This window comes from Mesorhizobium sp. WSM4849 (assembly GCF_055811385.1).
The window spans coordinates 1-56871 of record NZ_JBVVPW010000019.1 but is presented as its reverse complement, the minus strand read 5'-3'; the positions used below and the strand labels follow the sequence as shown (position 1 = coordinate 56871).

The window sequence follows — 56871 nt, the reverse complement described above, 5'->3', positions numbered from 1 at the left end:
AACTCGAAGCGGCGATCCACGGCCTGAATTCCGATCCGCGCGTCACCGGTATCATCATCCAGCGGCCGGTGCCGGCGCATATCCCGATCAAGATCCTTCAGGCGGCGGTGCATCCGCTCAAGGATGTCGAGGGCATGCATCCGGCTTCGATCGGCAACATCGTCTATAACCAGCTCGACCTCGCGCCGTGCACGGCGGCAGCCTCGGTCGAACTGCTCAAGGAGACCGGTCTCGATCTGAAGGGGCTCGAGGTCGTCATCGTCGGTCACTCCGAGATCGTCGGCAAGCCGATCGCCTTCCTGCTGATGAGCGAGGGCGCGACGGTGACGGTCTGCCATCACATGACGCGCTCGGTGGCAGCGCATGCGCGCCGCGCCGACGCGCTGTTCGTCGCCGTCGGCAGGCTGCGGCTGATCAAGGCCGACATGGTCAAGCCTGGTGCAGCCGTCATCGACATCGGCATCAATGCCGAGACAGGACCGGACGGGGAGAGCCGCATCGTCGGCGACGTCGACGCCGAGAGCGTCAAGGAGGTGGCGTCATGGATCACGCCGGTGCCAGGCGGCGTCGGCCCCATCACAGTGGCGATCCTTTTGCGCAACACGATGGTAGCGCTCAGCCGGCAACGCGCGCGCTACCAGGCGACCTACGGGACGGCGGAGAGGCTCGCGGCGGAGTAGCTGGTGGCGTCACGTGTATTGCGGCAGATGGCATGTGATCCGGCTATCCTCATCCCAAAAGACGTAAAGCATCCCACCGCTGCCCCAGCACAAGCCGGCGAGTGAATCGAACTGAAGAAGAAATTTCATTTTCCGGTCCGTTCCGGGAACGACTGGAAACTGGGGCCCCTGAATCCATGAGGGCAGCCCGCCAAGCCGAAACAGGTTTTGCCTTGAATTGCTTATCCCGTACGACTGCCTGAGCCATCGCTGCGGCGTCGGCGCCAGACGGGCGATGCTCTCCTTGGTCGCTCGTTCGGAAGCGAAGTCATCGGAGGAATGGAACGGCGCGATCGGTGTCGGCACCCCGGCGGCGTTATGGGAATAGTAGGTCGGCTCGAGAGACCCCTCGCAAGTTTCAAGGCGGAGCCGAGGAAATGCGCCTCTTTGCCCTCCAAGATCGTTCAAGGTGACGAGATGCACCAGCCTGTTGCCGCAAGCCGGACAGGTGGCCATCCCCTCGCCGCCAACCGCAAATGACGGTCCTGCCTCCGGCAGGTGCCAGGTGGGATGGTTGCGATGCGTCGGAAACGACATGTCGCTCGGAGCGCCCTCCTCAAAGATGAAGTGATGGCACGCGGGCGGCGAATGAGGATCATCATGCGTCAGCCAGTCTGCGAAATCGGGAATGTCGCCCAAGGTGCTGGCTGGCAACATTTCCGGCGCCTGCAAGGCGACGTGAGCAACCAGATCCTCGACGTCTATTTCGCGTTTCACTTTTCCTTGCAGAAAAAATGCCAGACGGGCCAAATGCGTGTCGTCGAGAAACGAAATCACGTCGTCAATCAGATTGGTCTGGTGAACGTCGGCTTCGACTGCTCCCTTTATCAGCTCAAATAGGAATTCGGACCCGTCCTTGAGATGCAGAGCGATGATTGTCTGGCATTCGCTATAGCGGGCCTGGATCGTCGTGCGCGACCCGTCCGATAGCAACCGAACGATGGTTTCAATCTCTTCGGACTCTGAATCGAGCACTTCTGCATTCTCATTAGTAGGTGGGCCGCAATCAACTCATTCTTGGTGGTTCGCCACCATAGGCCCAGTCGAGCAGTTTTATCGTGTGCACCACCGGCAGCTTCGCAGCCGAGGCGATCTGGGTGATGCAGCCGATGTTGCCGGTGGCGACGATTTCTGCACCCGTCGCCTCGATATTCCTGACCTTGCGGTCACGCAGCTGAGCCGAAATCTCGGATTGCAGGATGTTGTAGGTGCCGGCCGAGCCGCAGCACAAATGCCCCTCGCGCGGTTCGCGCACGATGAAGCCGGCTTTGGCCAGAAGCTCCTTCGGCTGGCGGGTGATTTTTTGGCCGTGCTGCATCGAGCAGGCGGAGTGATAGGCGACGATCGTGCCGGGCTTGCGCACCGGCTCGGGCAGGTCGAGGCTCACGAGATATTCGGTGATGTCCTTGGCCAGCGCCGACACCCGCGCCGCCTTTTCGGCATAGGCCGGATCGAGGCGCAGCATGAAGCCGTAGTCCTTGATCGTGGTGCCGCAGCCGGACGCGGTGATGACGATGGCATCCAGCCCGCCCTGGTCGATCGCGCGTGTCCAGGCGTCGACATTGCGCCTGGCCGAGGCAAGGGCTGCCTCCTCGCGCCCCATGTGATGGACCAGCGCGCCGCAGCAGCCCTCGCCCTCAGGAACCACGACATCGACGCCGAGCCGCGTCAGCAGCGCGATCGTCGTGTCGTTGATGGCGGGATCCAGCACGGATTGTGCGCAGCCGGTGAGAATGGCGACGCGGCCGTTTTTTGTTGCGCCCTGCCCGGCATGGATGCCCGGCGAAGCCATTGGCGAGGCCGCGGGAATCGACGCCGGGGCGAGCTTGAGCATCGCGCCCAGCGGCATCAGCGCCTGGATCTTTTCGAACAGACCGGCGAATGGCTGCGCGAGCCTCGCCAGCTTGAGCGCAGCGCGAAAGCGCGAGGGATAAGGCAGGACCAAGGCCAGCATGGCGCGCGTCAGCCGATCGGGCAGCGGGCGCTTGTACGTCTCCTCGATATGGGCGCGGGCATGGTCGACCAGATGCATGTAGTTGACGCCTGACGGGCAGGTTGTCATGCAGGCGAGGCAGGACAGGCAGCGGTCGATATGGGTGACGATCTCCTTATCGGCGGGGCGGCCGTTCTCCAGCATATCCTTGATCAGGTAGATCCGCCCGCGCGGCGAATCCAGCTCGTTGCCAAGCGTCACATAGGTCGGACAGGTGGCCGTGCAGAAGCCGCAATGCACGCATTTGCGCAGGATCTTTTCCGATTCCGCGACATGCGGATCGGCAAGCTGGGCAGCTGAGAAATTGGTCTGCACGCAAAAAGTCCTTACCGTTTGAGCATGATCTTTTCCGAAAACCGGTTCCCACTTTTCGGGATCATGCTCTACAATCCGAGGAACCAACTTTCCGGGTCTTTGACCGCCTCGCCACGCTGCAGCGCCTGCAGGCCGAGAATGCAGCGGGCGATGAACCAGACGACGACGGCGAAAATCAGCACGACGCCTATCGCCACCATCATCAGCACAACCGAAATCAGCGCATAAAGCAGGCCGATCCAGAAAGTGCGGATCAGGAATGTGTAGTGGCTCTCGACGAAGCCGCCAGCCTTGCCGCGGTTGATATAGGTCAGAACGATGCCGACAATACCGGTGACGCCGATGACGAGGCTGGCGAGATAAACGATGTAGATGACCAGTGCGTTGGTCGAACCCGGCTCCAGCCAGCGGTCGGTCTGGCGCGGTGCGGGCTTTTTTGAATCAGCCGGGCCTGAATCAGCCGGGCCTGGATTGATGTCGCTCATGATGCTGCTCCCTCGGTTGCCGGGCCAAGAGTAGCAGAGCTTGCCGCCGCCGCCATACGGCCGGGATTGAGGATATTCTTGGGATCGAATTCGGCTTTGAGCCTGGCCGACAACGCTGCCAGTTGCGGCGCCTGCGGCTCGAACACCGGCACAGCGGCGCGATGCGAAGGGGCGGCGCGCACCAGCGTCGCATGGCCGCCGCCATACTGCCTCAGCAGTCCGCGCAGAAGATCGGCTTCGGGATCGCCATGCTCCATGCGCAGCCAGATCAGTCCGCCCTGCCAGTCATAAAAGGCATCGACGGCCGCCTGCATGCGCAGCGCCAGCACCATCTGGTGGCCTTGCGCCGGCGCCATCGACACGCGCCACACCGGCTTTTCGCTGCCGTCGGCAAACGGCGCACAATCGCGGATATCGAGCCAGACGGAGCGCGAGATCTCGCCCGAAATTTCCTTGAACGGCCCGGCTTTTCCGAGCAGGTCTTTCAGCGCGGCGATGCGGTAGGCAACAGACGGACCGAAGCCCTCGACGCGCAGCAATGTCGCCGCGGCGCTGCCGAGACTGCCGCCGGCGACCCGTGCGGCAACGCGTTCGGGAAGATGGGCAGCGCTCGACACTTCGGCGCTGGAGCCGAGCGCCAGCGCCATGGCGGCAGCGGCATGATCGTCAAGCAGGCCGCGCAAAGCGAGCGTGACTTCGGTCTCGGCTGATGGCAGCACCTTGAAGGTGACGTCGGTGAGGACGGCAAGCGTGCCCCAGCTGTTGGCCATGAACTTGGAGAGGTCGTAGCCGGTGACGTTCTTGACCACGCGACCGCCCGACTTGAACGCCTCGCCCCGACCCGAAACCGCTGCTATGCCAAGAATATGGTCGCGCGCCGACCCCGCCTTCAGCCGGCGCGGGCCGCAAAGGTTCGCAGCCAGCACGCCGCCGATCGTGCCTTTTCCCTTTTCGCCGCCGAGCAGCGGGCCATAGTCCAGCGGCTCGAAGGCCAGCTGCTGGCCGTTTTCGGCGAGCAGTCTTTCGATCTCGGCCAGCGGCGTGCCGGCCTTGGCCGACAGCACCAGTTCGGCCGGCTGGTAGAGCATGACACCGGAAAGTTTCGACAGATCGAGCGTGTGTTCGGTCTGCAGCGGACGGCCGATGCCGCGCTTGGAGCCATGGCCGATGATTTCGAGCGGCGATTCTTCCGCGGCAGCCCAGGCGACGGTGGCGAGGGTTTCGGCGGCGCTGGACGGGGTGAAGGTGGTCATGGGACCGACGCGCCATTTGCAAATTCGGGAACGCCGCGTTCCTTCGCGCCCCCCTCTGTCCTGCCCTCTTTGCCAAAACTTGGCATCTCCCCCTCAAGGGGGGAGATCAGATGTCGCGTCTGGCTTCGCCAATCTTCAACGTTGAAAGAAGGGTGAGGCGCGCGAGCTGCCAATCTCCCCCCTTGAGGGGGAGATGTCCGGCAGGACAGAGGGGGGTGTTCAAGCGCCAACGTACCCACTCAAAACCTCGGAATGTCCGGAAACGCCGTCTGGCCGCGATGCACGTGCATGCGTCCGAGCTCGGCGCAGCGCCGCAGCTGCGGAAACACCTTGCCCGGATTGAGCAGATGGTTGGGGTCGAAAGCGCATTTGACCCGCATCTGCTGGTCGAGGTCGATCTGGTTGAACATTTCCGGCATCAGGTCACGCTTCTCCACCCCCACGCCGTGCTCGCCGGTCAGCACGCCGCCGACCTTGACGCAGAGCCGCAAAATGTCGGCGCCGAAACTTTCCGCCTTGTCGAGCTCGCCCGGCACATTGGCGTCATAGAGGATGAGCGGATGCAGATTGCCGTCGCCGGCATGGAAAACATTGGCGACGCCGAGCCCGTATTTTTCGGAGAGTTCGCGCATGCCGTGCAGCACCCGCGGCAGTTCCTTGCGCGGGATGGTGCCGTCCATGCAGTAATAGTCTGGCGAAATGCGGCCGACCGCCGGAAAGGCAGCCTTGCGGCCGGCCCAGAAGCTCAGCCGCTCCTGCTCCGATTGCGAGATGCGGCATGTGGTCGAGCCGTTCCTATAGGCGATCGCCTCAACCAGGCCGATCAAATGATCGACCTCGACGCCCGGCCCGTCGAGTTCGACGATCAGCAGCGCCTCGACATCCATGGGATAGCCGACATGGACGAAATCCTCGGCCGCGTGGATCGCCGGGCGGTCCATCATCTCCATGCCGCCCGGGATGATGCCGGCGCCGATGATGTCGGCGACGCATTGGCCGCCCTGCTCGCTGGTCGGGAAGCCGATCAGCAGCGCGCGCGCCGTCTCCGGCTTCTTCAGTATGCGCACGGTGACCTCGGTGACGACGCCGAGCAGCCCTTCGGAACCGGTCATCACCCCGAGCAGGTCGTAGCCTTCCGCATCGAGATGCTTGCCGCCGAGCCGCACCACCTCGCCGTTCATCAGCACCATCTCGATGCCGAGCACATTATTGGCGGTGAGGCCGTATTTCAGGCAATGCACGCCGCCGGAATTCTCCGCGACATTGCCGCCGATCGAGCAGGCGATCTGGGAGGATGGATCGGGGGCGTAATAAAAGCCCTCCTGCTCGACGGCGGTGGTGATGCCGAGATTGGTGACGCCCGGCTGGGCGACGACGATGCGGTTGGGAAAATCGATCTCGAGAATGCGGTTGAACCTGCTCATCACCAGCAGCACGGCGTCTTCCAGCGGCAGCGCGCCGCCGGACAGAGAGGTGCCGGAACCGCGCGGCACAACGCGGATGTTGCGGTCGTTGCAATATTTCAGCACGCGCGAGACCTGCGCCACCGTTTCGGGCAGCACCACGACCAGCGGCAATTGCCGATAGGCGGTGAGGCCGTCGCTCTCGAAGGCGCGCATCGAATTGGTCGCGTCGACGACGCCCTCGCCGGGCACGATAATGCGCATATCGGCGACGATCTCGTCGCGCCGGCGCATCGTGGCGTCGTCTGGCTTCGGCATCAGCAGGCCGGACATCAACAGTCTCCTTCGATCGACTGGTAAAAATCTTTTACCAGCGGCAGGCGCCTGTTGCAAATCCTGCTTTGGCCGAAATCGGAGCCGACACCTGCACCGCCTTCCGCGGCGACAATCTGCCGCTGCAGTTTTACCCTCTCCCTTGTTTGGACCGGGACATCGCGAACAGGTGTGCGAGGACATCGCGAACAGTTTGGCGCGCTTTGCGCCGGGAGGTTCGAGATGCCATTCGAGGACACGAGCGCGATGTCCCGGTCCAAACACCCCCTTGTGGGGAGGGTCGCGAACGAAGTGAGCGGGTGGGGGTCGGCGAGAGGGACGCGCTTTATGAGCATCCCCACCCCGTTTCGCAAACTTCGCTTCGCTCAGCTTGCTCGCCGACCCTCCCCACAAGGGGGAGGGTAAGGCTTTTACTCCGCTGCCTGCTTGGCGGGTTCGGAGTGCAGGCGGCGCACACGGCGCACGCCCCACCAGACCAGCAGGATGGCGAGCGGCACCGAGGCGGCGGTGACGACCTCGGGCGCGAAGGCATGGCCGAAGATCGAGGCACCCTTGGCGACGTAGCCGATCAGGCCGACGACATAATAGGAGACGGCGGCGACCGAGAGCCCTTCCACCGTCTGCTGCAGCCGCAATTGCAGGCGGGCGCGATTGTTCATCGACGCCAGCAGATCGCGGTTCTGCTTCTCGACCTCGACGTCGACCCAGGTGCGCAGCAGCGTGGTGGCGCGGGTGAGCTTCGTCGACAGATTGGCCTGACGCTCCTCGACCGAACGGCAGGTGCGCATGGCTGGGGCGACGCGGCGCTGCAGGAATCCGCCCCAGGTGTCGTAACCGGGCACCGCCTCTTCTTCCAGCGCCTCCAGCCGTTCGCGGACGATGCCGTCATAGGCGCGGCTGGCGCCGAAGCGATAGAGGCTGGAGGCTGCATCGGCCTCCAGTTCGGCGGCAAGCTCGGTCAGGTCGGCAAGCAGCGTCTGGTTGTCGCGGGTTTCGGCGACTTTCATTTCCAGTGTGGTCTGTGCCAGCCTGTCCTCAATGCGGCGCGCGCGACCGGACAGCATCAGCGCCAGCGGCAGGCCAAGCATGGCCAGCGTGCGGTAGGTTTCGATATCGATCAGCCGTTGCGCCAGCGCGCCGGTGCGTGCCGGCGTCAGGCCGCGGTCGAGCACCAGCACGCGGGTCATGCCGTCACCGTCCTGGCGGAAATCGGTGACGATGGCGGCGTTGCCGCGCTCGACCAGCGAATAGCACAGGCTGGTCGGGTCGAAGCCGGCGATCAGCCTTTCGCTCGCCTGCGTCCATTTGCGGATTTCGAGTCTGATGCCGGAAATCACCGTTCCCGGCGGCGAAAACCCGTTGCCGAAAGGCGAACCTTCCTGGCGCTGGCCGCTCTCCGAGAGCGGTCCTTCCCACAGATAGGTGGAGAATTCCGTGTGCCGTTCCCAGCGCAGCGAGCCCTTGCCCCACTTCATCGCGTGGTGGCGGGCATGAGGGTCAGGCACGGCGATGCCGAGGCGCCGCGACAATTCGGAAAGCACGGCTTGGTCGACGCCGGACCCAGCTTCGGTCATGAACGAAAGCTGCACCAGCACGCGCGGTTTCTCGACCAGCGGATGCGGACGGGCGTGAACCTCGCCGAGCGCGCCAGGCCGTCCCTCATGCGCGGGAAAGCCCATGACGCTGCCCTCGACGCGCGGCTGAAATTCGAGATTGGACGGGTCATCTGCCACGGCTGGTCCCCCGGGCTCGGTGCACTCGCGTCCCTCTAGAGCCAATTGCCGGGGGACGCAAACGACAAGTTAGCCGAAAGCGATATGCCTCGACGGGGCTGGACCCGGCCAAGCGGGCGAATTGGATAAATAATTTGACCAGTTGCTGACGCTGGCTTTATCTTGCGCGTCACCGGTTCAATCCCCAGGCATCCCCGTTGAGCGACATTTTCTCCAGGATCGAGCATTCCCGCACCGCCGACGAGGTGGTGCAGCAGATCGAGAGTCTGATCCTCGAAGGCGTTCTGCGCACCGGCGACAGGCTGCCGGGAGAACGCGAGCTGGCGCGCCGGTTCGAGGTGTCGCGGCCGATCCTGCGCGATGCGCTGAAGGCGCTGGAGGGGCGCGGGCTTTTGACCACGCGGCCAGGCGGCGGCACCCATGTCGCCGACGTCATCGGCCAATTGTTCACCAAGCCGGTGACGGACCTGATATCCATGCACCGCAAGGCGGCGACCGACTATCTGGAATACCGCCGCGAGATCGAGGCGGTGGCGGCCGAGTATGCGGCGCGGCGCGTCACATCAGACGACCTGGCGCTGCTCGACCGCATCATGGCGCGCATGGACGAGGCGCACCGGACCGGCAATTTCGACGACGAGGCGGAAGTCGACGTCGAGTTCCACCACGCGATCTGCGAATGCGCGCACAACATCATCCTGTTGCACACGCTGCGCTCGTGCTACCGGCTGCTGTCGGAGGGCGTCTTCCAGAACCGGCTCCTGGTGTTCAACGTGCCGGGCGCGCGCGAAGCGCTGCTCTCGCAGCACCGGGCGATCTACGCGGCGGTGAAGGCCGGCGATCCGGCGGCCGCGCGGCAAGCGGCGATGGACCACATCACCCATGTCGAACGCACCATGGCCGAGGCCGAGCGCAGCGGCGACTGGCAACGTGTGTCGCGGCTGAGGCTGATGCAGCGCTCCGAAGCCGCCGACAGCGAGCCGGCAAGAAAACGCTCGTGAGAGCCGGCTAAGAATTACGACGAATTAACGAACAATCAGCGGGAAGCCCATGAGCATGATCCTTACCATCGCCGATCTCAAGGACCTGGCGCGCCGCCGCGTGCCGAAGATGTTCTTCGACTATGCCGATTCCGGTGGATGGACCGAAAGCACCTACCGGGCCAACGAGGAGGATTTCCAAAAGATCAAGTTCCGCCAGCGCGTGATGGTCGACATGAGCAACCGCTCGCTGGAATCGACCATGATCGGCGAGAAGGTGGCGATGCCGGTGGCGCTGGCGCCGACCGGCATGACCGGCATGCAGCACCCCGACGGCGAGATGCTGGCGGCGCAGGCGGCGGAGGAATTCGGCGTGCCGTTCACGCTGTCGACGATGAGCATCTGCTCGATCGAGGATGTTGCATCAGTGACCAAGAAGCCGTTCTGGTTCCAGCTCTATGTGCTGCGCGACAAGGATTTCGTCCTCAGTCTCATCGACAGGGCGAAGGCGGCGAAGTGCTCGGCGCTGGTGCTGACGCTCGACCTGCAGATCCTCGGCCAGCGCCATAAGGATATCCGCAACGGGCTTTCGGCGCCGCCGCGCTTCACGCCGAAACACATCTGGCAGATGGCGACCAGGCCGGGCTGGTGCATCGGCATGGTGGGGACCAAGCGCCGGACCTTCCGCAACATCGTCGGCCACGCCAAGGGCGTCGGCGACCTCACCTCGCTGTCGTCATGGACGACGGAGCAATTCGATCCGCATCTGTCGTGGAAGGACGTTGCCTGGATCAAGGAGCGCTGGGGCGGCAAGCTGATCCTGAAGGGCATCCTCGACAAGGAAGACGCGCTGATGGCAGCCAAGACCGGCGCCGACGCGATCATCGTCTCCAATCATGGCGGACGCCAGCTCGACGGTGCGCCGTCGTCGATCGAGGTGCTGGAAGAGATCGCCGACGCGGTCGGCGACACGATCGAGGTGCATATGGATGGCGGCATCCGCTCGGGCCAGGACGTTCTGAAGGCGCTGTGCCTCGGCGCCAAGGGCACCTATATCGGCCGGCCTTTCCTTTACGGCCTCGGCGCGCTAGGCAAGGAAGGGGTCACAAAAGCCTTGGAAATCATCCGCAAGGAGATGGACATAACGCTGGCACTGTGCGGAAAGCGTCTGGTAACCGACATGGGCAAGGATCAGCTTCGGCGTTAGACGCCCGTGACGGCATGATCACGGAGATGGACGCATTGACCACCCCCGGCATCCACTTTCTCGACGCGCGCGGACCGGAAGGCATGCGCATCTATGCGGTCGGCGACGTGCATGGCCGGCTCGACCTGCTCGCCGCCATGTACCGACGGATTGCGGTCGAGATCCGCCAGGCGCGGCCGGCCGACTGGCGTGTCATCCATCTCGGCGACTATGTCGACCGCGGCCCGGACTCCAAGGGCGTCATCGATTTCCTGATCGAAGTGCGAAAACGCGACCCGCGCCACCTGATGCTCGCCGGCAACCACGATATCGGCTTTCTCGACTTTCTCGATAGCCCTGATCCGGACGGGCTTTTCATACGCTATGGCGGCATCCAGACCGCGCAATCCTATGGCGTGGCGATCAATGAAGGCGGCGGCGCGTGGTTTGGCAGGTCCGAGGCGGCACTGCGGCAAGGCCATGCCGCGCTGGTCGAGGCCGTGCCGAAAAGCCATGTCGACTTCCTGCAGTCGCTGCCGTTTTCACTGACGTTCGGCGACTTCTTCTTCTGCCATGCCGGCATCCGGCCAGGCATTGCGCTGGAAAGTCAGAGCACGCAGGACCTGATCTGGATCCGCGATGTCTTCCACAACCATTCCGGCCTGCATCCGAAGATCGTGGTGCATGGCCACACGCCGGTGCCCGAGGCAGAAGTGATGGTCAACCGCGTCAATATCGACACGCTCGCCTACCAGACGGGGAACCTCAGCGCGCTCGTTGTCGACGGCGCCGACAAGCGTATCCTGGTGGTGTCAGGCGAGAAGGCTTAAAGCGCGTGGCGCTTCAAGGCTTTGTTTTAGCGAAGCGCGGCGGTGACGCCGTAGCCGTCGACGGCGTTGTGGTTGTTGGCTGCGTCGCCGGCGTAGGTGCCGAAGCCGCACAACACTATGGCCGACAACATGACAAAGGACAGAAGCGCTGCTTTCACGGACGTCATCTCTTGTTGAGCTTTCTGCATCTGTGCACGAGGCGGGTTACGAATGGGTTGAAACGGAAAATGCGTCTCAAGGTTTCGACGATTTCGCGCTTCTAGGCAGCTTCTGTATCGGCGGTGTGTCGCGCGAGTGACACAAAAGGTTCATCGCGTTGCACGGAAGATGCAGAGCGCGTGCCTTCTAAGGTGGCGGGCGGCCACAAGCCAAGGAGGAAACAAGCTGTCCACAGCGGATTTTTGCCGGCGTGCCAAATATGCAACGTCGGCACCGACAGCCGTCAGATCGTCGCCACCCAGGCGCGGGCGATGGCCAGCCCGGCGGCATCGGCATCCGCTCCGTTGCGGGCCATTTCGTCGTCGAGCCGGTCGCTCCAGTCTGGATGCCGTTCGGCAATGAGCGATGCGAAGGATGTGCTCCAGTCGCGGACCATCGGCCGGTCCGCCTCGAAATGGAACTGAAAGCCGTAGACGGCGCGGCCGATGCGAAACGCCTGGTTCTCGGCGATTTCGTTGCCGGCGAGCCGCACGGCATCTTCTGGCAGCACAAAGGTGTCGTCGTGCCACTCGAAGATGGGGAAATTTTCGGGCAGCGCGGCGAGCACCGGATCGGCCTTCGCCGCCTCAGTGAGCGAGACCTTGTGCCAGCCGAATTCCGAGGCGCCGCCGATCCGGTTCTCGCCGCCGAAGGCGCGAGCCACCAGCTGGCTGCCAAGGCAGATACCGAGCACGGCGCGATCCTTGCCGGCAAAATCGCGCGTCAGGTCGAGCAGTTCAGGAAAATACGGGCAAATCTCGTCGTCCAGCGCATTCTGGGTGCCGCCGAGCACGACCATGGCGTCGTGCCCAGTGCTGTCGTGCGGCAGCGCCTCGCCACAATAGGGCCGGCGCAGGTCGATATCGGCGCCCGCCTCGACAAGAGCTGCGCCGATCTGGCCAAGGCCCTCACTGTCGAAATTCTGGACCACCAGCACCCGCATCGACAAACCTGCTGACATGAAAATGATGCGACGAGCGATATCATGCTGCCGTCATTCCGGCCAAGATGCGTATTCGGGGAGAAAGCTATGCCACTGCAGAATCGGGTCGACCCGTTCGGCGTCATCCACGCCGTGCCGGAGCGCGGCCTGTTCATGGGCAATCGCGGCATCATCCATGACCCCGAAACGAAGACGCTGCTGAAAAAGCGCTGGGCGCTGCAGGCCTGGATCATCTGCGTCTGCGAATTCCGCGATGTACGGCGCGAGCCGATGGGCCGCAACAGGAATGGTGGCAAGGCCGGCTGGACCGAGCTGTTTTTCCTGGACGAGGTGACCGCGCTCTCGGCCGGGCATCGGCCTTGCTTCTTCTGCCGGCGCGACCGGGCCAGCGATTTCGTCCAGCGCTTCGGCATGGCCTTCGGCATTGCCGAGCCGCGTGCGCCGCAAGTCGACAAGCGCCTGCATAAGGAGCGGCTGGCGTCGGGTGGGCCGGCACCGGTCGTATCTGCAGAAGAGCTTGCCGGGTTGCCGGACGGCGCCATGGTTGCGGACGGCGGCAACGCCTACGCGATGCGCGGCGGCAAGGCACTGCGCTGGTCGTTCGCAGGCTATGGTGATCGCGTGGGGGGCGAACCGGTAGCGTTCGGCGGCTTCGCCGACCGCCCAATCCGCCTGCTCACGCCGACAACCACCGTTTCCGTGCTGAGGCAAGGCTACGAACCGGTCTGGCACGCGAGCGCTGAGGCTTGACGTCAAGGTTTGGCTCGCCCATTCCTCGGCGATGCGCGCCAATTACAAGATGCAGCGGCTGTTCGTGCCGGACGACCTCGGACCGGATATCGAGTTCGAGGCGAGCCCGCAGCATAGCCACTACCTGATGCATGTGCTGCGGCTCGGCGAAGGTGCCGAAGTCCTGTTGTTCAACGGCCGCGACGGCGAATGGTCGGCGGCGATCGCCGCCAAATCAAAAAAGGCGGTACGCCTGAAGGTGCTGGCCTTGCAGCGGCCGCAGCCGCCGCTGCCAGATCTCGTCTACTGCTTTGCGCCGATAAAGCAGGGTCGGCTCGATTATCTGGTGCAGAAGGCGGTCGAGATGGGCGCCGGCGTCCTGCAACCGGTCATCACCCAGCACACGCAAGTGGCAAAGCCCGGCATCGAACGCGTGCGTGCCAATGTCGTCGAGGCCGCCGAACAATGCGGCATCCTGGCGGTGCCGGACGTGCGCGAAGCGGAAAAATTCGAACGCCTGCTGGCCGGCTGGGACAAGGAGCGGCGGTTGATCTTCTGCGACGAGGATGCCTCCACCAACAATCCGCTGCCGGCGCTGCAAGCGCTACGGGAGAAGAAGTTCGGGCTGCTGGTCGGGCCCGAGGGCGGGTTTTCCGACGAGGAACGGAGGATGCTGAGGGCGCTGCCTTTCGTCACGGCCATTCCGCTCGGTCCGCGCATCCTGCGCGCCGACACGGCTGCGGTGGCGGCACTGGCGGTGATACAGGCGACGGTCGGGGATTGGTGATCAATTCCAATTACCCTGTGGCTCAGGATTTTTCGCTTGATCGCCTACTGACATTTCGTCCATCTAGCGCCGGCGGTCGTCCGGCCGCCTACAGCGCCGCGTGTCCTTTCGGACGCGCATAGGACGTTGTAGCACTTGGTTTGGCGCATGATCCCCAGCGAAAATCGATGCCGATTTTCGGGTCATGCGTCGGAGGGCTGTTCATGGCGCGCGACACAACCGATTTCCGGCCGATCGAAGGCGTCGACGAGCTTGTCGAGCATCTGGCTGAAGGCAACAAGCCGCGCGACAAATGGCGCATCGGCACCGAACACGAGAAATTCCCATTCTATGTCGACGGCAATGCGCCAGTGCCCTATGGCGGCGATCACGGCATCCGCGCCATTCTCGAAGGCATGCAGGAAACACTCGGCTGGGATCCGATCATGGATGCCGGACGCATTATCGGCCTGGTCGAGCCGACCGGCCAGGGCGCGATCTCGCTGGAGCCCGGCGGCCAGTTCGAATTGTCCGGCGCGCCGCTGGAGACGATCCACCAGACCTGCCGCGAGGGCAATGCGCATCTGGCGCAGGTGCGCGAGATCGCCGAGCCGATGGGCATCCGTTTCCTCGGCCTCGGCGGCAGCCCGAAATGGTCGCTGGCCGAGACGCCGAAAATGCCGAAATCGCGCTACGAGATCATGACGCGCTACATGCCCAAGGTCGGCACCAAAGGCCTCGACATGATGTACCGCACCTGCACCATCCAGGTGAATCTCGACTTCGAGAGCGAGGCCGACATGCGCCGCAAGATGCAGGTGTCGCTGAAGCTGCAGCCGCTGTCGACGGCGCTGTTCGCCAACTCGCCGTTCACCGAGGGCCGGCCCAACGGATTTCAGAGCTGGCGCGGCGACATCTGGCGCGACACCGACAACCAGCGCTCGGGCCTGCTCGACTTCTGCTTCTCGCCCGATTTCGGCTTCGCCGACTATGTCGAATGGGCGCTCGACGTGCCCATGTACTTCGTCATCCGCGACAGCCAGTACCACGACATGACGCACGTCACCTTCCGCCAGTTCATGGCAGGTGCGGCCCTCAACGAGATCCCCGACGGGCTGCCGACGATGGGCGATTGGGCGAACCATCTGTCGACGCTGTTTCCCGACGTGCGATTGAAGCGCTTCCTTGAAATGCGCGGCGCCGATGGCGGACCGTGGCGGCGCATCTGCGCGCTGCCGGCCTTCTGGGTCGGGCTGCTCTATGACGCGGCGGCGCTCGACGCGGCCGAGGCGCTGACCTCGAGCTGGACCTATGAAGAAGTGCTGGCGATGCGCAACGCCGTGCCGGAACAGGGCATTTCGGCGCCGTTCCGCAACACGACGCTGCGCGAGATCGCCCGCGACGTGCTCGTCATCTCGCGCATGGGGCTGAAGAACCGCGGCCGCAAGAACCGCGACGGCTACGACGAAACGTCGTTCCTCAGCACGCTGGACGAAGTCGTCGCACGCGGCACCACCAGCGCCGAGGAGCTGCTCTCCGCCTATCATACCCGCTGGGGCGGCTCGATCGAGCCGGTGTTCATGGAATATGCGTATTAACCGTTATGGAAGCGAATAAGGGCGCCGCGCGTCCGTTTGGACCCGCGAAGGACGCTCTAGGTCTCTTTGAGCCTACGCATCGGTGCTTTTCCGAAAATCGATTCCGATTTTCGGGCCGATGCGATAGGCTCGCTCCTACGAGAATTTCCCCGAGGAGAAAACCAATGCCTTCCTTGTTCGACATTCTGGCGCAGGCGCAGAACGGCAATGGCATGCTGGCCCTGGCCCAACAGTTCGGGCTTTCGCAGCAGCAAGCGCAATCGGCGGTCGAGGCGCTGCTGCCGGCCTTTTCACAGGGGCTGAAGCGCAGCACCTCCGATCCTTACGGGCTCGGCGCGTTCATGACGGCAATGGCCAGCGGCCAGCACGCCAAATATTTCGAGGACGCAAGCCGGGCCTTCTCGCCGCAGGGCGTCGATGAAGGCAACGGCATTCTTGGCCATCTGTTCGGCTCAAAAGAGCTGTCCCGCGCCGTTGCCAGCCAGGCTGCGCAGGCGAGCGGCGTCAGCCAGCAGGTCCTGCAGCAGATGCTGCCGGCCGTGGCTTCGATGATGATGGGCGGACTGTTCAAGCAGACCACAAATCAGATGCAGGCAGCAGGCGGATTCGGCGGCGGCGGCAATCCGCTCGGCGAGATCATCGAGCAGATGATGCGGCAAGCTGGCGGCGGCGCACAGGCGCCGGCACCACAGCAGCGCCAGGGGCCGCAGCCCGGCCCGATGGACAATCCGTTCGGCAAGGTGCTGCAGGACATGTTCGGCGGCGCGCAGCAGCCGCAGCAGGCACCCAATCCCTATGGCGACAATCCGCTCGGCAAGGTGCTGCAGGATATGTTCGGCGGCGGCGCGCAACAGCCGCAGCGCGAAGCGCCGCAGCAGCGCGAAGCGCCGCAGCCACAGGCCAATCCGAGCGGCAGGCCACGCAATCCGTTCGATGATTTGTTCGGCAAGATGTTCGAGGCGGGCGCGCAGCAGCGTGACGATTACCAGAAGGGCATGGAATCGATCTTCGATCAGTTCAAGCGAGGCATGGATCGGCGCTAAACCGACGAGGCGGCCGCAATCTGATCTTGAGCGTCGCCCAAAGAAAAATGCCCGATCCTTGGGAGGACCGGGCAGTGTGCAGGCGGGCCGGCGGGGAACCGGCAGGGAGTGGGAGCCTGCGAAATCCTATAGCGCCGCGCACCCCAAGGGCACGCAACCATCGCGATCAGGTCACTTTGCGGGCAAGATCCTCGATCGTGTCTACGCGATCGGCCGCGATGACGCGAAGCCTCTCGGTTGGATCGCGGCCGAACGGCACCTCGATGGCGACGTGGAGATCGGCGCGCGTCAAGCCGATGTCGGCAAGTTCGGCATCCGACATCTCGCCAAGGCGATAGAAGGCGCGGCGGTTTTTCCAGGCGCGGTAGACGTTGGAGATGGTGTTGACCACGCGCGTCGCAATAGCCGGACGCGACGTGATGCGCGAGGTCTCGGTGGCGAAATCAAACGTAGCCATGTCAGTCTCCTTCAGTCGAACGGACGAAGACGGGCGATCGGCGCTGGTAAGCGGCCGTTCCGGTCCCGATTCACATGCCGTCATGTGGACAGTCGTAAATTTGCCATCGTTCGATTGATTAATCCAACGAATGTTTCTAATCTTTAGCATCAACAGCAGTGATGGATGGGAACGATGAAAGCGCCACTCGATCTCGATCAGTTGCAGACCTTCGTCTCAATCGTCGACACCGGCAGCTTCACCCGCGCGGCGGAAGCCGTGCATCGGACCCAGTCGGCGGTGTCCATGCAGATGCGCCGGCTGGAGGAACGGATCGGCAAGCCGCTGTTCGAAAAGGACGGGCGCACCAACAGGCTGACCGAGGAAGGCGACAGGCTGCTCTCCTACGCAAGACGGCTGCTGTTCCTCAATCGGGAAACGCTGGCCGCCTTCGACGACCGGCGGCTCGAAGGCACGATCCGCATCGGCACGCCGGACGACTATGCCGATCGTTTCCTGCCCGAGATCATGGCCCGCTTCGCCCGTTCCAATCCACGTGTCGAGCTGACCGTGATCTGCGAGCCGACGCCGGGCCTGGTCGATCATATCAAGCGCGGCAATCTCGATCTGGCGCTGGTGACGCACAATGACGCACACGGCCAGTCGGAAGTGGTGCGGCGCGAACCGCTGCTGTGGGTCACTTCGGCCAACCACGCCACGCATGAACAGGAAGTTCTGCCGATGGCCTTCGGCCGGCCGAACTGCATCTGGCGGCGGGCTGCGGTCGACGTGCTCGACCGGCAGAACCGCGACTACCGCATCCTGTTCACCAGCTTCTCGGCAACCGTCATCACCGCCGCGGTGCTTTCCGGCCTGGCGATCTCGGTGCTGCCGGAATGCGCGCTGCGGCCCGGCATGCGGGTTCTGGGCGAACCCGACGGGTTCGGCGCGCTGCCCGATTGCCGCATCGGCATCATGCGCGGCCAGACGTCGCGGCCGGAGATCGTCGACGCGCTGGCCCGCCACATTTCGGAAAGCCTCGACAATATTTCCGTGCCGCTCGGCGAAGATACGGGAAGCTTCGACTTCCCGGCATTTGCCTTCTCTAAGACGAAGCGGACCAAGCCGAACCAGATCTCGCCGGGCTGGTGAAAAACCCCCGCAATTGGCCGGCACCGGACACAGCCGTCTTGACGCGGACGGACAACCGCCCCCCAATCGGCCAATGAGCGACGCAGTATCCGAATCACGCACCAACGCCACCGAATACACGGTGAGCGAGATTTCCGGCGCGCTGAAGCGCACAGTCGAGGACGTCTTCGGCAATGTGCGGGTGCGCGGCGAAATATCAGGCTATCGCGGGCCGCATTCCTCCGGCCATGCCTATTTCTGCCTCAAGGACGACCGCGCACGGCTCGACGCCGTGGTCTGGAAGACCGCGATGAGCCGGCTGAAATTCCGCCCCGAAGAAGGCATGGAGGTGATCGCCACCGGCCGGCTCACCACCTATCCCGGAAAGTCCACCTACCAGATCGTCATCGACAATCTGGAGCCGGCCGGCGCCGGGGCGCTGATGGCGCTGCTGGAAGAGCGCAAGCGCCGGCTGCAGGCCGAAGGCCTGTTCGATGCCGGCCGCAAGCGCTTGCTGCCGTTCATGCCGCGCGTCATCGGCGTCGTCACCTCGCCGACAGGCTCCGTCATCCGCGACATCATACACCGGATCAAGGACCGGTTTCCGCTGCACGTGCTTGTCTGGCCGGTACGGGTGCAGGGCGAGACGGCAGGCGCGGAAGTGACCGCCGCCGTCAACGGCTTCAACGCGCTGGCGCAGGATGGCATTATTCCGCACCCCGACCTGTTGATCGTGGCGCGCGGCGGCGGCAGCCTCGAGGACCTTTGGGGGTTCAATGACGAGGCACTGGCCCGCGCCGTCGCCGCCTCACGCATTCCGGTGATCTCCGCTGTCGGCCATGAAACGGACTGGACGCTGATCGACCTGGCGGCGGATGTGCGGGCGCCGACGCCGACGGGTGCCGCCGAAATCGCCGTGCCCGTGCGCGCCGACCTCGAAGTAACACTTGCCAGCCTTGGTGCGCGGCTCAAGACTGCGGCATCGCGCAATTTCGAACGCAAGCGCCAGGCGGTGCGTGCCGCCGCGCGCGCGCTGCCCTCGCCCGACCAGCTGCTGGCGCTGCCGCGCCGGCGTTTCGACGAGGCGACGAGCCGGCTCGGCCGGGCGCTGTCCGTCAGCGTCCAGCGCAAGCGAGCCAGGCTTCAAGCGCAGCGGCTGACGCCGGCCACCCTGTCTCGACGCATGAACGAGGCGCGCACGCTGGCCGGCCGTGATCTCGCCCGTGCGCAGGCGGCGTTCTTCGCCATCGTGCGCGAGCGGCGAACGCGGTTTTCGCGCACCGCGGCGCGGTTGTCGCCCGCGCCGATCGCAAGGCGGCAGAAATTGCAGGCCGATGCCCTGGCGGCGCTGTCGCGGCGACAGGACCGGGTGATTTCGGTGCGGCTCGAACGCTTGCGCGGAAAACTGACCCAGGCCGACCGGCTGCTGGCGACGCTGTCGCACAAGGCGGTGCTGGCGCGGGGCTTCGCCTTGGTGAAAGACGCCGACGGCGCAGTGATCAAGCAAGCTGCGGAAGTGGTGCCGGGTATGGCACTTTCGCTGGAGTTCGCTGACGGAACCGCCGATGCGATTGCGACCAGCGGTACCGCAAGACCGAAAACAATTGCAAAGCCGGCCGCCAAAGCCAAGGAGCCCGGCAATCAAGGCTCCCTGTTCTAAGTGCCCAATGATTATTTTCAGGCGCCCATAATCCCGATGACTTCTGAATGCCCATGACCGGCAATCCACATCACCGGACGCCTTCCGGCAGGTCGCGTGCAAGAGCCTTCGGCATTAGTTTTGACGGCACGCCCGGACCGTTCAACGCCATCACCGATGTGGCTGGCGTTGCGGTTGGCTATTCGACGCTGATTTCGGGCGATGGTGCGCTGGTGGTCGGCAAGGGACCGGTGCGCACCGGCGTGACCGCTATCCTGCCCAGACCGCGCGACGATCTCGCCACGCCGGTCTTTGCCGGTATCTTCAGCCAGAACGGCAATGGCGAATTGACCGGCTCGCACATCATCGAGGAAACCGGTGCCTTCAATTTGCCGATCACCATCACCAACACGCATTCCTGCGGCGTTTCACGCGACGGAACGCTGCGCTGGATGCAGCGCGTGCTGCCGGCCGCGCTCGACAGCGGCTGGGGTCTGCCGGTGGCGGCGGAAACCTATGACGGCTTCCTGAACGACATCAACGGCCACCATCTCAGGTTCGAACATGTCGCCGCGGCACTCGATGGCGCGACCAGCGGATCGATCGAGGAAGGCAGCGTCGGCGGCGGCACCGGCATGATCGCCTTCGCTTTCAAGGCAGGCTCCGGCACGGCATCGCGCATCGTCGAATGGCACGGCCGGCGCTACACGGTCGGCGCGTTCGTGCAGGCGAATTTCGGCAAGCGGAGCAATTTCACCATTCGCGACTTGCGCGCCGGGCCAGATCTCGTGGAACCGGCGATCCGCGAAAGCACGCCGCGCGCCGAAAAGGGCTCAATCATCGGGATCGTCGCCACCGATGCGCCGTTGCTGCCGCATCAGATGAAGCGGCTGGCCCGCCGGGCGCCGCTCGGCGTCGCCATGACCGGCGGCTTCGGCTATCATAGCTCGGGCGATATTTTCCTCGCCTTTTCGACCGCCAACCGCGAGGCGGCGCTGGCGCCGTCAGGCCGCATCGCCAGCGCCGATTTTATCCCGGATACCGACATCGACCCGTTCTTCGACGCCGTGATCGAATGTGTGGAGGAAGCAATCCTCAATGCGCTGGTCGCCAATGACGACATGACCGGGCGCGACGGCAATTTCGTGCCGGCGCTGCCGAAGGCATGGCTCAAGGGCAAATTCGGTGCGAGGCCCAGCGTAGATCTTGGTTGATACTTTCCCCGGGTTCGGCCCGGAATGGCCCTGAAGCTGCGAAGGATTAACCCAAAAGCAGTTCAACGAATAAACGGCCCTAACAAATATCAATTGGAAGACCCATCGTCCAATCGGAGCCATAGGTATGAGCAACCCAGATGGTCCCGCACCCGTACACAAGGCGGTGATGAGACATAGCTCGCCTGAAGTCATCCAGGCCATCTCAGAGGGGGAGGATGTCGATGTGTTAGATCGCGACGGTCGGACGCCGTTGTTTTACGCGACAAAAGACGGAGACACCGCAATCGTCGCTGCACTGATCGAGCGTGGATCGAACGTGAATGTGCAGGACAAGAATCTGGAAACACCGCTGCACTTTGCCGCTCGTGAATATCGGCTCGAAGCGGCGGAACTTCTAGTCAAGGGCGGCGCAGATGTTTCTGCCCAAGACGTTCATGGAAACACGCCCCTGTGGCGTGCCGTGTTTGAATCACGGGGCCGTGGCGAGTTGATCAAGCTCCTTCTCTCAGCTGGCTCAGATAAAACGCTGAAAAACAAGCATGGCTCTTCGCCGGAAGACCTCGCAAAGACCATTGGAAATTACGATATCAGCGCGTTCCTGGGCTGAAAGCCCGCTAGGCTCACTCAGCAGGCAGGTAATGGCGTATGCTGTGCTTCAAATCGCTGGCGCCAGGAACAGACCGTATCACTCGGCAGGCTTGTCCGAATTCTTTTCGTCCTGGTCGGCCTCAGCCGCCTCTTCCAGCCTCGACGCGATAAGTTCCTGAATGTCGCCGACCTCTTCCTGGATATCCTCCAGCGGTATGCCGGCCTCAGCCGCCTTGGCCGCGCATTCCCTGGCGAGGGTCTCGGCCTGCTCCTCGATCCTGTCCAGCGAGGACTGGCAGTGGACCTTTTCGCCGATCCACTCCTGCAAGAACTCGATCGCGTGTTCGCTCATGCTGCTGTTCCCTGGCGGCTGCGCCGGTTGGTAATCATAAACGCCGGCATCCCCGAAAAGATGCACGCTCCTATTCCAACCGAGTCGCCGTCACCCGGCAAGCCGATCTTGCCCAAGCTCCACAGGGCTGACGGAAATCGAAGGTTCAAGGAGCACATTCTAATTCTTGAGGAGATTCTATTTTCTTGCGCAGACTGGCACCGTTGGCTGGGATCATGTCCCGGATCGCGCCATTGTTTCTACTTGCTTTTTTCCGGTAATCCAGTCAATTTGTATGACAATAGATGTCACATACGTGGCACGTTTGCGGCGCCATTCGCTGCGCGATCCTAGGATACGCTGCCAAAGCCGCCGCTATATAGTGACATCCTCAGGCAATGTCGACTCTGCTCGCCATCCTGCTTCTTTCCGCCGCGCCGAGCGTATCTGGATGGCATTTTGTCATCGTCGGGGGCGAGCATATTTCGCCGGAAATCGGGCGGGCGCATTGAGATGCTGAGCAGCTAGGCGCGGTACCTGTGCCAGCGATCCTGTCGCAGTCGCTTCTCGCCGGAGAAATTGCCGGCTTAGCCGGCTCGCCACCCGGGAAGCTGATCCCCTCGGGGAAATGCGTGTTTCCGCAATCGAAAGGTTCGGCCTAAAGCGCGTCGCGTCTGAAGGGATTTCATGCGACGCGCTTTGAGTTTTGTTTTTATGCATGTCGTTGTCCCAAAACCGCTGCGCACTTTTGGGCGACATGCATTAGCCGCCAACCATGAGCTTGACGACTTCGTCATGATTGGTCTCCGAGATCTTGCGCTCGCCGGCCTGAACGCCGCGGCGCAGCACGACGATGCGGTCGGAAACGGCGAAAATATCCTGCAGATTGTGCGAGATGAAGATTACGCCCCGCCCTTGCGCCTTGAGCTGGTGGATGAGCGAAATGACCTTGCGCTGCTCCGGGACTCCGAGGGCCGCGGTCGGTTCGTCCATAATCAAGATCTGCGCGTCCCAATAGACGGCCCGGCCGATGGCAACGGCCTGCCGTTGACCGCCGGAGAAATTGCTGACCGGGGCGTCGAGCCGGCTGACATGGAAGTCCAGCCGTCCCATGGTCTGCTTGGCGGCGACGGCCATGGCCTTGCGATCGAGCACCGGCAAGAAACCGAAGGCCTTGCGCATGGGTTCACGGCCGAGGAAGATATTGGCGCCGATGGACAAATTGTCGGCGAGCGCGAGATCCTGGTAAATGGTCTCGATGCCTTTTTCGCGCGCCTCCTGCGGCGTCGCGAACGTCACCGGCTGCCCTCTCAGCAGAATTTCACCGCCGGTCGGCTGAAAGACGCCCGATATCGCCTTGATCAGCGTCGTCTTGCCGGCGCCGTTGTCGCCCGCCAGGGCCACCACTTCGCCCGGCCGCACGGCCATGGAGAAATCGTTCAGCGCCTGCACCGCACCGAAATGCTTGGAAAGGCGTCGGACTTCGAGAAGGGGGGTGGTTTGTTCGGAACTATTCATCCTGGCGAGCTCCACTGAACCGGCGCTGCGCCTGGTCGATAAGGACGGAGATAATGATGACGAGGCCGACGGCGATGAACTGCCAGAACGGCTCGACATTGACGAAAACCAGCCCGTATTGAATGACCGCGATCACCAAGGCGCCGGCAACCGTCCCGAAGATGGTGCCGGAACCACCGAACAGGCTGGCGCCGCCGATCACCACCGCTGCGACACTGTCGAGCAGCAAGGGTTCGCCGGCCTGGGCGGCGCCCGCGGTGAAGCGCGCTGCATAGAGCGCGCCCCCGAGGCCCGCGCACATCGCCGAAAGCACGTAGAGGCGCAGGATGTGGCCCCTGATGTCGATGCCGGCGCGACGCGCCGCCTGCACATTGGCGCCGATGGCGTAGTTGTGCTGGCCGAACCGGGTCTGGCTCAGGATGTAGTGCATCACGACGACAAAGACGGCGGCAATGATGACGAGATAAGGCACACCGTAGAACCTGCCGTTGCCAAGCAGCGCGAACCAGGAATTCTGGACCGGTACTGTTGTGCCGCCGGCCAGCAGGAACGCAGCGCCACGCGCCACGCCAAACATGCCAAGCGTGCCGATGAAGGGTGGAATTCTGAGGCGCGAGATCAGCAAGCCATTGATGACGCCAGGCACTCCGGCGACGATCACGGCCGCCAGAATGCCCAACGTCATGGCCAGAGGCACCGGCATGGCGATGCCAGCCATATTCGTGGCGTGGGCCGCAACCACGGCCGCGAGACCCATGATGAAGCCCAGCGAGAGGTCGATGCCTCCCGAAATGATGACGAAGGTCTGCCCGGTCGCCAGCAGCAGCGGCGCCACGGCAAATATTGCAATGGACTGCACGTTGAACGGGTTGAGCACGAAGGTCGCGCCGAAGGAGAGCCTGGACCAGACCTCGAAACAGATGATCAGGCCCGCGAGGAACAGCCAGGCGCGTCCTTCGGCGATGCGTGCGAGCCAACTCCTGGCCGGGTCACCGTGATCCGCCTGAGGAGCGACATGCGTTTCGATTGGTGATGTTGAAGTCATGAATGGTTCCGATCCGCAGAGCGGCCTCCGACAAACAGGGTCAAAGAGACCCGGCGCAGGTCTCCTTCCGGCAGGCCGGAAGGAGACTGGCTGGACTTATTCGGAATAGAGGTACTTCGAGATGTTCGGGTCGGCGATGTTGGCCTTGTCCATGATCGTAAAGCCGGTGCCGACCGCAACCGGGATCGACTGGTCCGTCAGATGGGCATAGGCCGACATGACGCCGAAATAGCCGATTTCCGCGGGATGCTGGGCAATCGCCACGTCGACAAGGCCGGTGTTGATGTTATCGACAATGCTGGTCGGCGCGTCGAACGCCACGACCTTGACGGTGCCGGTCTGCCCGGCCTGCTGGACGCCATTCGCTGCGCCAAGCGCCGAGAACAGATTTGCACCGAACACCCCAACGAGATCGGGATTGCGCGCGAACACAGCCTGCAGCTGCGAGGCGGCCTTGTTGGCGTCGTTGTCATTGAACTGGGTTTCGAGAACGGTGATGCCGGGATGGTTGGCCGCCATCTCCTTCTTGAAGCCCTCTTCACGCTGGTCGGTGGTCGAAATGCCGGGCTTAACATTCGAAACGTAGACCTTGCCCTTGTCGCCTATGGCCTTGGCCAATGCCCGCGCGGCGATCTCGCCGCCCAGAATATTGTCCGAAGCGATATAGGACAGTGGGAAATCCGCCTCGCCGGCGCCGGTCTGGTAGACGCCGCTGCCGATGAAAGTGTCGACGGTGACCACCGGAATGCCGGCATCGTTGGCCTTGCGGAGCGGCTCGACCAATTGAACCTTGTCGGTCGGCGCGATCAGGATGGCGTCCGGCTTCTTGGCGATGACCGCGTCAAGCACGGGGACTTGCGTTACCGGATTGAAATCCGGGGCGCCCTGGAAAACCAGGGTCACGCCAAGGGCATCGGCTGCCGCCTGGGCTCCCTTGCGCATGGTGATATAAAAGCCGTCGGTGGTAAGACCCGGAATGAGCGCAATGGTGAACTTTTTGTCCTGCGCCAACGCCGGCGTGACCAGCGCCGCTGCGCAGATGGCGAGAGCCGCCAGGGCGGCAACAATCTTCTTCATAACATCCTCCTCATGGTGTTGGCAGATTTGCCGTTGCGATCGACATTGAAATGGCCGTCAATTCGTTCCGGCTATGTGAAGTGCTGGCGGCAAGAACCAGGTTCGCCTGCTTGCTGTTATCGGCAGCTTTCCTCCCGAGCGCCCCCCAGTCGTTAGGTCAGCCAGTCGAAACCGACCAGCCTGATGCGCAGTCCCGTTCCTAGCCTCCGCAAGGTGCAGGGAACAGCGCCGCTCGGCGCGCATGCTTGCCTAGCCGCAAGGTTGTAACACTTTGCTGAAAGAAATTGCAACCGGGTATTTCCGGGATCGAAACGCTTTCAAACCGGACACCATCTGTCTGCTCCGCAGAGTCCCTCACGCAGACTATTGCCCCAACTCCTTGCCGACACAACTGACGATTTCGCGGCGGCGGGCTCGTGATCCGGGTTTGGTGTCAATCAGTTGGTATCGATCAGGTGTGCCGATGTCACACATCGGCGTGCCCACCATTATCGGGGCAAGAGAGCCTCGAGGATGGCCTGGGCCGTCTTCGTGTCCGTAACCAGCGCGTTGATAAGCCCGGCGCGGACGGCACCGATGATGGCCATCGCCTTCTCCGGCGAGGCGGCAACGCCGATCGACAGGGGGACGGCTCGAAGCTGGGCCGGCGACATTGCGATCATCCGGCCCTCCCCCTCCCACGGGATGAGCGTGCCTTCGGCGTCGAAGTAATGACGGATAACGTCTCCAGCCGCATGAAACAGGGCCTGTTCGCTCAGCGTGGCCGCACTCGCTTCGGGCGGATTGATGGCATGGGGCAGGCCGACGCCGACGATCGCAACGTCGGTCCGGTCCCAAAGCGCGACGCTGTCGCGGATGGCCGCATCGCCGAGGAAGACCTCACGCAACTCGGAGGACGGCAGATAGGGCGCATGGATGAAATGCGGCGTCCCGCCGAACTCTTCGGCGGCGAGCCGGACAAACTCGTTGATCTGAAAATGCGGCGCCTGCTGCTGCATACCGCCGGTGGCAGCGACGGTAAGAACGCCGGGAATGCGAGGCAGGCCTGCCTGGATAACCTCGCGAATGGCTCGCCCCCAGCCAATGGCGACCACGGAGCCGGCCGTCAGTTCCGCTTGCTTGAGCAAGGCGCCGAGCGGCGCAGCGAGGGCCGTCAGCGCACCGGCCGCCGGCGTTTCGATGACCGCCGCGTCGCGAAGTCCGAGTCCCTCGACCAATTGCGTGGTGATGCCTTCGGGCGTTGCAAGATCGAGAACCTCGATCCGCACGATGCCCTCTGCTCTCGCCCGCTGCAGGAGACGCGATATCGTCGCGGTGGAGACACCAAGCCGCCGCGCGATATCGACCTGAGACATGTCAGCCTCATAGTGCAGTTTGGCGACCGTATGCAGCATCGTCCGCGATGCGGCCGCATCTTGTGCGGGAGGGACAGCCAGCTTGCAATTCCTTTCAGCAATGTGTTACAGACCTCGACCGATGGCAGTTATCGCGCAAATTCGGCTGACTCGCAACGTGGGCTCGTTTCCACGGCAAATTGCGGGCCAGGGCCAAATTTCTCGGTTCGATAGCGCATCAAAGCGGCAAATTCTCCTGCCGACAGGCAGGTAAGAACTAAACCTTTCTTGTTCCACGGATCTGCGCCCTGGTGAATGGGCGCGCCAACATCGGACAGAAGACCATGACAAAGATGACGACCGCAGAGTTGCGCGGGTACCAGCAGATATGCGGCCAAGACGGGGCCATCATGGCCATCGCCTGTGACCAGCGTGGCGGCATGCGAACCTTGCTTGCGGCGGACCCTGCAGAACAGGCCAAGATCACCAACGACATGCTCGGCGACACCAAGTCGGACATCACGCGATACCTCGCGAGCCAGGCGTCCTGCGTGCTGCTCGACCCGCTCTGCGCGGTGCCGCGGGTTGTCGATGAAGGGGTGCTGAACCGCGATACGGCTCTGCTCATCGGCCTCGATGCCTCGGGCTTCGACGTCTCGCCCGCCGGTTACCGCCTGTCGCGCCTCGCTCCCGGCATCGGCGCGCGCCGCGTCCGCGAGCTCGGCGGCACCGGCGGCAAGATCATGGTCTATCTCAGGGCCGACAGGCCTGAGGCGAATGAGCACAATGTCGCCATTCTGCGCCAATGCATCGCCGACTTCGCGCAAGAGGACCTCCTGCTCGTCGTCGAGTTCCTGACCTATCAGCTCGAAGGGGAAAGCCTTGAAGACTATACCGCCAAGATCCCCTGGCTTGTCGAAGAAGGCACCCGGATTTCCCTGGAATGCGGGGCAAAGGTGCTCAAGCTTCCTTATCCCGGAACGCCGGAAGCCTGCGCCAGGATCAGCAGCATGGCTGGCGAGGTGCCATGGGCGGTCCTCTCCGCCGGCGTAAACCACGCAACATTCCTGGGCCAGGTCGAGATCGCGATGAAGAACGGCGCGTCAGGCGTCATCGCCGGCCGGTCGTTGTGGAAGGACTGCATCTCGCTTGACCGTGACATTCAGCGGGAAAGGCTTAAGACCATCGCAGTGTCGAGATTGCGCGAGCTTCAGGCGGTGATCGGAAACTACCGGCAGAAAGCCGCTTAGTCCATGACAGGACGTCATGCCTCTTAGTTCGATGGCCATAGGAATCGATATCGGCGGCACCAATCTGCGCGCCGCCCGTATTTCCGGCACGGGCGAAATCCTCGACCGCATTTCCGAGAAAAGCGCGCCGGACCCGGAGCTCGTGCTCTCGCGGATCGCCGAAATGGTGCGCCGGCTCGATTCCCCCGAAGTTGCCGCCATCGGCATCGGCGTCCCCGGACGCGTCGATGCGCTGCTTGGCGCGGTCTTGTCCGGAGGCTATGTCAACCTTGCCTCGATCTCCCTAGCGCAGCGACTGGAAAGCCTGGCGGGCAAGCCTGTGGTGATCGACAATGATTGCAACATGGCACTGATCGCGGAAATGGCTCTCGGCGCGGCCAGAGGCCATGAAAGCATCGTCATGTTCACGATTGGGACCGGCATTGGTGGTGCCGTGGTCCAGGACCAGCGGATCGTCCGCGGCAAGGGGACGGCGGGGCAGCTCGGCCATATCACCGTCGACATATCAGGCGAAGCGTGCGTATGCGGCCGGCGCGGCTGCGTTGAAACCACCAGCTCAGGTACAGCGCTTGGCCGTCACATCGCGCGGGCAGGCCTCGGTCCGGATGTTTCGGTCGATCAGCTTTTTGCCCGGGATGCGGGCGGCGATCCCTTGGCGCGCGGCATACTGGAAGCCTGGGCCGGCCCGCTGCGTGCGGCAATCGATACGACGGTTGCCATGTTCGCCCCTGACCTGGTCCTGCTCGGCGGCGGACTTGGCCTGGCGGCCCACAGGGCGCTTGCCAGGGCTCCCGCCTTGGCTCCGTGGTACCAATGCCCGGTCGAAGCGGCGCAACTGGGCGATGATGCCGGCGTCATCGGCGCCGGTCTGCAAGCGATCGCGACGAAGGCGGCAGTCGCGCCCGTGTCCTTGCCATCTGCCCGGCTCGACCCCGGCCGGCTTGCCGTGCCCGGCCGGCGTGCCGTGCCCGCCAGGCGCGCCGTGCCCAGCCGGCGCGCCGTGCTCGTCAACGGCATCCCCGCCAGCGGCAAAAGCACCGTTGCGCGCGGCATCGCCGAGCGCATGGGTTGGCCATTGCTCGCGCTCGATACGATCAAGAACCCGTTCCTCGAGGTGCTCGGCGGCGGTAATCGCGAATTCAACCGCACGCTCGGCCGCGCCAGTTACCACGCCATCTGGTCGGTCGTCGGCGAGGCTCCGGCGGGCACCATATTAGTCGTCGACGCCTGGTTCGGCTTCCAGCCGCGCCAGGTGCTCGAGGATCACCTGCGAAGGGCCGGCGTCGAGCAGACCGCCGAAATCTGGTGCCATGCTCCCGGTGGGGTTCTGGCCGAGCGCTATCGCGCACGGCTCGACCAGCGTCCCGCCGGCCATCCCGGCGCGACCTACATCCCCGAACTGATCGAACTGGCCAAGCGCGCCGAGCCACTGCGGCGCGGACCGCTGTTTGACGTCGACACGACCAAACCGATCGCGTTTGATGCCATCACGCAATGGCTGCAGGCGACGATTGCGGCTGACAGATAGGCAGCGCGGCCGCCCAACAATTCAGTGATTTAGCAAATAAAGCGATGGTACCGTTGGCTGGGATCGAACCAGCGACCTCCGGATCCACAATCCGGCGCTCTAACCATCTGAGCTACAACGGCACGCTTGCCCGAGCGGGATCGAATGGACCGTTCATTCTCCGGGACCCGCTCTGTCGTTCGGCGATGCGTCCATACGGGCTATCGGAGTTTAATTCAAGGCTTTTGGCCGCGCATGACCCGAAAATCAGAATCGCTTTTCGGAAAGGATCATGCGCAAAATCCAAAGCTCTACAGCGTCCTTTGCGCGTCCAAGAGGACGCGCGGCGCTGTAGGCAAAGATCGTCACCTTTCGCCGGGCAAAGAAAAAGGCCGGCGGGAGGAGGTGCCGGCCTTTTCCTGTTACAAGCCAGCGGGAGGAGGTGCTGGCTGTCACCCCGGAGAGCAGAGGGAGGAGGTTCCACCCGCCGGGTATTTGCTTGACCACTATATCTCACATAATCCTCTTCGAAGAAATGCGACCTTTTGTTGCATCTTCGAAATATGCGCAAATATTAGGCGGCCTTAATTTCACTCATCGCCTTCTCGAAGGCGGACTTGATCGGCTTGGAGACGTCCTCGGCCGCCTTGGAGGCGACGGCCTGGAAATCCTTTGCCTGCTCGACGGTCATCTCGACGCGCTTGCGCAGGAATGCGGTCTGCAGCTCGACGACTTCCGACAGCGACTTGGCGCCGATCAGCGCTTCGAAATGCGAAAAGCCGGCTTCGGTATTGGCGCGCAGAGCGGCGATGGTCTTGAGCGACAGGTCGTTGGAAACGGTCTTGGCGGTCTCAAAGGTCGACTCCAGAGCCTTCTGGGTCTCTTCGGCGCCGGTCTTCAGCTTGGCATAGGCCTCTTTCGACTGCTCGACGCCCTTTTCCGCGAAAGCGCGGATCTGGTCGGTGGCCTTGGAAGCGTCGAAGCTCGGGAATTCGACGTTTTCAGCGGTCTTGGTCCTGGACATATTCCATCCTTTGCAGTGGCAGCGGCTTCGACAGAAAGCCGTCTCGTTCATGTATGATGGCAATATAAAGGCAAATTTTGTGCATTGCAATATCTTTGTTGCAGCGCACCATAGAATTTCTCTCCCAGCGTTAACCACGAGGCCAGAGATTCCGGCGGTTGCACGCTATGGCTTGTGGACCTTCGCGCCGTCGGCTTTTATTAACAAAGCGTTAACCGCAAACTGCCGCTGTGTGAGGGCTCCCAAAGCGCATGCCGTCCGAAAACTACTCCTTCCTCGACGTCGCCGTGCTCGACGCGGTCCGCCAGCGCTTTGCCGCCGGCGACGCGATCGCCCTTCTGTCGGCAGACCTCGAACAGGTGATCTGGGCAAACGGACCAGGGGCAGCGGTGTTCGGCTATCCCGACATCGAGGCCATCATCGGCGCCTCGACAGGCTTGCCGCTGATCGCCAGGCGCCAGATCATGGCGACAAGCGGTTTTCCACAGATCGGCCGCGACCGCGCCATCACGCTGCGGCTGGCAACCGGCCTGACCAGCCGCGCGGTTGGCTTTCTGGCCAGCACGGTGACAATGCCTGACGGCGAAAACGCGATTATGCTGGCGGTGCCGGCGGCGCAGACCGGCTCGCGCAGCGCCGCCGAGATCGCCGCTCGGGCCATCAGCGGCTTTACCGAAGACGGTCATTACATCGCCTTCGTCGACGCCAAGGGCAACATCGAGGCCGCTTCCGATGGTTTTTCGGCGCTCGGCATCTTGCCCGAAACGCTGGCAGCGCTTGTGGCCGATGTGGCGCACGAGAGCGACCGCATCGTCAAACGCCTCGTTCCAGGCGGCACCACTTCCTATCCGGCCGGCCTGGCCCGGCTGACGGACGAGCGGCACCTGCTGGTGGTGATCGACGAGGACCGGCTTGACTCCGAAGAAGCCTCTGCTGGCGAGCGCAGCGCGGGGATGGAAACCGCAACCGGTGCGGCGGCGGCCGTTGCCGCAGTCCGGCCAAAGGCAGAACAGGACAATGCGCCGGCAGCAGTCGCGAAGACGGATGCGGCAGAGACAGTCCCGGCAGCCGGCGAAGACACATCGGTGTCGGCGGAGCATGACGTTCCCGATTCCATCGGGCCCGATTCGACCCGGCCCGATTCGACAGGACCTGATTCAACCGCGCCTGATTCGACCGAGCAGGGTCCGGAAGCGGCCGGCGGAATGCCCCCTCAGCATGACCATTGGTATTTCAGCGCCAGCGAGGATGAGGCGCAAAAGCCGGGACCGGATGTGTCCGGACATGTCGAGGCGGATGCTTCGGCGGAAAGTTCCGCACGGGATGCCCACAGGGCCGCCTCCCCCGTCGAACGTGTCATCCCTTCGATCGACCGCGCGGCGCCGCCCCTGCGTTTCGTCTGGCGAACCGACGCCGAAGGCAGGTTCAGTGCGCTGTCGCCAGAATTCGCGGAACTCGTCGGCAAGCCTGCCGCCGATGTGATTGGCCGGCGCTTCAGGGACGTCGCGGCCACCTTCGACCTCGATGCGTCCGGCGAGATCGCCGGCCTGCTCGACCGACGCGACACCTGGTCCGGCCGCTCCGTGCTGTGGCCGGTTGCCGGCACCGATTTCAAGATACCCGTCGACCTGGCGGCGCTGCCTGTCTACGGCCGCAGCCGTGCCTTCGAGGGTTTTCGCGGCTTCGGCGTTGCCCGCACCGGCGATGCAGTGCTCGATCCCGAAGCGATCGGTATGGCGCTTGTCTCCAATGCCGAGGCCACCGCAGCCGTCGAACCGGAAGTCGCCGAAACGCCTGACGAAACCGACCCGTTCCAGGGCGAGGTGCCGGCGCTGACCATCGTGCCGAAGCCGGAGCGGCGCTTTGCCGACAAGGTGATCCGGTTGGCCGAGCACAGGCAGCCGGCCAACGACAAAGGCCTGTCGACGCTGGAACGCAGTGCATTCCGTGAGATCGGCGAGCGGCTCAAGAAGGACAATCCCCCGACCGAACAGCCCGATGCTGCAATACCGGCTGCGGCGGAACCGACCGAAACCGATGCCGAAGACGATAAGGATGTCGCAAGGCTCGACGGCGAGCAACCGGAAGCAACCGTGTCCGGCATCTCAGGCTCGCTGCTCGATTACGCCGACCGGGACTATATCGCCGACAACAGCGACGGTGCGCCGGTTTCGGAGCCGGACAAGGCGGCGCAAGAGGTGGTCGAACCCACCGACACGAGTGGTCGATCGACCGCCGCCGAAGACAACGACAGCATGACGGCTGCCGATTTCCGTGACGCAGAAGACAACGAGGATTGGGCGCGGCCCGATGACGACGAAGCCCGTTCGTCAACCGATGACATCGGCGATGCCGGCGACGTGGAGCCGGCGCCGATCGAACCGCCGCGCCTGCCGGTGCCGCCGCTCAAGCTCGAAGGCTTCGTGCCATCGGCTTTTTCGACCGCAGACGACAACAAGGCTCCGGATATCTCGATTCTGGGCAAGCTGCCGGTGCCCCTGCTCATCCATTCCGGCGACGATCTTCACTATGCGAATGAGGAATTCCTCAGCCTGACCGGCTATGACACGCTCGACGATCTGGAGGATGCCGGTGGCCTCGGCGCGCTGTTTGCCGATCCTTACGACGGCAGCGCCCCCGACGGAACCGATCACGCGTTGCGGTTGAAGACACATGACGGTCAGGAGTTCCCGATCGAGGCCATTCTGCGTTCGGTGCCGTGGCGTGGCGGCAAGGCGCTGATGCTGGTCGTGCGCCGTTCCGGCGACGACGAGGCAGCAGCTATTCCGCATGGCGCCGCCGACGACCATACGCAGCCGGACACTTCCGAACTCAAGGCACGCATCGCCGAGATGCGCACCATCATCGACACCGCGACCGACGGCGTCGTGCTGATCGGCCGAGACGGAACGATCCGCTCGATCAGCCGCCCGGCGGAAGCGCTGTTCGGTTTCGACAGCGACGAGGTGACCGGCAAGCCCTTCGTCTCGCTGTTCGCGATCGAAAGCCAGCGCGCCGCGCGAGACTATCTCGACGGACTGTCCGAGCCCGGCGTGGCGAGCGTGCTCAACGACGGCCGCGAGGTGATCGGACGCGAGGCGCAGGGGCGCTTCATTCCGCTGTTCATGACCATCGGCAGCCTGCCCAACGACAGCGGCTTCTGCGCGGTGGTGCGCGACATCACCCAATGGAAGCGGGCCGAAGAGGACCTGACCCAGGCGCGCGCTGTGGCCGAGCGCGCCTCCTCGCAAAAGACCGACTTCCTCGCCCGCATCAGCCACGAGATTCGCACCCCGCTCAACGCCATCATCGGGTTTTCCGAGCTGATGGTCGACGAGAAATTCGGGCCGGTCGCCAATGACCGCTACCGCGACTATCTGCGCGACATCAACCGGTCGGGCAACCATGTGCTCGACTTGGTCAACGACCTGCTCGACATTTCGAAGATCGAGGCCGGCCAGCAGGAGATGGCCTATGAGGCGGTGTCGCTCAACGACACGCTGGCCGAGACAGTGGCGATGATGCAGCCGCAAGCCAACCGCGAGCGTGTCATCATCCGCTCCAGCTTCGCCTCACGGCTGCCGGAAGTGGTGGCCGATCTGCGCAGCGTGCGCCAGATCGCGCTGAACATCCTGTCGAATGCCATCCGCTACACGCAGGCCGGCGGCCAGGTGATCGTATCGACAGCTTACGAGATCTCCGGCGACGTCGTGATGCGCGTGCGCGACACCGGCATCGGCATGAGCCAGTCCGAGATCGAGCAGGCGCTCAAGCCGTTCAAACAGATCAACGCGCTGAAGCGTGGGCGCGGCGACGGCACCGGCCTCGGGCTGCCGCTGACCAAGGCCATGGTCGAGGCGAACCGGGCCCGGTTCACCATCAACTCGACCCCCGGCGAGGGCACCCTGGTCGAAGTCGCTTTCCCGTCGACCCGCGTGCTCGCGGATTAGTTAAAAAAGAAAGGCGTCCAACAGGACGCCTTGAATGATTGGATTGCTGTTACAACGGGGGCTTGAGCGAATTCAGATCCTCTGGGGATTTCGAGGAACGGGATTTCTCCCTCAAGTTACGCACGACTATCGATGCCGGCCCTTAACAAAACCTTACCGGCGCCGCGAAAAATTTACCAATGTGTACCACTCATGAAATCTAGGTAAATTCGAGCGAGATATTTCGTTAACCATGCTCGGCTGCCGTTTGAACGCGTGACGGTCTCATGTCTTGGAGATTGATTGGCCGAAGCTCCTCAACTTCGTCATCCTGGGGTCTCCGCGACGGAGCTTCGCTCCTGCTACGCCCAGGGATGACGAAGTTGAGGAGCTTCGGCCAATCTCGAACGTTTGCGATGGTTCACTCAACGAACCATGAAATCATGGCCACAAAACAGGCCTGCAACCTGTCAAACTCGCTCACTTCGAGGAACTAATCGGCCAGTTCCGGCAGGTCGCGGAATAGCTCGAGCGCTTCGGGATTGGCCAGCGCCTCCTTGTTCTTGACAGCGCGGCCATGCACCATGTCGCGCACCGCGAGTTCGGTGATCTTGCCCGATTTGGTGCGTGGAATGTCGGCGACGGCGACGATTTTAGCCGGCACGTGGCGGGGGCTCGCGCCGCTGCGGATTTTCGCGCGAATGCGTTTTTGCAGCTCGGCGTCGAGTTCAACGCCCGGAGCCAGCCGCACGAACAGCACAACGCGCACGTCGTTGTCGAAATCCTGGCCGATGCACAGCGCTTCCAGGATTTCCGGCATCTGCTCGACCTGATTGTAGATCTCCGCCGTGCCGATCCGCACCCCGCCCGGGTTGAGCGTCGCGTCGGAGCGGCCGTGGATGATCAGGCCGCCATGAGCGGTCCATTCGGCGAAGTCGCCGTGACACCAGACATTGTCGAAGCGCTCGAAATAGGCTGCGTGGTATTTCTTGCCTTCGGGATCGTTCCAGAAGCCGATCGGCATCGCCGGAAACGCCTTGGTGCAGACGAGTTCACCCTTCTCCTGCCTGAGCGGGTGGCCGTCGTCGTCCCAGACATCGACGGCGAGGCCGAGGCCAGGTCCCTGGATCTCTCCGGTCCATACCGGTTCGGTCGGCACGCCGAGCACGAAGCAGGAGACGATGTCGGTGCCGCCGGAGATCGAGGCGAGATGCACGTCCTTCTTGATGCCGTCATAGACGAAGCGGAAGTCCTCGGGCGACAGTGGCGAGCCGGTGGAGGAGATCGTGCGCACGCTGGAAAGATCATGCGTTTTGATCGGTCTGAGGCCGGCCTTGCGCACGGAATCGACGAATTTGGCCGAGGTGCCGAAATAGGTCATCTTCTCGGCGTCGGCAAAATCGAACAGCACGTTGCCGTCGGGATAGAAGGGCGACCCGTCATAAAGCAGAAGGGTTGCGCCCGACGCCAGGCCGGACACCAGCCAGTTCCACATCATCCAGCCGCAGGTGGTGAAATAAAAGAAGCGGTCGCCGTCGAGCAGGCCGGCGTGGAACCGTTCTTCCTTGACATGCTGGATCAGCGTTCCGCCGGCCGAATGGACGATGCATTTGGGGATGCCGGTCGTTCCGGAAGAAAACAGGATGTAGAGCGGATGCGCGAACGGCAACCGTTCGAAGGTTACGAGCTTGGCGGCAAAGGATGAGAGCGCCTCGTCCAGCGGAGTCGCCTTCTCGATGGTCGCCGCCACATCGGTAGACGTGCCGAGATAGTCGACGATCAGGATCTTACCGACGGTGGGAAGCTTTGCGGCAACCGCCGCGATCTTGTCAGCGACCTCGATCGCCTTGCCACTATACCAGTAACCGTCGGGCGCGATGAAAACGACAGGCTCGATCTGACCGAACCGGTCCAGCACGCCCTGTTCGCCGAAATCGGGAGAACAGGACGACCAGACGGCGCCGATCGAGGCTGTCGCCAGCATGGCCGCGACCGTCTCCGGCATGTTGGGCATCATGGCGGCGATGCGGTCGCCCTGTTTCACCCCGAGCGACAGGAAAAGCTGCTGCAGCCGCGAGGTCAGCGCATGCAGCTCGTTCCAGGAGAGCCGGCGCTCGACCTTGTCCTCGCCGCGAAAGACGATGGCATCACCGAGCCCGGTTTTCTTCAACAGGTTCTCGGCGAAGTTCAGCTTCGCGTCGGGAAAGAAGGCGGCGCCGGGCATTTTCTCGCCATCGACAAGCACGCGCTCGCCGCCACTGATCCCGCCACTGGCGCCCTTGTCGCCCACGATCCCGCAAAAATCCCAGACCAGGCTCCAGAATGCCTCGCGATCGTCGATCGACCAACGATGTAGATCGGCGTAGGAGGAAAAATCCTTGCCGGTTGCGGCCGCGGCGGCCTGCATGAAGGCAGTCATGGGCGCGGCGTCGACCTGGTCCTTCGTCGGTGCCCAGAGCGGTGCGTCGCCGGCCATGATCGTTCCTCCTTGAAGCACATCACGTTTGAAGAGATTCACGCGACGCGCTTTAGACTTTTGTTTTCATGTATGCGTTATCCCAAAACGATTTTGGCGACATGCATTGGCATCGCTTATGCATATCGCTGCGCAGCAGAGCAAGATTTTGTTCGGCCGAGCGACGTGGATGTGCGCAAATGCCATCGCTGGGCCATAAAGACTTGAAATGCGTCAGCCGTGGGTTACACCCGTCGGGCGATTCTTGTCGGAACGGAAGCATACGGGGCGACATGTCATCACCTTTGATCCGGCGCGGAATATGGGCGATCGGCGTTGCCGTGCTCGTCATCGCGCTGGCCGTTGCCGCCCTGCCGCTGGTCGCCTCGACCCGCATCGTGCGCGACCGCATCGCCTGGGAAATGAGTGCATGGAGCGGTTTCAGGGTCAACATCGACGGGGCCCCGCGGATCGAGGTCTGGCCGAATTTCCGGGCCATCCTGTCCGACGTGACGCTTTCGCAATGGACAGAGAGCGACGCGCCGCCTGTGATCGAGGCCGAACGGGTCGAGGTCAATCTCTCCGCCATGGCGGCGTTGCAGGGCGATGTGGTGTTTTCGACGGCGCGGCTGATCCGGCCGACGATCAGGGTTCAACGCGCAGCACATGGATTTTTCCTGCCTGCCCTGCCTTCAGGCGGACGCATCACGCGTTCCATCGACATCGCTCGCGCCGTGGTCAGCGCCAATCCGGCCAAGCCGGACCTGAGCAAGCTGCCGGCTGATCCGTTCGGCACCGTGGAGTTCAGGAACGGCCGCGTGGTGACCTCCGTCGATGGCAAGGACGCTGAGATACTGAGCAGCCTGAGCGGACAGGCGAACTGGGCCGCAATGAACAGCAATGCGACGCTGTCGGCGACCGGGATCTGGCGTGGCGAAAGCGTCGCTGTTGATGCCGCATCGTCGAACCCGCTGGTGCTGTTTGGGGGCGGTGCGGCGCCGATGACGCTTTCCTTCAAGGCGCCCCCTGCCAGTTTTTCCTTCGACGGCGTCGCCAGCATGTCCGAGAACGCCTATTTCGACGGCCAGGCGAAATTTGCCGCACCCTCGCTCAGGCGCGTGCTCGAATGGTCGCGGGCCGGCATCGCGCCGGGCGCGGCAATCGGCTCGGTTTCCGTTTCCAGCAAGGTTACGGCGACCTCCGGCCGCATTAAATTCGAAAACACAGAGATCGCTCTGGACGACAATCCGGGAATGGGTGCGCTGGACTTCTCCTTTGGTGAGGCGCGGCCGGTGATCGCCGGTACGCTCGCCTTCGAGACGCTCGACTTGCGGTCCTTTCTCTCCGCCTTCGCACCCCTGGCGCCTGCGAGCGGCGTTGGCCCCGGCGAAATCGACATAAGCGTCGCCGACCGGATCGATCTCGATCTCAGACTGTCGGCAGCTCAGGCCACCGCAGGCGCTATCCAGCTTGCCGACGTCGCTGCCGCCGCCCAGGTCAAGAACGGTCTTGCCGTCTTCGATATTTCCGATGCATCGGCCTTTGGCGGCAACATCCAGAGCAGTCTTCGTTTCGACCGCAAGCCGGGAGGCACGCAGGTCGAGATCAGGTTGCTCGCCTCCGACATCGACGGCGGCGCTTTTGGCACCGCAGCCGGAATGACGCGACTGGTGCCGATCGGCACGGGAACCGTTTCGGTCATCCTCAAGGGGCCGGGCAGAACCTGGGATTCCATTTTCGAAAACGCCGACGGCTCGGTTTCGGCGAAATTCGGCCAGGGCGCGTTGAGCCGGTTCAACCTGCCGGCGTTTCTCAAACACAACGAACAGGGCGGGTTCTTCGCGCTCGACGATATCTCCGACGGAACGCTGCCGATCGACGGGGCCGAACTCAAGGCGAGCATCTCGAACGGTGTAGCGAAGATCGACAAGGCCGAAGCGAATTCGGCGAAGTACAAGATCTGGCTTTCCGGCATCGCCTCCTACGCCGGGCGCGGGCTGGCGCTGTCCGGCGGCATCATTCAGGCGGACCAGCCAGCCACGCAGACAAATAACCAGGGTCCCAACCAGTCTTCGTTCTTCGTCGGCGGAACGTGGAGCACGCCGTTCATTTCGCCGATAAGCCGCGGGGTTTCCGGAAAGTAGGCAGCGAGGCTGCCGCGGTCGTCGTCAGGAGTGCTTCCTGCCGGCTTTTCACCCACGCTGCGCGGCCTGCTCGTCCCGCTGGCGCTGCACCTCGCGACGCTTGTTGGCGAGCGAAGCGATGATGACGCCGACCGCCACGACCGCGATCAGGATGGTGCAGGCGGCGTTGATCTCCGGCGTCACACCGAGACGAACCTGGCTGTAGATCTTCATCGGCAGCGTGGTGGCGCCGGGCCCTGAGGTGAAGCTGGCGATGACCAGATCGTCGAGCGACAATGTGAACGCCAGCATCCAGCCAGACACAATCGCCGGCATGATGACCGGCAGCGTGATCTGGAAGAAGGTCTTCACCGGCGGCGCGCCAAGATCCATCGCGGCCTCTTCCAGCGAGCGGTCGAACGTGATCAAGCGCGACTGCACGACGACGGCGACGAAGCACATGGTCAGGGTGATATGGGCAAGCGTGACGGTGAGAAAGCCGCGGTCGAGACCGACGGCGACGAAGAGCAGCAGCAGCGACAGGCCGGTGATGACTTCCGGCATGACCAGCGGCGCAAACACCATGCCGGAAAACAGCGTCCGGCCCTTGAAGCGCGTGTAGCGGGTCAAGGTGAGAGCTGCCAGCGTGCCGAGCACGGTCGCCACGGTGGCCGAGATGACGGCGACGCGGGCCGTTACCCAGGTGGCGTCCATGAGGCCCCGGTTGTGGAACAGCGAGACGTACCATTTGGTCGAGAAGCCGCCCCAGACAGTGACCAGTTTCGACTCGTTGAAGGAGAAGACGACGAGCAGGACGATCGGCAGGTAAAGAAAGGCAAAGCCGAGCACGATCGAAGTGATGTTGAAGCGGCTCCAAGTCGGGTTCATTTGTCCTGCTCCTGGGCGCGGGCCTGGGCCCGCTGGAAGAGCATGATCGGCACGATCAGCAGCAACAGCAGGATGACGGCGACGGCCGACGACACCGGCCAGTCGCGATTGGCGAAGAACTCGTTCCACAGCGTCTTGCCGATCATCAGCGTCTGCGAGCCGCCAAGCAGGTCGGGAATGACGAACTCGCCGACGGCGGGAATAAACACCAGCAGGCAGCCGGCGATGACGCCAGGCAGCGACAGCGGAAAGGTGATCTTCCAGAAGGCGCTGGTCGGCGGGCAACCGAGATCCTTGGCCGCCTCGATCAGCGAATAATCCATTTTCTCGAGGGCGGAATAAAGCGGCAGCACCATGAACGGCAGATAGGAATAGACGATGCCGATGAAGATCGCCGTGTAGGTGTTGAGGATGATCAGCGGCTGGCTGATGACGCCGGTGGCGAGCAGGAACTGGTTGAGCAGTCCCTCGGGCTTGAGGATGCCGATCCAGGCGTAGACGCGGATCAGGAACGAGGTCCAGAACGGCAGGATCACCAGCATCAGCAAAGTCGGGCGCAGCATCGCCGGCGCGCGGGCCATGCCATAGGCGATCGGGTAGCCGACAAGCAATGTCAGTACCGTCGAGATGGCGGCGACGACGACGCTGGTCACATAGGCGTTGACGTAGAGCGCGTCCTGCGTCAGCCATGTGTAGTTGTCGATGCTGAGCTGTTTCAGCTGGGCGAAAAAACCGGCAAGGCCGTCGCCGAAGCCGAGCACCGGCGTGTAGGGCGGTATGGCGATCGCGGTCTGCGACAGCGAAATCTTGAAGACGATGACAAATGGAATGAGGAAGAAGAAGACCAGCCAGAGATACGGAATGAGGATGACAAGACGGCCAACGAAGGCCTCTCCCAGTCTCGCCAGGGCGGATTTGCCCGTATCGGCGGCCCGAGAGCTTGTTGCAGCGGTGACAGCGGCATTCGACATGACCGCCCCTATCGCGTCAGCACAACGCCGGCGTCCGGCCTGAACGACACCCAGGCACGGTCGTTCCAGCTCAGCGGATCCTCGGTGATGCGGGCCGCGTTCATCGTGCTCGCCCGCACCACGTGGCCGTCGTCAAGCCTGACGTGATAGACGGTCATGTCGCCGAGGTAGGCGATATCGTAGACCTCGCCCTCGATGGCGTTGACGGCACCGTCCGGTCTCGTCGACGATATTCTGATCTTCTCCGGCCTGATGGCGAAGGCGACGGCCGCGCCGGTCGCGGCATCGCCGGCATTCTCGGCCCGTATGGTGATGCCGTTGCCGGCATCGATGCTCGCCGCGCCGGGCTCGCCGAGCGCAATCTTGCCTTCGAACATATTGACGTTGCCGACAAAGCCGGCGACGAAACGGGAGCCCGGCGCCTCGTAGACTTCCGCCGGCGTCGCTACCTGCATCACCTCGCCCTTGTCGATGATGGCGATACGGTCGGCCATGGTCATCGCCTCTTCCTGGTCGTGGGTGACGACGACGAAGGTGAGGCCGAGTGACTGCTGCAGGTCCATCAGCTCGAACTGTGTTTCCTCGCGCAGCTTCTTGTCCAGCGCGCCCAACGGCTCGTCGAGCAGCAGCACCTTCGGCCGCTTGGCGACCGAGCGGGCAAGCGCGACGCGCTGGCGCTGGCCGCCGGACAATTGGTGCGGCTTGCGCTTGGCGAACTGCTCGAGCTTGACCAGCTTCAGCATCTCTCCAACGCGCGCCGCGATCTCGGGCTTCGGCATGCCGTCCTGCTTGAGGCCGAAAGCGATGTTGTTCTCGACCGTCATATGCGGGAACAACGCGTAGGATTGGAACATCATGTTGACCGGCCGCCGGTATGGCGGGATGCCGCGCAGATCCTGGCCATCAAGCAGGATGCGGCCGGCGGTCGGCTCCTCAAAGCCGGCGAGCATCCGCAAAAGCGTCGATTTTCCACAGCCCGACGCTCCGAGCAGGGCAAAAAACTCGCGCTCGAATATGGTCAGCGACAAATTGTTGACGGCGGTGAAGTCACCGAACTTCTTGGTGACCTTGTCGAACTGGATGTATGGCTTGGCGTTCGGGTCGTTCCACGGCGCGAAATCCCTGCGGATGCTGCCAAGCGATTTCATATCCCACTCCGTCCTGCGTCCTATCCCCAGAAGATTTGACCCCGGCAGCACCTGCCGGGGTCGTTGATTGTCGCTTACTGCCCGGTGACGATCTTGGTCCAGGTGCGGGTGACGACGCGCTGGGTCTTGGAATCGTAGGGGGCGATGGTGAACAGCTTCGCCAACGTCGCCTCGTCCGGATAGATCGCCGGATCCTCGAGTATCTCCTTGTTGATGAACTGCTGCGACGCCTTGTTGCCGTTGGCGTAGAAGACGTAGTTGCTCGACTTGGCGATCACCTCCGGCTTCATCATGTAATTCAGGAATTCATGCGCCTCGGCGACATGCGGCGCGTCGGCCGGGATCGCCATCTGGTCAAACCACATTTCGGCACCTTCCTTCGGCACGGAATAGCCGATCTCGACGCCCTGATTTGCCTCCGTCGCACGGTCGCGCGCCTGGAACACGTCGCCCGACCAGCCGACGGCCAGGCAGATGTCGCCATTGGCCAGGGCGTTGATGTATTCCGACGAGTGGAACTTGCGGATGTAAGGCCTGATCTTCAGCATCAGTTCTTCCGCCTTGGCGAAATCGTCCAGCGACGTGGTCTCGGGATCGATACCCAGATATTTGAAGGCGTTCGGGAGGATGTCGCTCGGAGAGTCGAGGACATAGACGCCGCAATCCTTCAGCTTGGCCAGCTTTTCCGGGTTGAAGAACACGTCCCAGCTATCGATCTTGTCGGTGCCGAGCGCTTCCTGCACCTTCTTGATGTTATAGCCGAGGCCGACCGTGCCCCACATGTAGTTGATCGAATATTCGTTGCCGGGATCGTACTTGGCTGTGCGCTCCGAAACGACGTCCCACATGTTGGAAATGTTGGGCAGCTTCGACTTGTCGAGCTTCTGGAACACACCTGCCTGGATCTGGCGTGCGAGGAAATTGGCGGTCGGCACGACGACGTCGTAGCCGCTGCCGCCGGCAAGCAGTTTCGTCTCCAGGAGCTCGTTGGAATCGAAGGTGTCGTAGGTGACCTTGATGCCCGTTTCCTTGGTGAAATCCTCGATAATCGAGCTGTCGATGTAATCCGACCAGTTATAGACATTGACGACGCGGTCCTGGGCATGAGCGCCGAGGGTGAAAAGCGTCAGAAATGCCGAGGTCGCCGAAAGCCAGAATGCTTTGCGGGTCATGCGTGTCTCCTTTGATGAGTGTTCCATCGCCAGCTCGTCGCGGGGCTGCGCGGCTGGCGTTTGCTTCAGATTATTGGGCTTTCCGACAAGCGACAAGCGCGAACCGCCGACACCCTGGTGGTTCGATGTGCGGCGGCCGAGTCCCCCGTTCCCATGTCGTGATCCAGGTGGCATTCCGGCGCCGTCAAAGGCTCTCGCCACGGCGCGGGCAGGGATACGACGATGTTGTCCGGTCTCGGTCGGGCCGGAGGGGAGACTTGGCAAGATGAGCCTGTCTTGTTGTTGCCGTATTTGCAGCCTGCCCGCGCGGCTGCGCCATTGTCAATGGCTCATCTCGCTTTGGCGCGTGCGCTGCAATCAATTAGGCGACGGCATGCCGGTGACACCCGGCCGCACCGGCCGCGCCTGACGCTTGAATTCGAGCCCGATATGGACGAGCAGCGCCGTGACCACCACCGCGCCGCCAAGGATGGTGCGTCCCGACGGCACCTCGGAATGGATGAGCCAGACCCAGATCGGGCCGAGGATCGGCTCGAAAGTGCCGAGCAGTGCTGCGATCGCTGCTGGAACAAGCCGGGCGCCGGTGGCGAAGAAGGCAAGGCCGAGACCCAGATTGACCACGCCGAATGCAAACAGGAAGCCCATGTCGCTGCTGGAAACGCCGAATTGCGACGCCTGCGACGCGGCGAATGCGGCGGCAAGCATCGTGCCGAGGCAGGTCGCCGGCGTCATGCGCACATGGGCAAAGCGTCGCGTGATGACGGTGGCGATCGAAAACATCACAGCGATGAGCAGCGCCAAGCCGTCGCCGATAGGCGACACGGCGCCATCGAGCGACTCCGATACCATGATGGCAACGCCGGCAATGACGGCTGCAATCGCCACCCAGGTCGCCACGGCTACCCGTTCGCGAAACAGCACCCAGGCAAACATCGCCGCCAGGAGCGGCACGCCCGCCTGCATCAAAAGGATATTGGCGACGGTGGTGTAGGCAAGCGCCACGACGAACGAGGTCGATGCGGTGGCGAAGCAGAACGCCACGGCAAGGCCGGGCAGGCCCATGCTGCGGAACAACCTTACCGTGCCGTGCCAGCCGTCGCGCCAGATCATGAAGCAGATGAGGAAGGCGGCGGCCCAGACCGAGCGCCAGAACACCACCGTCCAGCTGTCGCCGGCGTCGATGAAACGGGCGATGGCGCCGCCGAAACTCCACATCAGCGCCGACAGCAATATCAACAGGAAGCCGACACGCTCGTCACGCGGCGAGACGGCAGGGGAAACAACTATCGCTGATGATGAATCGGTCATGAATGCGACTGTCGGCGATTTCGGGGCAGCACGATGCACAGCGGACGACAGAAACGTGCATTAATCGCGTAACGCAAAGACGAAGATCGGGCGTGATCCAGCACCGTGTTCCGTTTGGCGCACTGACTAGCGCACACACGGGGCAAGACGGTCGTGCGGAGCTGGCAGGGATAGTTTACGATGCGAGGCTGGACGGCTACTGCGTGACAAGAGAAGCCCCGTGACCGACGTAAATAACATGTGTAGGGCGACCCATGGATGAGCCATTCTACAAGACGGCGGCGATTGGCTATGACGAGCTGTTCGCCCGCGCAACGAACTCGTTCATTCCATCCTTGCTGAAGGCAGCGCAAATTGCGCCTGCCCATCGGGTGCTCGACGTCGCAACGGGTACAGGAGCAGCAGCGCAAGCTGCAGCGATCGTGGTAGGCCCATCCGGCTCTGTCACTGCCGGCGATATCTCGCCGGCCATGCTCGAATCTGCCAAACGCAATTTGAAGAACCAGCCAATCACCCTCGCAACGTTCGACGCTCACGCGCTCCCTTACGAGGATTGTCGGTTCGATGCGGTGATCTGTCAGCTTGGGCTCATGTTCTTCTCAGACCCGCTTGGAGCGCTTTCGGAGTTTCGTCGGGTTCTGCGCCCCAACGGCTGGACTGCAGTTAGCGTGACGACGACGCCGGAGCGCTCGCTGTTCGCCAGAATAGGCGCGGTAATCGCTCGTTGCGCACCTGAAAAAGCCGAAAAGCTAAATCGCTTCTTCTCCATCCCTGACGCGACATGCTTGCATTCCTTGCTCCACCGCGCCGGGTTTCAAGAGGTCTATGTCCAGCTTGAAACTCGGCCCATCAAATTCTCATCTTTCGACCATTATTTCAGCGGAATCACCAAAGGAGCAACATTGAGCGGTCAGGAGTATGTCCAGCTTCCTCCAGTCATGCAGGTCACAGTGCGCGAGGAAGTCTGGCGCGGGCTGGCTTCGCCGAGCGTTGGAGAGCCGCTGACGATTGAGATGGACGTCCTGATAGGCAGCGGTGGGCGGTAGAACAATGCGCCGAGCGCAATTTGATGGAAACGCTGTGCCCGTCACTGGAAATCGAACGCGCTTAGTCCGGTCACCATCTCGTCAAGGCCGAGCGGGCGCGTCACCGGCGGCTCGGCGCGGGCGAGGCAGCCGATGCGTTCACACAGCCGGCAGGCCGGGCCAATCGGCGTGGCCGGACTGGCGCCCTGTCCGGCTTTTCCGGTCGCGGCGGCTGCCCCCGGCAGTGCCGCGCCGTAGACGATCTCGTCACGAAAGCCGATATCGCAGCCCAACAGAAGGGCGGTACGGCGCGGTCGCTCCGAAAACGAGCCTTGCGGTCCTTCGAGCGTGCGGGCGACGCAGAGGAACTCGGCGCCGTCGGGCATTTCCACCGCCTCTACGAAGATCTGGCCGGGCTGGGTAAAGGCGGCATGCACGGGAAGCTTCGGACAGCCGCCGCCGAAGCGGCTTTGCGGAAAACCCTGGCTGCCCGCCTTGCGGAAGCGGTTGCCGGCATTATCGACCTCGAGCATGAAGAACGGCACGCCCGGCGTGCCCGGCCGCTGCAGCATGGTCAAACGGTTCGCCGCCTGCTCGAAGGAGACGCCGAAGCGCGAGCGCAGCACGTCGATGTCGTAACGCGCGCGTATCGCGGCTGCGTGAAAGGATTGATAGGGCATCATCAGCGCGTGGGCGGCGTAGCGGCCAAGCTCGAAGCGGGCAAGCCGGCGGGCTTCATCCGTGGTCAGCTTCAGCGCCTGGATCTCGCTTGCCACCGCGACCGTCATGCGGATCAGGCAGGCCTCCATCGCCACCTCGCGCAACTGATCGAACGGCGACAGGCGCTCGGACAGAAACAGGCGTTGCGAGTGGCGGTCGTAGCGGCGGCGCCAGTTCGGCATGGTGGCGACCGGCAGCACCTTGACGACGATGGCGAATTCGCGCTTCAGCCAGGCCTTCAACGCACCGAACAGATCGTCGCCGGGATCGAGAACCGACGTGAATGCCTCGGCCTCCTCTTCGAGCGCGGCAAAATGGTTCGGCCGGCGCTCGAAAATCTCGTGCACCTCGTCGATCGGCAAGCGGGCGCCGGAGAGTGCCGTCGCTTTGCCCTCACGCGCGAGAAGCTCGTTGAGATCGGAAAGGCGCTCGGCCTGCTCGCGATAGGCGCGAAACAGTTTTATCACCGCGGCGGAAGCGTTGGGCGCCGCCTCTGCAAGCTCGATCAGTTCCTGGTCACCAGGCAATTCGCCGACCAGCAGCGGGTCTGAAAACACTTCCTTCAAGGCAGCGACCGACCCCCGAGCCTCGCCCTGCAATTCATGCGGGTCGACCTTGTAGACGGATGCCAGCTTGAGGATCAGCTGAACCGTCAGCGGCCGCTGGTTGCGCTCGATGAGATTGAGGTAGGACGGCGAGATGCCGAGCCCTTCGGCCATCGCGGTCTGGGTCAGGCCCTTGGCGCTGCGGATGCGGCGGATGCGCGGCCCGGCGAAGATCTTCTGATCGGCCACTCGACTGTCCTTGACAGAAATTTACATGGCTTCCGTGCGGCGGGGCCATATCCGGCTTTTACAATCGTGACGGATTTACAGTGCCTGCCTGTCAAACGCAACACAGGTTTTCTCTTATTTTCCAGCCAATCTTCTGGTTTTCCTCGCCTGTTTCTCACTGAAATGTAAATGCTGTCACACCAAAACGACGCAGAAATCTCCATGAGGCGGCGTTTCCATCCCAGCAGCGATTTATCCGGAGTGACAAATGACCGATTTTTACAACCTCGTCCCCTCGGCACCGGAAGGCCGCTTCGACGGCATCGAGCGGCCCTACTCGCCGGACGACGTGAAGCGGCTGCGCGGTTCGGTCCAGATCCGGCAGAGTCTCGCCGAAATGGGCGCCAACCGGCTCTGGCAGCTCATCCACGAAGAGGACTTCGTCAACGCGCTCGGCGCCATGTCGGGCAATCAGGCGATGCAGCAGGTCCGGGCCGGGCTGAAGGCGATCTACCTGTCTGGATGGCAGGTCGCCGCCGACGCCAACACCGCATCCGCCATGTATCCGGACCAATCGCTTTATCCCGCCAATGCGGCGCCCGAACTGGTCAAGCGCATCAACCGCACCCTGCAGCGCGCCGACCAGATCGAGACCTCCGAAGGCAAGGGACTTTCGGTCGACACCTGGTTCGCGCCTGTTGTCGCCGATGCGGAAGCCGGCTTCGGCGGACCGCTCAATGCCTTCGAGATCATGAAGGCCTTCATCGAGGCGGGTGCCGCCGGCGTCCACTACGAGGACCAGCTGGCGTCGGAGAAGAAATGCGGCCATCTCGGCGGCAAGGTGCTGATCCCGACCGCCGCACACATCCGCAACCTCAACGCCGCGCGACTTGCCGCCGACGTCATGGGCACGCCGACGCTGGTCGTCGCACGCACCGACGCGGAAGCGGCAAAGCTGCTCACCTCCGACATCGACGAGCGCGACCAGCCCTTCGTCGACTATGGCGCCGGCCGCACGGTGGAGGGCTTCTATCACGTCAGAAACGGCATCGAGCCTTGCATCGCGCGGGCCGTCGCCTACGCGCCCTACGCCGACCTGATCTGGTGCGAAACCTCCAAGCCCGATCTGGCGCAGGCCAAGAAGTTCGCTGAGGGCGTGCACAGGCACCATCCCGGCAAGCTTCTCGCTTACAATTGCTCGCCGTCGTTCAACTGGAAGAAGAACCTCGATGACGCCACGATCGCCAGGTTCCAGAAGGAACTCGGCGCCATGGGCTACAAGTTCCAGTTCATCACGCTGGCCGGTTTTCACCAGCTCAATTTCGGCATGTTCGAACTCGCCCGCGGCTACAAGGCGCGGCAGATGGCGGCTTATTCCGAGTTGCAGGAAGCTGAATTCGCGGCGGAAGCCCACGGCTATACCGCGACCAAGCACCAGCGCGAAGTCGGCACCGGCTATTTCGACGCCGTGTCGATGGCGATCAGCGGTGGCCGGTCTTCGACCACGGCCATGCATGAATCGACCGAGCACGCCCAGTTCAAACCGGCGGCGGAATAGCACAAAAACAACAAAATAGAGGTAACGCCCCGAAGGGGTATAAAGGAGAAGACCAATGGCATCGATAAGCCGCGTCAAGGAACGGGCCGAAGAACAGGCCACCACCATGACCGTCGACCAGCAAGCGACCATCCGCATGCTGGCGAATGACCTGCACAGGCTCAACCAGTCGGTGATGAAGGCGGTCGAGGCCGGTGTGTCGGTGGAGCTCGTGCGCTCGGCACGTCACCATGGCGGCGACGGCAACTGGGGCGATCTGCTTATCCCGGTGATCGTCACCCAGCGGAGCCTCGGCTGACCGAAATCCGACCAAAGCCTGTCGGTGGAATCGGCATCACCTGCGCAGTCTCTGCGCAGGTGATCTGCGTCTGCACGACCAGTTTGCATAGGGCAAGAACAGAACTTGCTTTAAATTTTAACGTTTCTTGCGATATTCTGGATATCCGCCATTTCAGCTTGACACAGGCAGCGATCTCACGGCAATTATTTCTAAAGTTTCAACCCTGCATTGAAACCAGACGAGTGCCCCCACGCTCATGCGCCCCATGAACCGCGATCCCAGGACCGTAAGCCACCTGACTTTGGGGAGCCGGAATGTGGACCGCGAGATGCTCACGGACTTCACCCGCGTGCTCGTCGTCGGGAAGTCGCCGGTCAACAGGGTGGTGGTTTCGAAAATCGTCGAACGATCCGGGCTCAAACCGATCTCGGAATCGCCCGAAACGGCAGCAACGACGCTGCGATCGCTCATTCCCGGAGCTGTCGTCCTCGATGGCGGAGCGGACAACCGGGACTGCGACGCGCTGATGTCCGGTATCGACGCGCTGCGGCGCACCTCGGGCAGGTCGCATCCCTCGGTGATCCTGCTTTCGACCAAGAACGGCACACCGGAGAGCCTCGGCCTGTCGAGCGTCATCGATGCGGTAGTCGTCAAACCAATCACGACCGAACGGCTGCAGCCGGTGATCGACCATTTGATCGGGCTCGGACGCAGCTAGCCGGCGTCCTCTATCCGGCTCACATGCCCTCCCTCGATCCTTGCGATCGGATCTGGATATCTTTATGTTGAGTGGATGACCGCCTGACAGCGAACCCAGTCCGATGTCCTTTTGCAATTGCGACGCATCTGGGGTAGCAGCTTCGAACAAATCCGCAGGCATGTTCCGACTTCGCGACATGGCTGTCGATATTGGCGGATCATGACATGTCCTCAGAACAGACCATCGCCGCGCTTTGCAGGAAACTCGGGCTGCGCATCACCGGTCCGCGCCGCGTCATCATGCGTGTTATATCCGAATCCAGTGACCATCCGGATGTGGTGGAACTCCATCGCCGCGTTGTCGCCATTGAGCCAACGATCGCGCTCGCCACTGTCTATCGCACCGTCAGCCTTCTGCGCGAAAAGGGCATTCTGGAGCGGCACACCTTTGGCGATCGGCGCGCCAGATACGAAACGGTCCCCCGTGAGCATCACGATCATCTCATCAACATCGAGACGGGAGACGTCGTCGAATTCCAGTCGGCGGAGATCGAGCGGCTCCAAGAGGAAATCGCTCGACGGCACGGATTCACGATCATCAGCCACAGATTGGAGATCTACGTGAAGCCAATCCAGAAAACGCGACGCTCTCGTAAATCCGGAGAATGACTGCCCGTTTCTAGCTTTCCTCGGCAATCTCCATTCGGCTCACTTTGAGTGTGGTAACGGCGAAGGCCGCGATGAAGGCGGCGGACAGCATGAGAACGATGGTCGGCGCCGGTGCGCTGTCGATGAAGAAGGACAGATAGACGCCGAGAAACGACGCGGCGACCGCGATCATCACCGACAGGATCAGCATGGCGCTGAACTTCCTTGTCAGCAGGAAAGCGATGGCGCCAGGCGCGATCAGCATGGCGATGGCCATGATGATGCCGACCGCCTTCAGCGCGCCGACGATGGTGAGAGAGATCAGGCAAAGCAGGCCGTAGTGGAGCAGGTTGACCCGAAGGCCAACCGCCCGAGCCTGAGCCGGATCGAAGGCGTGCAGCAGGAAGTCGCGCCACTTGATCCCGATGATGCCGGCCGTGATCGCAGCAATGAGCCCCGTTTCGACGATGTCGCGCAAGCCGATGCCCAGCACGTCACCGAACAATATGTGGTCGAGATGCACGTCGGACTGGATCTTTACGTAGAGCACCAGGCCGAGGCCGAACATGCCGGAGAAGACGATGCCCATTATCGTGTCCTGCTTGATGCGGCTGTTATCCTTGAGGAAGCCGGTGGCGAGAGCGCAGACCATCCCGGCGGCGAAGGCACCGACCGAATAGGGAAATCCGACGATGTAGGCGATGACCACGCCGGGAAAGACGGCGTGGCTGATGGCGTCGCCCATCAGCGACCAGCCCTTGAGAACGAGGAAGCAGGAGAGCAGCGCAGTCGGCACAGCGACCAGAACCGAAACAATCAGGGCATTGACCATGAAGCCGAACTGGAAGGGGGAAAGCAGCGTATCGAGGATGCTCATGGGCTGGCCTCCAAGATCCTCGCCGCGCGGCGGCGGGCTGCCAGCATTCCGTGCTTGGGAGCGAAGAAGAAGGCGGCGAGAAAGATCAGCGTCTGCAGGACGACAATGATGCCGCCGGTGGCGCCGTCGAGAAAATAGCTGGCATAGGCGCCGCTGAAACTCGTGGCCGCGCCGATTACAACCGCGATGACGAGCAGGCGCGGAAAGCGGTCCGTCAGAAGATAGGCGGTCGCGCCGGGAGTCACCACCATGCAGATGACGAGGAAGGCGCCGACGGTCTGAAGCGCGGCGACCGTGGAGGCCGATAGCAGCATGAAGAACATGATCTTGAGCGCGCTCGGGTTGAGGCCGATCGAGCGGGCATGGCTCTCGTCGAAGAAGACCACCATCAGATCCTTCCATTTCACCAGCAGGATGGCGAGCGAGACGAAGCCTATGATGGCGAGTTGAAGCGTGTCTTCCGGGGTGATGGCCAGGATGTTGCCGAGCACGATCGTCTGGATATTCACGGAGGTCGGTGACAGCGACACCATGAACAGGCCGAGGCCGAAGAAAGAGGAGAAGATCAGGCCGATGATGGCGTCTTCCTTCAGCTTGGTGCGCTGGTTGAGGAAGAGCATCGCCGCAGCGGCGAGCCCGCCGGAGAAGAAGGCGCCGATCGAGAAGGGAAGGCCCAGCATATAGGCGCCGGCGACGCCTGGCACGATCGAATGCGAGAGCGCGTCGCCGATCAGCGACCAGCCTTTCAGCATCAGATAGCAGGACAGGAAGGCGCAGACACCCCCGACCAAGGCGGACACCCACATGGCATTGAGCATGTATTCGTAGCCGAACGGCTCGAACAGGATACTCATTCGTCGCGTTCCCGCATCTTTTGCTGCATGGCTCCGTTCTCTCCGTAGAAGACCAGTGGCCGCTCGTCGTCGGTGATGACGGCAAGGCGGCGCCTGTCGTCGTCCTCATGCAGCCCGGCGCCGCCGAGCACGAAATGACGCAAGACGCCGCCGAAAGCCTTTTCCAGGTTCGCCTGCGTGAAGGTCTGTCCTGTAGGCCCGTAGGCAAGGACCGTGTTCCGGAGCAGCACGGCACGATCGCAGAACTCCGGCACGCTACCCAGATTATGCGTCGAGACCAGCATCACTCGGCCTTCGTCCCGGAGCGCGCGCAGCAGTTCGACGATAGCGTCCTCGGTCCTGACGTCGACGCCGGTGAAGGGCTCGTCGAGCAGGATGACGCGCCCATCCTGCGCCAGCGCCCGAGCGAGAAAGACGCGCTTCTTCTGCCCGCCCGAAAGCTCGCCGATCTGGCGCTTGCGGAAATCGCTCATGCCGACACGCGCAAGCGCGGCGGTAACCGCCTCGCGATCAGCAGCCTTCGGAATGCGCATCATGCCCATATGGCCGTAGCGACCCATCATGACGACGTCCTCGACCAGTACTGGAAAGTCCCAGTCGACCTCCTCGGCTTGCGGCACATAGGCGACGACGTTCTTCCTCAGCGCGGCCGCGGCCGGCTGTCCGAGAACAAAAATCTCTCCCTTTGCCAGCCGCACGAAGCCCATGATGGCTTTGAACAGCGTCGACTTGCCCGAGCCGTTGACACCGACAAGTGCCGTGATCGTGCCTGTCGGAATTTCAAAGCTCGCATCCCGCAGCGCCGTCTGGCCGTTGCGGTAGGTGACGGTCGCGCCGCGGACGGCGAGGCCGCCTCCCGCATCCTCGAACGCGGGGGCAAGAGGCGGAACGGCTTCGTTCATTGCGACAGCCCTGCGGCGAGGCCTTTCTGAACCGTATCCGAAGTCACACGCAGCAGATCGATATAGGTTGGCACCGGGCCGTCCGCCTCGCTGAGAGAATCAACGTAGAGCACGCCGCCGTAATGCACCCCCGTCTCGCGCGCGACCTGCCGGGCCGGCTTGTCCGACACGGTGCTTTCGCTGAAGACGGCGACGATCTTGTTTTCCCTGACGGCGTCGATCACCTTGCGAACCTGCTGCGGGGTGCCTTGCTGGTCAGCGTTGATCGGCCACAAATAAAGCTCCTTCAGCTCGAAATCGCGTGCGAGGTAGGAGAAAGCGCCTTCGCTCGATACCAGCCAGCGCCGGTCCTTCGGGATCGAGGCAAGCTTATCGCGGATCGGCGCGACGGCCGCCTCTATCTTTGCCTTGTAGGCTTCTGCATTGGCCTTGTAGGTCTCGGCATGCGCCGGATCGTGCTCGACGAAGGCATCGCGGATGTTGTCGACGTAGATCAGCGCGTTTGTCGGGGACATCCAGGCATGCGGGTTCGGTTTCCCAGTATAGGGTCCCTCGGCGATGCTCATCGGTTGGACGCCCTCGGAGATGATAGCGCCTGGCACGTCGCTGAGATTCTGGAAGAATTTTTCGAACCAGAGTTCGAGGTTGAGCCCGTTCCACAGAATGAGCTGTGCGCCCTGCGCCCGCTGAATGTCGCCCGGGGTCGGCGCGTAATTGTGGATCTCCGCTCCCGGCTTGGTGATCGATTCCACGATTGCTGCGTCGCCCGCCACGTTCTTCGCCATGTCGGCGATGACGGTGAAGGTCGTCACGGCCTTGAACTTTTCCTGCGCTTTCGCTGGGCTTGAAGCAACTGCCGCAGCGAACATTGTAGCCATCAACCCGACGACAACCAACCGCCCGTATCTCTCGATCATCAAAATCTCCTGTCGCGATTTGCTCGCATGTCCCGCGGGCGGCCGCCATTATGCGACAGTGACGCCGCGCTTGTCGCATATTCTGCAATTGCGACTGATTTGCAAGTAGAAAACGGTTTTGCATCGTGGATTGTACACGGCCGCGCGATGGAGTTCAGCGACAGTGCGGCCCTTGGCGAAGCGGACAACTAGGATTGCGATGCGCAATGTCCGGCATCGATGCTCTGCGGCGCACGTCCGGTTCGACGCCGGGACAAGCAATCAGCTGGCTTTCCCGATGCTTTCGACCAGCCCGGGCAGTTCCGAGAGATCGGCTATCTGGCGGAAGCGAGGCGCGGTGACCGGCGGCTCGACATGTTCCAGCACCCAGGTCAACTCATGCGGCACGTGGATGCCCCAACTGCCGGCCTCGATGGCCGGCACCACGTCCGACTTGAGCGAATTGCCGACCATCATGCTTTTTTCGGCGCCATCACCGTGGCGGCTGAAGATGCTGCTATAAGTAGCGGGGCTCTTGTCGCTGACGATCTCGACTGCATCGAACAGGTCGCCGAGGCCCGATTGCGCCAGCTTGCGTTCCTGATCGAAAAGGTCGCCCTTGGTGATCAGCACCAGGCGATACGCGCCCGCCAGCTTTTCAACGGTTTCGCGCGCATGGGGCAGCGCCTCGATCGGATGGCCAAGCATCTCGCGGCCCGCCGCAAGAATCTCGGCGATGACCGAGGCCGGCGCGCGGCCCTCGGTAATCTCGATCGCCGTTTCGATCATCGACAGGGTAAACCCCTTGATGCCGAAGCCGTAGACGGCGAGGTTGCGCTTCTCGGCCTCCAGCAATCTTGCCGAGATGTGCTCCTCCTCGGCATGATCGGCGAGCAGCGCGGCAAAGCGCTTTTCGGTCATGCGGAAGAACTGCTCGTTCTGCCAGAGCGTGTCGTCGGCATCGAAGCCGATCGTGGTCAACTCATGATTGTTCGGCATTCGACGTCTTCAACCGAGGTCATTGAACATGCGTCGAACCTAAGCTGCTTGGCGCGGTTTTCAACTGGGCAGGCGAACGCAACCGCGCTCCCCTTCCCTTCCATCGCCGGCCCCGGCTATACTCCCAAATCCGCAACCCAATCTGGTGAATGATGCCGCCTGCAAAAAAGGAAGTCCGTCCGTCGAGCCGCGGAGGACGTATCCGCACGCCTGCCTTCGTGAAAAATCAACGTGGTGTGAAAAACTGGAAGGAAGTCGGCGCCTGGCTGGCGTGGCGCGGCATCGAGGATATCGAATGCATCACACCCGACCAGGCCGGTGTTGCTCGCGGCAAGATGATGCCGTCGAAGAAATTCACCTCCAACACCTCACTGGCGCTGCCTTCGGCGGTGTTCATGACGACGATCTCCGGCGGCTACCCGGAAGACGGCAACGGCTTCCACTATCCGGAGGACGACGGCGACCTCAAGCTGATGCCGGACCTGTCGACGCTGACCGTGGTGCCGTGGGAAGAGGACCCGACGGCGGCGGTCATCTGCGACCTCGTCCACCAGGACGGCCGCTCGGTCGAGTTCACGCCGCGCAACGTGCTGAAGCGTGTGCTTGCCGCTTACGACAAGCGCGGGCTGAAGCCGGTGGTGGCGCCCGAGATCGAGTTCTACCTGGTGCGCAAGAATCCCGATCCGGACTACCCGCTGACGCCGCCGGTCGGGCGTTCGGGACGGGCGATCGGCGGTGGCGCCGGTTATTCGATCGCCGGCGTCAACGAGTTCGACGAACTGATCGACGACATCTACCATTTCTCCGAAAGCCAGGGCCTGGAGATCGATACGCTGATCCACGAGGAAGGCGCCGGCCAGCTCGAGATCAATCTGCGCCATGGCGATCCGATCGAACTCGCCGACCAGGTGTTCATGTTCAAGCGGACCATCCGCGAGGCGGCGCTGAAGCATGAGATCTACGCCACCTTCATGGCCAAGCCGATCCAGGGGCAGCCCGGGTCGGCCATGCATATCCACCAGTCGATCATCGACAAGAAGACCGGCAAGAACGTCTTTTCCGCCGAGGACGGCTCGGAAACCGAAGCCTTCTTCCATTTCCTCGGCGGCATGCAAAAACATGTGCCGAACGCGCTGGTGATGTTTGCGCCCTATGTCAATTCCTATCGCCGGCTGACGCAGTCGGCTTCGGCGCCGGTCAACAACAAATGGGGCTACGACAATCGCACTACCGCCTTCCGCGTTCCACGCTCCGACCCGGCAGCCAGGCGCGTCGAGAACCGCATCCCCTCATCCGACGCCAATCCCTATCTGGCGCTGGCCGCATCGCTTGCCTGCGGGCTCATCGGCATGACCAACAAGATCAAGGCCGAACCGCCGGTTCTCACCACCGCCAACGAGGCAGAGATCGACCTGCCGCGCAGCCTGCTCGAAGCCGTCGACCTGTTCGAAGCCGACGAGGAACTCTGCGCGCTGCTCGGCAAGTCGTTTGCCGCGACCTATGCGGCGATCAAGCGGGCGGAATTCGAGACCTTCATGGAAGTGATCAGCCCGTGGGAGCGGGAGTATCTGTTGTTGAATGTGTAGGAGGGAGTAGGGGAGTAGGGGAGTAGGGGAGTAGGGCGAATGGCTGAGAAAACGGGTTCTTACAAGGACTTAATAGTCTGGCAGCAGGCAATGGACCTTGCGGTGGCTGTGTACGGCGCGACGAAATCCTGGCCGAAGGAGGAGCTTTATAGACTGACCAGCCAAGTGCGGCGCGCCGCAAGCTCGGTGCCGGCGAACATAGCGGAAGGCTATGGCAGAGAGGTCAGGGGTTCCTATCAGCAATTCCTCCGTATCGCTCAAGGGTCACTGAAGGAACTGGAAACTCAGCTTCTGATCGCTGAGCGTACCGGCATCACGCCGAATGCCACCGCGGCGCCATTGTTGGCGAGCACCGAAAGTGTAGGAAAGCTTCTTCGACTTCTAATCCGCAACCTTTCAGCCGACTAGCATCTCCCCTCCCCTATTCCCCTATTCCCCTATTCCCCTATTCCCCTA

The 56871-nt window shown here is 62.8% G+C and carries 51 protein-coding genes and 1 tRNA gene (1 of these 52 only partly in view); 24 read left to right on the top strand and 28 right to left on the bottom strand.

All coding sequences use genetic code 11. The features are described 5' to 3' along the window. Positions 1-680, top strand: partial view of a bifunctional 5,10-methylenetetrahydrofolate dehydrogenase/5,10-methenyltetrahydrofolate cyclohydrolase gene (locus AC0L3L_RS21610; protein ID WP_473639048.1) — the 3' portion only. Its footprint begins 241 nt before the window's first position; 680 of the gene's 921 nt are visible here — the last part of the coding sequence; the start codon falls outside the window, past its left edge; its stop codon occupies positions 678-680. A gap of 9 nt (positions 681-689) precedes the next feature. On the opposite strand, the gene AC0L3L_RS21605 is transcribed toward AC0L3L_RS21610, so the two are convergent. The 6 genes from AC0L3L_RS21605 to AC0L3L_RS21580 all read right to left on the bottom strand — a co-directional run bounded on the left by AC0L3L_RS21605 (position 690) and on the right by AC0L3L_RS21580 (position 8234). After that, positions 690-1694, bottom strand: a complete 1005-nt coding sequence (locus AC0L3L_RS21605) for a hypothetical protein (RefSeq protein WP_473639047.1) — start codon at positions 1692-1694, stop codon at positions 690-692. A gap of 31 nt (positions 1695-1725) precedes the next feature. Then, on the bottom strand, positions 1726-3027 hold the full coding sequence (glcF, locus tag AC0L3L_RS21600) for a glycolate oxidase subunit GlcF (protein WP_473487140.1): 1302 nt from the start codon (positions 3025-3027) through the stop codon (positions 1726-1728). 68 nt (positions 3028-3095) lie between these two features. Beyond that, a complete protein-coding gene (locus AC0L3L_RS21595; RefSeq protein ID WP_473639046.1) occupies positions 3096-3512 on the bottom strand; it encodes a DUF4870 family protein in 417 nt (138 codons plus the stop codon). Next, positions 3509-4765 (bottom strand): FAD-binding protein, encoded by a 1257-nt coding sequence (locus tag AC0L3L_RS21590; RefSeq protein WP_473487142.1) that lies wholly within the window; start codon positions 4763-4765, stop codon positions 3509-3511. The genes AC0L3L_RS21595 and AC0L3L_RS21590 overlap by 4 nt, the downstream gene beginning before the upstream one ends. A 239-nt stretch (positions 4766-5004) precedes the next feature. Continuing rightward, a complete protein-coding gene (locus AC0L3L_RS21585) occupies positions 5005-6501 on the bottom strand; it encodes an FAD-linked oxidase C-terminal domain-containing protein (protein ID WP_473639045.1) in 1497 nt (498 codons plus the stop codon). A 410-nt stretch (positions 6502-6911) separates the two neighbouring features. After that, positions 6912-8234, bottom strand: a complete 1323-nt coding sequence (locus AC0L3L_RS21580) for a DUF3422 family protein (protein ID WP_473487144.1) — start codon at positions 8232-8234, stop codon at positions 6912-6914. A gap of 197 nt (positions 8235-8431) precedes the next feature. Here AC0L3L_RS21580 and AC0L3L_RS21575 point away from each other — a divergent pair, with 197 nt between their 5' ends. The 3 genes from AC0L3L_RS21575 to AC0L3L_RS21565 are packed head-to-tail and all read left to right on the top strand — an operon-like array spanning position 8432 to position 11230. After that, positions 8432-9235: a FadR/GntR family transcriptional regulator gene (locus tag AC0L3L_RS21575; RefSeq protein ID WP_473487145.1), complete on the top strand. Its 804-nt coding sequence runs from the start codon at positions 8432-8434 to the stop codon at positions 9233-9235. Between the two features lie 49 nt (positions 9236-9284). Continuing rightward, positions 9285-10421, top strand: a complete 1137-nt coding sequence (locus tag AC0L3L_RS21570) for an alpha-hydroxy acid oxidase (RefSeq protein ID WP_473487146.1) — start codon at positions 9285-9287, stop codon at positions 10419-10421. A gap of 35 nt (positions 10422-10456) precedes the next feature. Next, complete coding sequence (locus tag AC0L3L_RS21565) at positions 10457-11230, top strand: metallophosphoesterase (protein WP_473487198.1); 774 nt, start codon at positions 10457-10459, stop codon at positions 11228-11230. Positions 11231-11256: 26 nt separating this feature from the next. Here AC0L3L_RS21565 and AC0L3L_RS21560 read toward each other — a convergent pair whose 3' ends face one another. Together AC0L3L_RS21560 and AC0L3L_RS21555 are read right to left on the bottom strand one after the other, a co-directional pair. After that, positions 11257-11388, bottom strand: a complete 132-nt coding sequence (locus AC0L3L_RS21560; RefSeq protein ID WP_258124092.1) for a hypothetical protein — start codon at positions 11386-11388, stop codon at positions 11257-11259. 284 nt (positions 11389-11672) lie between these two features. After that, the gene (locus AC0L3L_RS21555; protein WP_473639081.1) at positions 11673-12371 is read right to left on the bottom strand and encodes a type 1 glutamine amidotransferase; all 699 of its coding nucleotides are present in this window, start codon (positions 12369-12371) and stop codon (positions 11673-11675) included. A gap of 87 nt (positions 12372-12458) precedes the next feature. Here AC0L3L_RS21555 and AC0L3L_RS21550 point away from each other — a divergent pair, with 87 nt between their 5' ends. From AC0L3L_RS21550 to AC0L3L_RS21535, 4 genes are all read left to right on the top strand, one after another. Continuing rightward, positions 12459-13121, top strand: coding sequence for a hypothetical protein (locus AC0L3L_RS21550; RefSeq protein WP_473487147.1), 663 nt, complete (start codon positions 12459-12461; stop codon positions 13119-13121). Positions 13122-13152: 31 nt separating this feature from the next. Continuing rightward, a complete protein-coding gene (locus AC0L3L_RS21545) occupies positions 13153-13887 on the top strand; it encodes a 16S rRNA (uracil(1498)-N(3))-methyltransferase (protein WP_123146723.1) in 735 nt (244 codons plus the stop codon). Between the two features lie 203 nt (positions 13888-14090). Beyond that, entirely contained in the window at positions 14091-15464 is a 1374-nt protein-coding gene (locus tag AC0L3L_RS21540; RefSeq protein ID WP_473639044.1) for a glutamate--cysteine ligase, read from the top strand. A gap of 164 nt (positions 15465-15628) precedes the next feature. Next, complete coding sequence (locus AC0L3L_RS21535; RefSeq protein ID WP_473528103.1) at positions 15629-16507, top strand: DUF937 domain-containing protein; 879 nt, start codon at positions 15629-15631, stop codon at positions 16505-16507. 166 nt (positions 16508-16673) lie between these two features. Here AC0L3L_RS21535 and AC0L3L_RS21530 read toward each other — a convergent pair whose 3' ends face one another. Further along, a complete protein-coding gene (locus tag AC0L3L_RS21530; protein WP_095491361.1) occupies positions 16674-16964 on the bottom strand; it encodes a DUF1127 domain-containing protein in 291 nt (96 codons plus the stop codon). 174 nt (positions 16965-17138) lie between these two features. Here AC0L3L_RS21530 and AC0L3L_RS21525 point away from each other — a divergent pair, with 174 nt between their 5' ends. The 5 genes from AC0L3L_RS21525 (at position 17139) to AC0L3L_RS21505 (ending at position 21537) form a co-directional block, all read left to right on the top strand. Continuing rightward, positions 17139-18095 (top strand): LysR substrate-binding domain-containing protein, encoded by a 957-nt coding sequence (locus AC0L3L_RS21525; protein ID WP_473487150.1) that lies wholly within the window; start codon positions 17139-17141, stop codon positions 18093-18095. A gap of 73 nt (positions 18096-18168) precedes the next feature. Next, entirely contained in the window at positions 18169-19734 is a 1566-nt protein-coding gene (xseA, locus tag AC0L3L_RS21520; RefSeq protein WP_473639043.1) for an exodeoxyribonuclease VII large subunit, read from the top strand. 53 nt (positions 19735-19787) lie between these two features. Next, a complete protein-coding gene (locus tag AC0L3L_RS21515) occupies positions 19788-20927 on the top strand; it encodes a DmpA family aminopeptidase (RefSeq protein WP_473639042.1) in 1140 nt (379 codons plus the stop codon). Positions 20928-20951: 24 nt separating this feature from the next. Further along, positions 20952-21107, top strand: a complete 156-nt coding sequence (locus AC0L3L_RS21510) for a GH-E family nuclease (protein WP_473639041.1) — start codon at positions 20952-20954, stop codon at positions 21105-21107. Beyond that, positions 21055-21537, top strand: a complete 483-nt coding sequence (locus AC0L3L_RS21505) for an ankyrin repeat domain-containing protein (protein ID WP_473487154.1) — start codon at positions 21055-21057, stop codon at positions 21535-21537. The genes AC0L3L_RS21510 and AC0L3L_RS21505 overlap by 53 nt, the downstream gene beginning before the upstream one ends. A 78-nt stretch (positions 21538-21615) precedes the next feature. Here the strand turns inward: AC0L3L_RS21505 and AC0L3L_RS21500 are convergent, their stop codons facing one another. The 5 genes from AC0L3L_RS21500 to AC0L3L_RS21480 all read right to left on the bottom strand — a co-directional run bounded on the left by AC0L3L_RS21500 (position 21616) and on the right by AC0L3L_RS21480 (position 26883). Next, positions 21616-21870, bottom strand: a complete 255-nt coding sequence (locus tag AC0L3L_RS21500; RefSeq protein WP_258122049.1) for a hypothetical protein — start codon at positions 21868-21870, stop codon at positions 21616-21618. Between the two features lie 741 nt (positions 21871-22611). After that, positions 22612-23367 (bottom strand): ATP-binding cassette domain-containing protein, encoded by a 756-nt coding sequence (locus AC0L3L_RS21495; RefSeq protein ID WP_473487155.1) that lies wholly within the window; start codon positions 23365-23367, stop codon positions 22612-22614. Continuing rightward, a complete protein-coding gene (locus AC0L3L_RS21490) occupies positions 23360-24412 on the bottom strand; it encodes an ABC transporter permease subunit (protein ID WP_473487156.1) in 1053 nt (350 codons plus the stop codon). The genes AC0L3L_RS21495 and AC0L3L_RS21490 overlap by 8 nt, the downstream gene beginning before the upstream one ends. Positions 24413-24508: 96 nt before the next feature. After that, positions 24509-25489, bottom strand: a complete 981-nt coding sequence (locus AC0L3L_RS21485) for an ABC transporter substrate-binding protein (protein WP_473639040.1) — start codon at positions 25487-25489, stop codon at positions 24509-24511. 488 nt (positions 25490-25977) lie between these two features. Then, a complete protein-coding gene (locus AC0L3L_RS21480; protein WP_473487158.1) occupies positions 25978-26883 on the bottom strand; it encodes a sugar-binding transcriptional regulator in 906 nt (301 codons plus the stop codon). 284 nt (positions 26884-27167) lie between these two features. On the opposite strand from AC0L3L_RS21480, the gene AC0L3L_RS21475 reads away from it, so the two are divergent. Both AC0L3L_RS21475 and AC0L3L_RS21470 read left to right on the top strand, forming a co-directional pair. After that, positions 27168-28073 (top strand): tagatose-bisphosphate aldolase, encoded by a 906-nt coding sequence (locus tag AC0L3L_RS21475; protein WP_473639039.1) that lies wholly within the window; start codon positions 27168-27170, stop codon positions 28071-28073. 16 nt (positions 28074-28089) lie between these two features. After that, positions 28090-29601: an ROK family protein gene (locus AC0L3L_RS21470; RefSeq protein ID WP_473639038.1), complete on the top strand. Its 1512-nt coding sequence runs from the start codon at positions 28090-28092 to the stop codon at positions 29599-29601. Between the two features lie 45 nt (positions 29602-29646). On the opposite strand, the gene AC0L3L_RS21465 is transcribed toward AC0L3L_RS21470, so the two are convergent. Together AC0L3L_RS21465 and AC0L3L_RS21460 are read right to left on the bottom strand one after the other, a co-directional pair. Next, a tRNA-His gene (locus tag AC0L3L_RS21465) sits at positions 29647-29723 on the bottom strand. 431 nt (positions 29724-30154) lie between these two features. Continuing rightward, on the bottom strand, positions 30155-30604 hold the full coding sequence (locus AC0L3L_RS21460; protein ID WP_473528110.1) for a phasin: 450 nt from the start codon (positions 30602-30604) through the stop codon (positions 30155-30157). Positions 30605-30855: 251 nt separating this feature from the next. Between AC0L3L_RS21460 and AC0L3L_RS21455 the strand changes: the two genes are divergently transcribed. Next, positions 30856-34554 carry a PAS domain S-box protein gene (locus AC0L3L_RS21455; protein WP_473639037.1) on the top strand — a complete coding sequence of 1233 codons (3699 nt, stop codon included), beginning with the start codon at positions 30856-30858 and terminating at the stop codon, positions 34552-34554. 472 nt (positions 34555-35026) lie between these two features. Here AC0L3L_RS21455 and AC0L3L_RS21450 read toward each other — a convergent pair whose 3' ends face one another. Then, entirely contained in the window at positions 35027-37009 is a 1983-nt protein-coding gene (locus AC0L3L_RS21450; protein ID WP_473639036.1) for an acetoacetate--CoA ligase, read from the bottom strand. Between the two features lie 272 nt (positions 37010-37281). Between AC0L3L_RS21450 and AC0L3L_RS21445 the strand changes: the two genes are divergently transcribed. Continuing rightward, positions 37282-39132 carry an AsmA family protein gene (locus AC0L3L_RS21445; RefSeq protein WP_473639035.1) on the top strand — a complete coding sequence of 617 codons (1851 nt, stop codon included), beginning with the start codon at positions 37282-37284 and terminating at the stop codon, positions 39130-39132. 48 nt (positions 39133-39180) lie between these two features. Here AC0L3L_RS21445 and AC0L3L_RS21440 read toward each other — a convergent pair whose 3' ends face one another. The 5 genes from AC0L3L_RS21440 to AC0L3L_RS21420 all read right to left on the bottom strand — a co-directional run bounded on the left by AC0L3L_RS21440 (position 39181) and on the right by AC0L3L_RS21420 (position 44598). Then, a complete protein-coding gene (locus AC0L3L_RS21440; RefSeq protein WP_473487166.1) occupies positions 39181-39999 on the bottom strand; it encodes an ABC transporter permease in 819 nt (272 codons plus the stop codon). Next, a complete protein-coding gene (locus tag AC0L3L_RS21435; RefSeq protein WP_473639034.1) occupies positions 39996-40970 on the bottom strand; it encodes an ABC transporter permease subunit in 975 nt (324 codons plus the stop codon). Before AC0L3L_RS21435 ends, AC0L3L_RS21440 begins: the two co-directional genes overlap by 4 nt. A gap of 8 nt (positions 40971-40978) precedes the next feature. Next, the gene (locus AC0L3L_RS21430) at positions 40979-42118 is read right to left on the bottom strand and encodes an ABC transporter ATP-binding protein (RefSeq protein ID WP_473639033.1); all 1140 of its coding nucleotides are present in this window, start codon (positions 42116-42118) and stop codon (positions 40979-40981) included. A gap of 74 nt (positions 42119-42192) precedes the next feature. Next, positions 42193-43290 (bottom strand): polyamine ABC transporter substrate-binding protein, encoded by a 1098-nt coding sequence (locus AC0L3L_RS21425; protein ID WP_258122033.1) that lies wholly within the window; start codon positions 43288-43290, stop codon positions 42193-42195. A 357-nt stretch (positions 43291-43647) separates the two neighbouring features. Further along, a complete protein-coding gene (locus AC0L3L_RS21420; RefSeq protein ID WP_473487169.1) occupies positions 43648-44598 on the bottom strand; it encodes a DMT family transporter in 951 nt (316 codons plus the stop codon). A gap of 254 nt (positions 44599-44852) precedes the next feature. Here AC0L3L_RS21420 and AC0L3L_RS21415 point away from each other — a divergent pair, with 254 nt between their 5' ends. Beyond that, positions 44853-45644, top strand: coding sequence for a class I SAM-dependent methyltransferase (locus tag AC0L3L_RS21415; RefSeq protein ID WP_473487170.1), 792 nt, complete (start codon positions 44853-44855; stop codon positions 45642-45644). Between the two features lie 41 nt (positions 45645-45685). Here the strand turns inward: AC0L3L_RS21415 and AC0L3L_RS21410 are convergent, their stop codons facing one another. After that, positions 45686-47137, bottom strand: coding sequence for a helix-turn-helix domain-containing protein (locus AC0L3L_RS21410; RefSeq protein ID WP_473639032.1), 1452 nt, complete (start codon positions 47135-47137; stop codon positions 45686-45688). Positions 47138-47384: 247 nt separating this feature from the next. On the opposite strand from AC0L3L_RS21410, the gene aceA reads away from it, so the two are divergent. The 4 genes from aceA to AC0L3L_RS21390 all read left to right on the top strand — a co-directional run bounded on the left by aceA (position 47385) and on the right by AC0L3L_RS21390 (position 50322). Continuing rightward, positions 47385-48674, top strand: coding sequence for an isocitrate lyase (gene aceA, locus AC0L3L_RS21405; RefSeq protein ID WP_473639031.1), 1290 nt, complete (start codon positions 47385-47387; stop codon positions 48672-48674). 55 nt (positions 48675-48729) lie between these two features. After that, the gene (locus tag AC0L3L_RS21400; RefSeq protein ID WP_077379645.1) at positions 48730-48972 is read left to right on the top strand and encodes an SMc00767 family acetate metabolism repressor; all 243 of its coding nucleotides are present in this window, start codon (positions 48730-48732) and stop codon (positions 48970-48972) included. 310 nt (positions 48973-49282) lie between these two features. Continuing rightward, positions 49283-49672 carry a response regulator gene (locus AC0L3L_RS21395; protein ID WP_473487200.1) on the top strand — a complete coding sequence of 130 codons (390 nt, stop codon included), beginning with the start codon at positions 49283-49285 and terminating at the stop codon, positions 49670-49672. Between the two features lie 206 nt (positions 49673-49878). Further along, positions 49879-50322 carry a Fur family transcriptional regulator gene (locus AC0L3L_RS21390; protein WP_473487201.1) on the top strand — a complete coding sequence of 148 codons (444 nt, stop codon included), beginning with the start codon at positions 49879-49881 and terminating at the stop codon, positions 50320-50322. A 10-nt stretch (positions 50323-50332) separates the two neighbouring features. Here AC0L3L_RS21390 and AC0L3L_RS21385 read toward each other — a convergent pair whose 3' ends face one another. The 5 genes from AC0L3L_RS21385 to AC0L3L_RS21365 form a co-directional block, all read right to left on the bottom strand. Then, positions 50333-51178 (bottom strand): metal ABC transporter permease, encoded by an 846-nt coding sequence (locus tag AC0L3L_RS21385; RefSeq protein WP_473487173.1) that lies wholly within the window; start codon positions 51176-51178, stop codon positions 50333-50335. Beyond that, complete coding sequence (sitC, locus tag AC0L3L_RS21380) at positions 51175-52032, bottom strand: iron/manganese ABC transporter permease subunit SitC (RefSeq protein WP_258122026.1); 858 nt, start codon at positions 52030-52032, stop codon at positions 51175-51177. The genes AC0L3L_RS21385 and sitC overlap by 4 nt, the downstream gene beginning before the upstream one ends. Then, on the bottom strand, positions 52029-52934 hold the full coding sequence (locus AC0L3L_RS21375; protein ID WP_473487174.1) for a manganese/iron ABC transporter ATP-binding protein: 906 nt from the start codon (positions 52932-52934) through the stop codon (positions 52029-52031). The genes sitC and AC0L3L_RS21375 overlap by 4 nt, the downstream gene beginning before the upstream one ends. After that, entirely contained in the window at positions 52931-53812 is an 882-nt protein-coding gene (locus AC0L3L_RS21370) for a metal ABC transporter substrate-binding protein (RefSeq protein WP_473487202.1), read from the bottom strand. The genes AC0L3L_RS21375 and AC0L3L_RS21370 overlap by 4 nt, the downstream gene beginning before the upstream one ends. A 300-nt stretch (positions 53813-54112) precedes the next feature. Continuing rightward, positions 54113-54829, bottom strand: a complete 717-nt coding sequence (locus tag AC0L3L_RS21365; protein ID WP_473487175.1) for an HAD family hydrolase — start codon at positions 54827-54829, stop codon at positions 54113-54115. A 149-nt stretch (positions 54830-54978) separates the two neighbouring features. Between AC0L3L_RS21365 and AC0L3L_RS21360 the strand changes: the two genes are divergently transcribed. Continuing rightward, positions 54979-56415, top strand: a complete 1437-nt coding sequence (locus AC0L3L_RS21360) for a glutamine synthetase family protein (protein ID WP_165848439.1) — start codon at positions 54979-54981, stop codon at positions 56413-56415. Between the two features lie 39 nt (positions 56416-56454). Then, positions 56455-56823 (top strand): four helix bundle protein, encoded by a 369-nt coding sequence (locus AC0L3L_RS21355; protein WP_473639030.1) that lies wholly within the window; start codon positions 56455-56457, stop codon positions 56821-56823. The last annotated feature ends 48 nt before the right edge of the window (positions 56824-56871 follow it).

Coding starts and splice junctions, on each gene's coding strand:
- AC0L3L_RS21595 (WP_473639046.1), bottom strand. CDS start 3,512: ATGAGCGACATCAATCCAGGCCCGGCTGATTCAGGCCCGGCTGATTCA.
- AC0L3L_RS21590 (WP_473487142.1), bottom strand. CDS start 4,765: ATGACCACCTTCACCCCGTCCAGCGCCGCCGAAACCCTCGCCACCGTC.
- AC0L3L_RS21585 (WP_473639045.1), bottom strand. CDS start 6,501: ATGTCCGGCCTGCTGATGCCGAAGCCAGACGACGCCACGATGCGCCGG.
- AC0L3L_RS21570 (WP_473487146.1), top strand. CDS start 9,285: ATGAGCATGATCCTTACCATCGCCGATCTCAAGGACCTGGCGCGCCGC.
- AC0L3L_RS21555 (WP_473639081.1), bottom strand. CDS start 12,371: ATGCGGGTGCTGGTGGTCCAGAATTTCGACAGTGAGGGCCTTGGCCAG.
- AC0L3L_RS21550 (WP_473487147.1), top strand. CDS start 12,459: ATGCCACTGCAGAATCGGGTCGACCCGTTCGGCGTCATCCACGCCGTG.
- AC0L3L_RS21545 (WP_123146723.1), top strand. CDS start 13,153: ATGCGCGCCAATTACAAGATGCAGCGGCTGTTCGTGCCGGACGACCTC.
- AC0L3L_RS21540 (WP_473639044.1), top strand. CDS start 14,091: ATGGCGCGCGACACAACCGATTTCCGGCCGATCGAAGGCGTCGACGAG.
- AC0L3L_RS21535 (WP_473528103.1), top strand. CDS start 15,629: ATGCCTTCCTTGTTCGACATTCTGGCGCAGGCGCAGAACGGCAATGGC.
- AC0L3L_RS21530 (WP_095491361.1), bottom strand. CDS start 16,964: ATGGCTACGTTTGATTTCGCCACCGAGACCTCGCGCATCACGTCGCGT.
- AC0L3L_RS21525 (WP_473487150.1), top strand. CDS start 17,139: ATGAAAGCGCCACTCGATCTCGATCAGTTGCAGACCTTCGTCTCAATC.
- xseA (WP_473639043.1), top strand. CDS start 18,169: ATGAGCGACGCAGTATCCGAATCACGCACCAACGCCACCGAATACACG.
- AC0L3L_RS21515 (WP_473639042.1), top strand. CDS start 19,788: ATGACCGGCAATCCACATCACCGGACGCCTTCCGGCAGGTCGCGTGCA.
- AC0L3L_RS21510 (WP_473639041.1), top strand. CDS start 20,952: ATGGCCCTGAAGCTGCGAAGGATTAACCCAAAAGCAGTTCAACGAATA.
- AC0L3L_RS21505 (WP_473487154.1), top strand. CDS start 21,055: ATGAGCAACCCAGATGGTCCCGCACCCGTACACAAGGCGGTGATGAGA.
- AC0L3L_RS21500 (WP_258122049.1), bottom strand. CDS start 21,870: ATGAGCGAACACGCGATCGAGTTCTTGCAGGAGTGGATCGGCGAAAAG.
- AC0L3L_RS21495 (WP_473487155.1), bottom strand. CDS start 23,367: ATGAATAGTTCCGAACAAACCACCCCCCTTCTCGAAGTCCGACGCCTT.
- AC0L3L_RS21490 (WP_473487156.1), bottom strand. CDS start 24,412: ATGACTTCAACATCACCAATCGAAACGCATGTCGCTCCTCAGGCGGAT.
- AC0L3L_RS21485 (WP_473639040.1), bottom strand. CDS start 25,489: ATGAAGAAGATTGTTGCCGCCCTGGCGGCTCTCGCCATCTGCGCAGCG.
- AC0L3L_RS21480 (WP_473487158.1), bottom strand. CDS start 26,883: ATGCTGCATACGGTCGCCAAACTGCACTATGAGGCTGACATGTCTCAG.
- AC0L3L_RS21475 (WP_473639039.1), top strand. CDS start 27,168: ATGACAAAGATGACGACCGCAGAGTTGCGCGGGTACCAGCAGATATGC.
- AC0L3L_RS21470 (WP_473639038.1), top strand. CDS start 28,090: ATGCCTCTTAGTTCGATGGCCATAGGAATCGATATCGGCGGCACCAAT.
- AC0L3L_RS21460 (WP_473528110.1), bottom strand. CDS start 30,604: ATGTCCAGGACCAAGACCGCTGAAAACGTCGAATTCCCGAGCTTCGAC.
- AC0L3L_RS21455 (WP_473639037.1), top strand. CDS start 30,856: ATGCCGTCCGAAAACTACTCCTTCCTCGACGTCGCCGTGCTCGACGCG.
- AC0L3L_RS21450 (WP_473639036.1), bottom strand. CDS start 37,009: ATGGCCGGCGACGCACCGCTCTGGGCACCGACGAAGGACCAGGTCGAC.
- AC0L3L_RS21445 (WP_473639035.1), top strand. CDS start 37,282: ATGTCATCACCTTTGATCCGGCGCGGAATATGGGCGATCGGCGTTGCC.
- AC0L3L_RS21440 (WP_473487166.1), bottom strand. CDS start 39,999: ATGAACCCGACTTGGAGCCGCTTCAACATCACTTCGATCGTGCTCGGC.
- AC0L3L_RS21435 (WP_473639034.1), bottom strand. CDS start 40,970: ATGTCGAATGCCGCTGTCACCGCTGCAACAAGCTCTCGGGCCGCCGAT.
- AC0L3L_RS21430 (WP_473639033.1), bottom strand. CDS start 42,118: ATGAAATCGCTTGGCAGCATCCGCAGGGATTTCGCGCCGTGGAACGAC.
- AC0L3L_RS21425 (WP_258122033.1), bottom strand. CDS start 43,290: ATGACCCGCAAAGCATTCTGGCTTTCGGCGACCTCGGCATTTCTGACG.
- AC0L3L_RS21420 (WP_473487169.1), bottom strand. CDS start 44,598: ATGACCGATTCATCATCAGCGATAGTTGTTTCCCCTGCCGTCTCGCCG.
- AC0L3L_RS21415 (WP_473487170.1), top strand. CDS start 44,853: ATGGATGAGCCATTCTACAAGACGGCGGCGATTGGCTATGACGAGCTG.
- aceA (WP_473639031.1), top strand. CDS start 47,385: ATGACCGATTTTTACAACCTCGTCCCCTCGGCACCGGAAGGCCGCTTC.
- AC0L3L_RS21400 (WP_077379645.1), top strand. CDS start 48,730: ATGGCATCGATAAGCCGCGTCAAGGAACGGGCCGAAGAACAGGCCACC.
- AC0L3L_RS21395 (WP_473487200.1), top strand. CDS start 49,283: ATGCTCACGGACTTCACCCGCGTGCTCGTCGTCGGGAAGTCGCCGGTC.
- AC0L3L_RS21390 (WP_473487201.1), top strand. CDS start 49,879: ATGTCCTCAGAACAGACCATCGCCGCGCTTTGCAGGAAACTCGGGCTG.
- AC0L3L_RS21385 (WP_473487173.1), bottom strand. CDS start 51,178: ATGAGCATCCTCGATACGCTGCTTTCCCCCTTCCAGTTCGGCTTCATG.
- sitC (WP_258122026.1), bottom strand. CDS start 52,032: ATGAGTATCCTGTTCGAGCCGTTCGGCTACGAATACATGCTCAATGCC.
- AC0L3L_RS21375 (WP_473487174.1), bottom strand. CDS start 52,934: ATGAACGAAGCCGTTCCGCCTCTTGCCCCCGCGTTCGAGGATGCGGGA.
- AC0L3L_RS21370 (WP_473487202.1), bottom strand. CDS start 53,812: ATGGCTACAATGTTCGCTGCGGCAGTTGCTTCAAGCCCAGCGAAAGCG.
- AC0L3L_RS21365 (WP_473487175.1), bottom strand. CDS start 54,829: ATGCCGAACAATCATGAGTTGACCACGATCGGCTTCGATGCCGACGAC.
- AC0L3L_RS21360 (WP_165848439.1), top strand. CDS start 54,979: ATGATGCCGCCTGCAAAAAAGGAAGTCCGTCCGTCGAGCCGCGGAGGA.
- AC0L3L_RS21355 (WP_473639030.1), top strand. CDS start 56,455: ATGGCTGAGAAAACGGGTTCTTACAAGGACTTAATAGTCTGGCAGCAG.